At 54.7% G+C, this 57094-nt stretch carries 57 protein-coding genes, 1 other RNA gene, 2 pseudogenes and 1 riboswitch (1 of these 61 cut by a window edge); of the genes and pseudogenes, 18 read left to right on the forward strand and 42 right to left on the reverse strand.

Translation table 11 applies throughout. The features are described 5' to 3' along the window. Positions 1-261: 261 nt before the first annotated feature. The 15 genes from ACFSW5_RS20380 to rpoE form a co-directional block, all read right to left on the reverse strand. Positions 262-525, reverse strand: coding sequence for a pro-sigmaK processing inhibitor BofA family protein (locus ACFSW5_RS20380; RefSeq protein ID WP_379277207.1), 264 nt, complete (start codon positions 523-525; stop codon positions 262-264). A 1-nt stretch (position 526) separates the two neighbouring features. Further along, a complete protein-coding gene (locus ACFSW5_RS20385; RefSeq protein WP_379277209.1) occupies positions 527-799 on the reverse strand; it encodes a YaaL family protein in 273 nt (90 codons plus the stop codon). 226 nt (positions 800-1025) lie between these two features. After that, positions 1026-1625: a recombination mediator RecR gene (gene recR, locus ACFSW5_RS20390; protein WP_379277212.1), complete on the reverse strand. Its 600-nt coding sequence runs from the start codon at positions 1623-1625 to the stop codon at positions 1026-1028. Between the two features lie 40 nt (positions 1626-1665). Further along, on the reverse strand, positions 1666-1977 hold the full coding sequence (locus tag ACFSW5_RS20395; protein ID WP_379277215.1) for a YbaB/EbfC family nucleoid-associated protein: 312 nt from the start codon (positions 1975-1977) through the stop codon (positions 1666-1668). A gap of 142 nt (positions 1978-2119) precedes the next feature. Next, positions 2120-3904, reverse strand: a complete 1785-nt coding sequence (gene dnaX / locus ACFSW5_RS20400; RefSeq protein WP_379277218.1) for a DNA polymerase III subunit gamma/tau — start codon at positions 3902-3904, stop codon at positions 2120-2122. A gap of 233 nt (positions 3905-4137) precedes the next feature. Beyond that, positions 4138-4405: signal recognition particle sRNA large type (ffs, locus tag ACFSW5_RS20405), an RNA gene on the reverse strand. Positions 4406-4490: 85 nt separating this feature from the next. Beyond that, a complete protein-coding gene (locus ACFSW5_RS20410) occupies positions 4491-4913 on the reverse strand; it encodes a hypothetical protein (RefSeq protein WP_379277220.1) in 423 nt (140 codons plus the stop codon). A gap of 80 nt (positions 4914-4993) precedes the next feature. After that, the gene (gene rpmE, locus ACFSW5_RS20415; protein ID WP_379277223.1) at positions 4994-5191 is read right to left on the reverse strand and encodes a 50S ribosomal protein L31; all 198 of its coding nucleotides are present in this window, start codon (positions 5189-5191) and stop codon (positions 4994-4996) included. A gap of 127 nt (positions 5192-5318) precedes the next feature. After that, positions 5319-6578 carry a radical SAM protein gene (locus ACFSW5_RS20420; protein WP_379277225.1) on the reverse strand — a complete coding sequence of 420 codons (1260 nt, stop codon included), beginning with the start codon at positions 6576-6578 and terminating at the stop codon, positions 5319-5321. Positions 6579-6614: 36 nt separating this feature from the next. Continuing rightward, positions 6615-7946, reverse strand: a complete 1332-nt coding sequence (rho, locus tag ACFSW5_RS20425; RefSeq protein WP_379277228.1) for a transcription termination factor Rho — start codon at positions 7944-7946, stop codon at positions 6615-6617. Between the two features lie 198 nt (positions 7947-8144). Beyond that, complete coding sequence (locus ACFSW5_RS20430) at positions 8145-9401, reverse strand: UDP-N-acetylglucosamine 1-carboxyvinyltransferase (RefSeq protein ID WP_379277230.1); 1257 nt, start codon at positions 9399-9401, stop codon at positions 8145-8147. 108 nt (positions 9402-9509) lie between these two features. Further along, complete coding sequence (gene fba / locus ACFSW5_RS20435) at positions 9510-10364, reverse strand: class II fructose-1,6-bisphosphate aldolase (protein ID WP_379277233.1); 855 nt, start codon at positions 10362-10364, stop codon at positions 9510-9512. Positions 10365-10693: 329 nt separating this feature from the next. After that, positions 10694-11092: a response regulator gene (locus ACFSW5_RS20440; protein ID WP_379277236.1), complete on the reverse strand. Its 399-nt coding sequence runs from the start codon at positions 11090-11092 to the stop codon at positions 10694-10696. 164 nt (positions 11093-11256) lie between these two features. After that, positions 11257-12858: a CTP synthase gene (locus ACFSW5_RS20445; protein WP_379277238.1), complete on the reverse strand. Its 1602-nt coding sequence runs from the start codon at positions 12856-12858 to the stop codon at positions 11257-11259. 478 nt (positions 12859-13336) lie between these two features. Beyond that, entirely contained in the window at positions 13337-13900 is a 564-nt protein-coding gene (gene rpoE, locus ACFSW5_RS20450) for a DNA-directed RNA polymerase subunit delta (protein ID WP_379277240.1), read from the reverse strand. 517 nt (positions 13901-14417) lie between these two features. On the opposite strand from rpoE, the gene ACFSW5_RS20455 reads away from it, so the two are divergent. Continuing rightward, on the forward strand, positions 14418-15566 hold the full coding sequence (locus tag ACFSW5_RS20455; protein ID WP_379277242.1) for a S8 family peptidase: 1149 nt from the start codon (positions 14418-14420) through the stop codon (positions 15564-15566). 291 nt (positions 15567-15857) lie between these two features. Continuing rightward, positions 15858-16220 (forward strand): annotated as a pseudogene (locus ACFSW5_RS20460) (MGH1-like glycoside hydrolase domain-containing protein); the annotation flags it as partial. A 1-nt stretch (position 16221) separates the two neighbouring features. Here ACFSW5_RS20460 and ACFSW5_RS20465 read toward each other — a convergent pair. The 8 genes and pseudogenes from ACFSW5_RS20465 to ACFSW5_RS20500 form a co-directional block, all read right to left on the reverse strand. Next, positions 16222-16473, reverse strand: a pseudogene (locus ACFSW5_RS20465) (MGH1-like glycoside hydrolase domain-containing protein); the annotation flags it as partial. Positions 16474-16807: 334 nt separating this feature from the next. Next, positions 16808-17029: a hypothetical protein gene (locus ACFSW5_RS20470; protein WP_379277244.1), complete on the reverse strand. Its 222-nt coding sequence runs from the start codon at positions 17027-17029 to the stop codon at positions 16808-16810. A 467-nt stretch (positions 17030-17496) separates the two neighbouring features. Further along, positions 17497-18681: a serine hydrolase domain-containing protein gene (locus ACFSW5_RS20475; RefSeq protein ID WP_379277246.1), complete on the reverse strand. Its 1185-nt coding sequence runs from the start codon at positions 18679-18681 to the stop codon at positions 17497-17499. A 209-nt stretch (positions 18682-18890) separates the two neighbouring features. Continuing rightward, a complete protein-coding gene (locus ACFSW5_RS20480; protein WP_379277248.1) occupies positions 18891-19565 on the reverse strand; it encodes a pentapeptide repeat-containing protein in 675 nt (224 codons plus the stop codon). 113 nt (positions 19566-19678) lie between these two features. Further along, complete coding sequence (locus ACFSW5_RS20485; RefSeq protein WP_379277250.1) at positions 19679-20344, reverse strand: TetR/AcrR family transcriptional regulator; 666 nt, start codon at positions 20342-20344, stop codon at positions 19679-19681. A gap of 438 nt (positions 20345-20782) precedes the next feature. Then, the gene (locus tag ACFSW5_RS20490; RefSeq protein ID WP_379277253.1) at positions 20783-21376 is read right to left on the reverse strand and encodes an ABC transporter permease; all 594 of its coding nucleotides are present in this window, start codon (positions 21374-21376) and stop codon (positions 20783-20785) included. After that, positions 21369-21794, reverse strand: a complete 426-nt coding sequence (locus ACFSW5_RS20495) for a hypothetical protein (protein WP_379277255.1) — start codon at positions 21792-21794, stop codon at positions 21369-21371. The genes ACFSW5_RS20490 and ACFSW5_RS20495 overlap by 8 nt, the downstream gene beginning before the upstream one ends. A gap of 329 nt (positions 21795-22123) precedes the next feature. Next, positions 22124-22411: a sensor histidine kinase gene (locus tag ACFSW5_RS20500; protein ID WP_379277257.1), complete on the reverse strand. Its 288-nt coding sequence runs from the start codon at positions 22409-22411 to the stop codon at positions 22124-22126. Between the two features lie 144 nt (positions 22412-22555). Between ACFSW5_RS20500 and ACFSW5_RS20505 the strand changes: the two genes are divergently transcribed. Then, positions 22556-23992: an MFS transporter gene (locus ACFSW5_RS20505; protein ID WP_379277260.1), complete on the forward strand. Its 1437-nt coding sequence runs from the start codon at positions 22556-22558 to the stop codon at positions 23990-23992. Positions 23993-24003: 11 nt separating this feature from the next. Here ACFSW5_RS20505 and ACFSW5_RS20510 read toward each other — a convergent pair whose 3' ends face one another. The 5 genes from ACFSW5_RS20510 to speE form a co-directional block, all read right to left on the reverse strand. Further along, positions 24004-25137 carry an ROK family transcriptional regulator gene (locus tag ACFSW5_RS20510; protein ID WP_379277262.1) on the reverse strand — a complete coding sequence of 378 codons (1134 nt, stop codon included), beginning with the start codon at positions 25135-25137 and terminating at the stop codon, positions 24004-24006. A 355-nt stretch (positions 25138-25492) separates the two neighbouring features. Continuing rightward, on the reverse strand, positions 25493-27172 hold the full coding sequence (gene argS, locus ACFSW5_RS20515; RefSeq protein ID WP_379277264.1) for an arginine--tRNA ligase: 1680 nt from the start codon (positions 27170-27172) through the stop codon (positions 25493-25495). Continuing rightward, entirely contained in the window at positions 27169-27663 is a 495-nt protein-coding gene (locus ACFSW5_RS20520; protein ID WP_379277266.1) for a DUF1934 domain-containing protein, read from the reverse strand. Before ACFSW5_RS20520 ends, argS begins: the two co-directional genes overlap by 4 nt. 166 nt (positions 27664-27829) lie before the next feature. After that, positions 27830-28345 carry a DNA-deoxyinosine glycosylase gene (locus tag ACFSW5_RS20525; protein WP_379277268.1) on the reverse strand — a complete coding sequence of 172 codons (516 nt, stop codon included), beginning with the start codon at positions 28343-28345 and terminating at the stop codon, positions 27830-27832. Positions 28346-28504: 159 nt separating this feature from the next. Next, positions 28505-29332: a polyamine aminopropyltransferase gene (gene speE / locus ACFSW5_RS20530; protein ID WP_379277270.1), complete on the reverse strand. Its 828-nt coding sequence runs from the start codon at positions 29330-29332 to the stop codon at positions 28505-28507. 159 nt (positions 29333-29491) lie between these two features. Here speE and ACFSW5_RS20535 point away from each other — a divergent pair, with 159 nt between their 5' ends. The 7 genes from ACFSW5_RS20535 to ACFSW5_RS20565 all read left to right on the forward strand — a co-directional run bounded on the left by ACFSW5_RS20535 (position 29492) and on the right by ACFSW5_RS20565 (position 37111). Then, positions 29492-31585: a transglycosylase domain-containing protein gene (locus tag ACFSW5_RS20535; protein WP_379277272.1), complete on the forward strand. Its 2094-nt coding sequence runs from the start codon at positions 29492-29494 to the stop codon at positions 31583-31585. A 148-nt stretch (positions 31586-31733) separates the two neighbouring features. After that, on the forward strand, positions 31734-32015 hold the full coding sequence (locus ACFSW5_RS20540; protein WP_379277274.1) for a hypothetical protein: 282 nt from the start codon (positions 31734-31736) through the stop codon (positions 32013-32015). 426 nt (positions 32016-32441) lie between these two features. After that, positions 32442-33365 (forward strand): ubiquinol oxidase subunit II, encoded by a 924-nt coding sequence (cyoA, locus tag ACFSW5_RS20545; protein WP_379277351.1) that lies wholly within the window; start codon positions 32442-32444, stop codon positions 33363-33365. Positions 33366-33404: 39 nt separating this feature from the next. Continuing rightward, positions 33405-35366 carry a cbb3-type cytochrome c oxidase subunit I gene (locus ACFSW5_RS20550; RefSeq protein ID WP_379277353.1) on the forward strand — a complete coding sequence of 654 codons (1962 nt, stop codon included), beginning with the start codon at positions 33405-33407 and terminating at the stop codon, positions 35364-35366. Then, positions 35367-35987, forward strand: coding sequence for a cytochrome o ubiquinol oxidase subunit III (gene cyoC, locus ACFSW5_RS20555; protein ID WP_379277276.1), 621 nt, complete (start codon positions 35367-35369; stop codon positions 35985-35987). Between the two features lies 1 nt (position 35988). Beyond that, positions 35989-36318 (forward strand): cytochrome o ubiquinol oxidase subunit IV, encoded by a 330-nt coding sequence (gene cyoD / locus ACFSW5_RS20560; RefSeq protein WP_379277279.1) that lies wholly within the window; start codon positions 35989-35991, stop codon positions 36316-36318. A gap of 154 nt (positions 36319-36472) precedes the next feature. After that, positions 36473-37111 carry an SIMPL domain-containing protein gene (locus ACFSW5_RS20565; RefSeq protein WP_379277281.1) on the forward strand — a complete coding sequence of 213 codons (639 nt, stop codon included), beginning with the start codon at positions 36473-36475 and terminating at the stop codon, positions 37109-37111. Between the two features lie 51 nt (positions 37112-37162). Here ACFSW5_RS20565 and ACFSW5_RS20570 read toward each other — a convergent pair whose 3' ends face one another. The 5 genes from ACFSW5_RS20570 to ACFSW5_RS20590 all read right to left on the reverse strand — a co-directional run bounded on the left by ACFSW5_RS20570 (position 37163) and on the right by ACFSW5_RS20590 (position 41347). Further along, complete coding sequence (locus tag ACFSW5_RS20570) at positions 37163-38116, reverse strand: hypothetical protein (RefSeq protein WP_379277284.1); 954 nt, start codon at positions 38114-38116, stop codon at positions 37163-37165. Positions 38117-38278: 162 nt separating this feature from the next. Next, entirely contained in the window at positions 38279-38791 is a 513-nt protein-coding gene (locus ACFSW5_RS20575; RefSeq protein ID WP_379277287.1) for a TetR/AcrR family transcriptional regulator, read from the reverse strand. Positions 38792-39013: 222 nt separating this feature from the next. After that, positions 39014-40156 (reverse strand): hypothetical protein, encoded by a 1143-nt coding sequence (locus ACFSW5_RS20580; RefSeq protein WP_379277289.1) that lies wholly within the window; start codon positions 40154-40156, stop codon positions 39014-39016. Between the two features lie 79 nt (positions 40157-40235). Beyond that, positions 40236-40817 (reverse strand): zf-HC2 domain-containing protein, encoded by a 582-nt coding sequence (locus tag ACFSW5_RS20585; protein WP_379277291.1) that lies wholly within the window; start codon positions 40815-40817, stop codon positions 40236-40238. Next, complete coding sequence (locus ACFSW5_RS20590) at positions 40814-41347, reverse strand: RNA polymerase sigma factor (RefSeq protein WP_379277294.1); 534 nt, start codon at positions 41345-41347, stop codon at positions 40814-40816. Before ACFSW5_RS20590 ends, ACFSW5_RS20585 begins: the two co-directional genes overlap by 4 nt. A gap of 266 nt (positions 41348-41613) precedes the next feature. Between ACFSW5_RS20590 and ACFSW5_RS20595 the strand changes: the two genes are divergently transcribed. Next, positions 41614-42180 carry a tubby C-terminal domain-like protein gene (locus tag ACFSW5_RS20595; protein WP_379277296.1) on the forward strand — a complete coding sequence of 189 codons (567 nt, stop codon included), beginning with the start codon at positions 41614-41616 and terminating at the stop codon, positions 42178-42180. An 88-nt stretch (positions 42181-42268) separates the two neighbouring features. On the opposite strand, the gene ACFSW5_RS20600 is transcribed toward ACFSW5_RS20595, so the two are convergent. The 6 genes from ACFSW5_RS20600 to ACFSW5_RS20625 form a co-directional block, all read right to left on the reverse strand. Further along, positions 42269-42553 carry a hypothetical protein gene (locus tag ACFSW5_RS20600; RefSeq protein ID WP_379277300.1) on the reverse strand — a complete coding sequence of 95 codons (285 nt, stop codon included), beginning with the start codon at positions 42551-42553 and terminating at the stop codon, positions 42269-42271. A 26-nt stretch (positions 42554-42579) separates the two neighbouring features. Further along, entirely contained in the window at positions 42580-43848 is a 1269-nt protein-coding gene (locus tag ACFSW5_RS20605; protein WP_379277302.1) for a hypothetical protein, read from the reverse strand. A 14-nt stretch (positions 43849-43862) separates the two neighbouring features. Beyond that, positions 43863-44681, reverse strand: coding sequence for a hypothetical protein (locus tag ACFSW5_RS20610; RefSeq protein ID WP_379277304.1), 819 nt, complete (start codon positions 44679-44681; stop codon positions 43863-43865). After that, positions 44678-45370 (reverse strand): ATP-binding cassette domain-containing protein, encoded by a 693-nt coding sequence (locus ACFSW5_RS20615; RefSeq protein ID WP_379277306.1) that lies wholly within the window; start codon positions 45368-45370, stop codon positions 44678-44680. Before ACFSW5_RS20615 ends, ACFSW5_RS20610 begins: the two co-directional genes overlap by 4 nt. Next, on the reverse strand, positions 45363-45776 hold the full coding sequence (locus ACFSW5_RS20620; RefSeq protein ID WP_379277309.1) for a GntR family transcriptional regulator: 414 nt from the start codon (positions 45774-45776) through the stop codon (positions 45363-45365). Before ACFSW5_RS20620 ends, ACFSW5_RS20615 begins: the two co-directional genes overlap by 8 nt. A gap of 767 nt (positions 45777-46543) precedes the next feature. Then, positions 46544-47056: a YwhD family protein gene (locus ACFSW5_RS20625; protein ID WP_379277311.1), complete on the reverse strand. Its 513-nt coding sequence runs from the start codon at positions 47054-47056 to the stop codon at positions 46544-46546. Positions 47057-47160: 104 nt separating this feature from the next. Between ACFSW5_RS20625 and ACFSW5_RS20630 the strand changes: the two genes are divergently transcribed. The 4 genes from ACFSW5_RS20630 to ACFSW5_RS20645 all read left to right on the forward strand — a co-directional run bounded on the left by ACFSW5_RS20630 (position 47161) and on the right by ACFSW5_RS20645 (position 51775). Further along, entirely contained in the window at positions 47161-49179 is a 2019-nt protein-coding gene (locus ACFSW5_RS20630) for a M1 family metallopeptidase (protein WP_379277314.1), read from the forward strand. A 36-nt stretch (positions 49180-49215) separates the two neighbouring features. Next, positions 49216-50037, forward strand: coding sequence for a hypothetical protein (locus ACFSW5_RS20635; RefSeq protein WP_379277317.1), 822 nt, complete (start codon positions 49216-49218; stop codon positions 50035-50037). 443 nt (positions 50038-50480) lie between these two features. Further along, positions 50481-50640: riboswitch (cyclic di-AMP (ydaO/yuaA leader) on the forward strand. 3 nt (positions 50641-50643) lie between these two features. Beyond that, on the forward strand, positions 50644-51114 hold the full coding sequence (locus ACFSW5_RS20640) for a C40 family peptidase (RefSeq protein ID WP_379277320.1): 471 nt from the start codon (positions 50644-50646) through the stop codon (positions 51112-51114). Positions 51115-51265: 151 nt separating this feature from the next. After that, positions 51266-51775 carry a GNAT family N-acetyltransferase gene (locus ACFSW5_RS20645; RefSeq protein WP_379277323.1) on the forward strand — a complete coding sequence of 170 codons (510 nt, stop codon included), beginning with the start codon at positions 51266-51268 and terminating at the stop codon, positions 51773-51775. 59 nt (positions 51776-51834) lie between these two features. Here the strand turns inward: ACFSW5_RS20645 and ACFSW5_RS20650 are convergent, their stop codons facing one another. Next, positions 51835-52128 (reverse strand): hypothetical protein, encoded by a 294-nt coding sequence (locus ACFSW5_RS20650; protein WP_379277325.1) that lies wholly within the window; start codon positions 52126-52128, stop codon positions 51835-51837. Positions 52129-52306: 178 nt separating this feature from the next. On the opposite strand from ACFSW5_RS20650, the gene motA reads away from it, so the two are divergent. Beyond that, complete coding sequence (gene motA / locus ACFSW5_RS20655) at positions 52307-53113, forward strand: flagellar motor stator protein MotA (protein WP_379277327.1); 807 nt, start codon at positions 52307-52309, stop codon at positions 53111-53113. Beyond that, positions 53091-53888: a flagellar motor protein MotB gene (gene motB, locus ACFSW5_RS20660; protein ID WP_379277330.1), complete on the forward strand. Its 798-nt coding sequence runs from the start codon at positions 53091-53093 to the stop codon at positions 53886-53888. Before motA ends, motB begins: the two co-directional genes overlap by 23 nt. A 99-nt stretch (positions 53889-53987) precedes the next feature. Here the strand turns inward: motB and rluF are convergent, their stop codons facing one another. Both rluF and ACFSW5_RS20670 read right to left on the reverse strand, forming a co-directional pair. Further along, positions 53988-54692 carry a 23S rRNA pseudouridine(2604) synthase RluF gene (gene rluF, locus ACFSW5_RS20665; RefSeq protein ID WP_379277333.1) on the reverse strand — a complete coding sequence of 235 codons (705 nt, stop codon included), beginning with the start codon at positions 54690-54692 and terminating at the stop codon, positions 53988-53990. Between the two features lie 32 nt (positions 54693-54724). Further along, positions 54725-56524 (reverse strand): ATP-binding protein, encoded by a 1800-nt coding sequence (locus tag ACFSW5_RS20670; protein ID WP_379277336.1) that lies wholly within the window; start codon positions 56522-56524, stop codon positions 54725-54727. A gap of 237 nt (positions 56525-56761) precedes the next feature. On the opposite strand from ACFSW5_RS20670, the gene tadA reads away from it, so the two are divergent. Next, a protein-coding gene (gene tadA, locus ACFSW5_RS20675) for a tRNA adenosine(34) deaminase TadA (protein WP_379277338.1) crosses the window boundary here: on the forward strand, positions 56762-57094 show its 5' portion. It continues 132 nt past the right edge of the window; the window shows 333 of its 465 coding nt (coding positions 1-333); the start codon lies at positions 56762-56764; the stop codon falls past the right edge of the window.

Below are 57094 nucleotides of genomic sequence, written 5' to 3' on the forward strand. Positions count from 1 at the left end.
AAAGAACAATCGTTTCTTTCGTTATCACCGCGTCTCTCAGCGGCGACTTTTATAATATATCACAGGCGCCTAGTTCAATGCAAGTGTTTTTTAAAAAAAGTTTTTTGGAATCTATTTCCGACTTGCATCTTGCTGTTTGGCGCGAGAACTAATGTACCACGTTCCTCCTGAACACGTCAACCTTTTTTAATACCAAATTCCGAAACTGTCGGAAGTGCTAATGGTATTGGGCGATGAAAGATATGTTGTTCCTACGACGAATTAAACGATAAACCACTGCACCCCGATCATCAGCGCGACGCCGGGCAGCCCGAGAACTACCGCCGTTCCGATCGTAACCGGGTTAAGCGGAATTTGGACGCCCGGTATGATTCCGGAGTCGTTTAACACATAAAGGGCGGCCGCGGCGAGCAAAAAGTGGACGCAGAAGCTGCTCAATCCGCGCCAGGACACGCGGTGCCGGACCAAGACGAATAACAGCATTAACGAAGAAACGACAAACAATACGAGCCATAACGTCTTCATTTTAGACCCCCCACCATTCCGGCCACTGCTTGCTTTGCTTAGCCATTCGCAATAACATTTCGTATCGCTTCTCTGCGGAAATAATCGCATATACCGCGTAGTCGACCTGATCGTCGCCGACCGCATATTCAAAAAACTGTTTCGCGTTTAGCCAATCTCTTTTGGCCTCTTCGATTTCGGCCCGGAGCTTCTCCATCCACTCCAGACTCCCTATAGGACTGTTGATGGATAGGCTTGCCGGTTTCTTTTCCAACCCCTGCTCGGGCATGCTCATCGCGTATCCCTCCCACGCTTGTCCGGTATTCTTTTCGTCCCTACTATATGTATAAAAGAAAGAATCCGAATAGAACGCCGCTTTACGGCAAACGGCAAATTTCCCGAACAAGGTGGCGAGATCGATCCTAAATAAAAACGGCGCCGTCCGGGGAAGGGAGACACCGCTACACAAAAAAGAACGAATGAGTCTGCAGGCTCATCCGCTCTTTGTCATCGCTATTAAATTAAGAGAGCTCCCGGCGCCCTTCCAGCGCTTTCGATAAGGTCACTTCATCCGCGTACTCCAAATCTCCGCCAACCGGAAGGCCGTGCGCAATCCGGGTAACCCGGATGCCAAACGGCTTGACGAGGCGCGAAATGTACATGGCCGTCGCTTCACCTTCAATGTTCGGATTGGTCGCCAATATAAGCTCCTGCACGCGCTCGTCGCTCAATCGGCGAAGAAGCTCGGCAATCCGGATCTCGTCCGGCCCGACGCCCTCCATCGGGGATATGGCCCCTTGCAGGACGTGGTATTGCCCTTGATATTCCTTCGTCCGCTCCATCGCCACCAGATCTTTCGATTCCTGAACAACGCAAATGACGGACGTATCCCGCCCTTTGTCCTGGCAAATATGGCAGGGGTCGACATCGGTAATATTGCAGCATACGGAACAATAATGAAGATTCCGCTTTACGCTGACGAGCGCCTTCGCAAAATCGATCACATCGTCCTCTTTCATCCGAAGGACGTAAAAAGCAAGCCGGGCGGCCGTTTTCGGCCCGATGCCCGGCAGTCGGGTAAAGGAATCAATTAATTTCGCTATCGGTTCTGGATAAAACAAACAGGCGCAGCTCCTTTCAAGCCGAGCAGCCCGGACAAGCTTAGAACAAGCCCGGGATTTTAAGGTTTCCTGTATATTTGCTCATATCTTTGTTCGCCATGTCGTCGGCTTTGGCCAGCGCATCGTTCACGGCAGTCAAAACGAGATCCTGCAGCATTTCGACGTCGTCCGGATCTACGGCTTCCGGTTTAATCGCCACGCTGAGCAGCTTCTTATGTCCGTTCATCGTGACTTGGACAACCCCGCCGCCGGCAGTGCCTTCGACGGTTTTTTCGCCGAGCTGCTCCTGGGCTTTCAGCATTTGCTCCTGCATTTTTTTCACTTGCTTCATCATTTGATTCATATTGTTCATTATCAATCACCTCGAATGGGAATGGTTTACCACATAAGAATTTAGAAGTTTCCCGCTTATTCCGGAACTCCAATTCTTATTGGCGATAAAACCTGCCGCTAAACGCGGCCGCACATCATCGAAAAGCCTCGATAAAGTTTTCTCAATCTTCTTTCACGACAACCAAATCTTCGCCGAACAGCTTGACGGCCTCCTCGACCCACGGCGGTTCGCCGGGTTCGCCGCCGCCCGCTTCCTCCGGCTGCAGCTGAAGCGGCTCGCCTCTCTGCTCTGCGGAGCCCCCGCCGGCGGAAGCCGAATGCCATTCTTTCTGCAGCACGGTTGCCAAACGCAGCGGTTTGCCGAAAACATCCTGCAGCACCCGCTCGATAATTTCGCGGTTGGCGGGCTTTTCGGTCGTTTCCCTATGAATCGTATTCTTGAAAGCGATGAGAACCGTATCGTCGGCCGCCGCAACCGGCTCCCCGTCCACCAGCCAAGCATGGACGGTAATTTTCGTTTCCTTCACGCGATGAAGCACTTCGCCCCATCTCGACCGCACTTGGCCGGTAGCCGGCGAACCGGCTGCCGCCAGAAACGGATCCAGCTTGACGGCCGTTCGCATGAGGCCGCCGGAGCCAAAGCCGCCGCGGCCGCCCACGGCGTTGCGCTGGCCGGACGGACGCTGCGCCGCTTGTGCGGCGCCCCGCTCCGGTTCGCCGGAACCCGCCCCGCTTCTCGCCAGCTGCTCCAGCTTGCGCTCAAGCGCCTCGACTTGTTGGCGCAGCCGCTGCAGCTCGGCGGAATCGGCGGCGGGTGCCGCTCCTTGGCCGGCGGAAACCGAGGCGCCCGAGGACGACGCGCCGCTGTCGGCGCACAGCTTCATGAGCGCAACCTCAAACAGCGTCTGAGGCTGCAGCGCGTGCTTCATCTCCGTCTGATAGCGGTTGAGCGTATCGATTAGCCGGAAGAGCCTCTCCGCGTCGAAGGCATCGGCCATCGCGCGGAACTTGCCTTCATCCACGACCCGTTCGGTTACCGCTCCGCTGCTGGGCGCAAGCTTCAACACAAGCAGGTCGCGGAAATAATAAATCAGGTTCTCCATGCATTTATCGGCGCTTTTGCCGGCTTGCATCAGCTTCTCGACTAACGGAAGAGCCGCGCTGACATCCCGGTCCCGGACCGCTTCGGCCAGCTCGTAGAACTGGTCCGCAGCCAGACCGCCGGTCACTTCGACGGCCCCCTCCAGCGTGATCCGGCCGCCGCCGAACGCCGAAGCTTGCTCCAACAGGCTGATCGCATCGCGCATGCCGCCTTCCGACAGCCGCGCAATATAAGCGATCGCGTCCTCGTCGGCGGCGATGTTCTCCTCCCTGCATATTTGCAGCAGCCGCTCCGTCTGCTCCGGCAAAGAAACTGGCCGGAAATCAAACCGCTGGCAGCGCGAGATGATGGTCGCGGGCAGCTTATGCGGCTCCGTGGTCGCAAGAATAAAAATAACATGCCCGGGCGGTTCCTCCAGCGTCTTCAGGAGCGCGTTAAACGCTTCCGCCGTCAGCATATGAACCTCGTCTATAATATATACTTTATACCGAACTTCGGAAGGCGCATACCTAACCTTCTCCCGGATGTCGCGAATTTCGTCAATGCCCCGGTTGGACGCGGCGTCGATCTCGATAACATCCATGACATGCCCGGCGGTTATGCCGCGGCATGCGCCGCATTCGTTGCAGGGCTCGATCGCCGGGCCGTGCTCGCAGTTGACGGCCTTCGCCATGATTTTTGCCGCGGTCGTCTTGCCGGTTCCGCGCGGGCCGTTGAATAAGTAAGCATGCGCCACCCGGTTCTCGCGGATTGCGTTCTGTAACGTTTGAATAATGTGCTGCTGGCCGACCATATCCCGAAACGTCTGCGGACGCCAGGCACGATATAAAGCGATATGTGTCACGCGGACCGTTCCTTTCCAGCTTGCCGTTAACGGACATTCGTCTCGATTGTTCTATTATACAATAAGAGTACGGCAAGCAAAACCTTTATCCGAATCGGGCCGGATGAGCCGAATCCCGTTCGGAGGCGACGAAACAAACAAAGCGCCCCGGCAGCCATAACGGAACTCCGCAATGGCGCATAAGGCGCTTAATCATTCGCATCAATCATATAATGAATAGTATCGTATTAATACCGTGCACCTGTTCCCGATACATGCGATCCAGGCGGCTTCCTTGTATCCTAGCTCGAGCCAGGCACTCCCCCGGCACATGAACAAACTTGCTTACGGCTGCTTCCTTCCGGACCTGACCGGGTTCACAAGCGTCCATTGCGGAGGACCCGACTGTCAACACTATTCACAAATGCCAGACCCTACATCGGCATGACCTCAAACAGGAATTCAACCCCGCTACAGCGGATTGCGAGTTACAGGGCACCGCTACCTCCCCGTCTAGCACGGCACAGATAAGTATAGCGGATTCGTGTCGAAATCGCAACCTCAGGTCATAAATAACCTCTATTAGGTGTCCGGTGCCAATTCCGCATTATTGGGAAACATCGACATGCACGTCATAACGGGGCATATTGAATTGAACGACTTTATGCACTTGGGCTCTCAATCTCTCCAATTCCTGATCCGGCACGCTTGGTTCGGCGATGACATCGACATCCAGCCTGCCTCCGTTAAAGCTTAGCCTTACGTCCCTAATGCCGTCGATCGGCTCGAGCACCTGACGGACAAACTTCCCGTCGCTTCCGTAATTCAAGTAAGAATACCGGTTCGGCAGGTTCGGATTGCTGTTGGACGCTCCCAGATACCCGTCGTGGCCGTAACTTTGTGTATGGCGGGGAGTCGTGTCGTTGCCGCAGCCGGCCAATGCCGCAAGCAGCGCGACGGCCGCAAAACCCCACATAAATATACGCAGCTTCCACCGTTGCTGGCGCCGCATTCGTTTGGTATTAGACATATAAAAACCTCCCTTTGACCATAGGATGGCTAAGGGAGGTTCTTGTATTCTGCCAAATGAAGGCAAAACGCACACGGCTATTAGATGCCGTATTTCTTTTTGAAACGATCGACACGGCCGCCTACGTCCACGAATTTCTGCTTGCCCGTGAAGTACGGATGGCATGCGGAGCAAATTTCGACGCGCAGATCCTTCTTAACGGAACCTGTCTCGAAGCTGTTGCCGCAAGCGCAAGTAATAGTGGAAACGTGGTATGTCGGATGAATATCTTGTTTCATCTCGTTCACCTCTTTCTGCCCTGGATCACATGCGTATCCAGAGTTCAAATCGCACATAAAAAAATTATATCATGCCGGCCTATGCGATGCAATGCATATTCGATCGGGTATTGTTGGCACTAACGTCTCAACGGCGAGCCGCGTAATAGGACGGCGGCAAGTGAGTGAAGGAGCCGATCACGACATCCGGCAGCTCTTGCCTGTAAATTTCGAGCATTTGTTTCATTCCGTAGATTTCGCCTTGCGGCTTCGGAATTAGCTCCAAATAGCTCTCGGGATCGATGTTCAAGTTACGCATCTGAATCATGCGAAGGCCGGTGCGCTTCGCAAAACCGATCATCGCTTCGATCTCTTCCTCCCGATCCGTCACGCCGGGGAAAATCAAATAGTTGATCGACGTGTAAACGCCTTTGTCCGTCGCGTATTTCAGCGATTTCTCCACGTTGGCGAGATTGTATGCACGCGGTTTGTAGTACGCGTTGTAATGCTCGTCCAGCGCGCTGATCGTGCTGACCCGCATCAAATCAAGACCGGCGTCCACGATGGCGCGGATAAAATCGGTCAAGCCCGCGTTCGTATTAATGTTGATGTAACCAAGCGACGTCAGGCTCCGAACGCGCCGAATCGCTTCGACGATGATTTTCGCCTGCGTCGAAGGCTCTCCTTCGCAGCCTTGCCCGAAGCTGATAATCGAATCGGGCTTCTGCAAATGCTCAAGCATAACCTCGACGACCTCGTCTACGGTCGGCTTAAAGTTCATCCGCGTTTGCGGCGCCACGAATCCGCTGTCGTCCGGCTGCTCGGAGATGCAGCCGAAGCAGCCCGCATTGCACGAATACGACACGGGTACGCCGCCCTCCCAGCGCTGGAGGAACGTATTCGACGAAGTCAGGCACTCGTAGCCAAGCGCGCAATGGGACAGGTGCTTATAAAGCCGGTTCTCGGGATATTTGCCGGTCAGATATTCGACCTGGTTTCTCACTTCGTCGCGGTCGCAGTTCAGCGGATCCCATTTCTCCGGATCGTCGCTTTGCTCTGCAGCCACGAAAAATTGTCCATCCTTCCACACGACCGACGTATAGCCGAACAACGGGAACTTTTCGTTCTTGTCCGTCTTGGCATAGCCCGGAAGGGCAAGCCGCGTGTAGCCTTGCGGGAGCAATGCTCCGACCGCCTGCACATTGCCCGGCAGCACTTGCATTTCGCCCGTTTCCGGGTCCAGTCCGACCGGACGCGTATGAGGCAATCCGACAAGCGTCGCTCCGCTCGGGAGCGGAATCAGCTCGTCTTCCATCAGTTCTATAATCATGTCGCCGCTCCGGCCGAGTCCAATCATATCCGGATGGTCAAACACGTTGCCGTTCTCGTCGGCATAAACGAGATTCATGCTGCTATTCTCCTTCCACTTCCGCCATCGGCCCCGTTACTTGGTGCGCGGTGCCGTACGGCGGCCCGAAGCTTGCCCGCCTGTATTCGTTCTAACGACCGGCCGTTCGGTCTTATGCTCTTCCGACGTGTCGAGCGACATCAGAAACTCGCTGTTGTCCTTCGTTTCCTTCATTTTTTTCAGGAAGCCGTCGATAAATTCAAGCGAATCGTTCATGTTTTTGCGAATGGCCCATACTTTCTCCAGCTCTTCCTTCGTCAGCAGCATCTCCTCGCGGCGCGTGCCCGAACGGCGAATGTCGATCGCGGGAAAAATGCGGCGTTCCGCCAGCTTGCGGTCCAGATGAAGCTCCATATTGCCCGTGCCTTTAAATTCCTCGTAAATGATATCGTCCATACGGGATCCGGTCTCGATAAGCGCGGTAGCCAGAATCGTCAAGCTTCCGCCCTCCTCCACGTTGCGGGCTGCGCCGAAGAAACGTTTCGGGCGGTGGAACGCCGCGGGATCGATACCGCCGCTCAGCGTACGGCCCGACGCGGGCACAACGAGGTTGTAAGCGCGGGCAAGACGGGTGATGCTGTCAAGCAAAATGACGACATCCTTCTTATGCTCCACCAGACGAAGAGCTCGTTCGAGCACAAGCTCCGCTACTTTAATGTGGTTTTCGGGGAGCTCGTCGAATGTCGAAGACACGACCTCGCCTTTTACAGAACGCTGCATGTCCGTAACTTCTTCGGGACGCTCGTCAATCAAAAGCACAAATAACTCGATATCCGGATTGTTCGTCGAAATGCTGTTGGCAATTTCCTTCAATAGCAACGTTTTGCCCGCTTTCGGCGGCGCTACGATAAGTCCGCGCTGTCCAAGCCCTACCGGGGCCAGCAAATCCATAATTCTTGTGGAAAGTTTGGATGAAGTCGTCTCAAGCACAAGTTTCTTCTGCGGATAAAGAGGAGTTAAAGCCGGAAAATGCAAACGTTCGGAAGCGAGATCGGGATTCGTTCCGTTTACCGCGTTCACCTGGAGCAAGCCGAAATATTTCTCGGTTTCCTTCGGAGCCCGGCACTTGCCGGATACGAGGTCGCCCGTGCGAAGATCGAACTTGCGGATTTGGGAAGCGGATATATAAATGTCTTCCTTGCTCGGCAAGTAATTGATCGGCCGCAAAAAACCGAAGCCTTCAGGGAGAATTTCGAGCACGCCTTCCATAAACATGAGGCCGCCGTGTTCGGCTTGCGCCCGTAAAATCGCAAAAATCAATTCTTTCTTTTTCAATTGACCATAATAAGGAATCTGGTATTGCTTCGCGAGCTTATACAGCTCTGTCAATTTCATCTCTTCCAGATCGCTGATCTGAAGATCGGTCATGTTCTCACCACTTTATTCAGTTTTCAAAAGCTTACATTTGCTTCAACAGCTTTGCCGGAATCGGCGCCGTCTATTCCTAGGAACGGCGCCTGGGCTTCCGGTTTTTGACCCGCGGCCGACCATAAAATGACGGGAAACGTCATACGGTCGCGTCCCTGATGATACGGTCCGTAAAGACCGTATCGTCATACGCTGCCGCTACGAAACCGTCTCGCGCCACACTTCGGCGCCCAATCTTTGCAGATTGTCGACCAAATGATCGTAGCCCCGGTCAATATATTCGACGCCGGCAATTTCCGTAACGCCTTCTTTGACCGTGAGCCCCGCCACGACAAGAGCAGCGCCCGCCCGCAGGTCCGCCGCACGGACTGCAGCGGCATTCAGGCTGCCGCCTTCGATGACGGCCGACCGGCCTTCGACCCGGATGTTCGCACCCATGCGAATAAGCTCGGGCACATGCTTGAACCGGTTATTGTATACATAATCCGTCAGAATGCTTACCCCGCTCGCCTGCGTCAGCAAGCTGGTCATCGGGGATTGCAGGTCTGTCGGGAAACCCGGATAGACCAAAGCTTTCACGTCGACGGCCTCGTATTCCGGCATGCCGACGATCCTTATGGATTCGTCCAGCTCTTCCACCTGTACGCCCATTTCGATCAGCTTGGCCGTCATCGCTTCCAGATGCTTCGGAATGACGTTGTCGATCAGAACGTCGCCCCGCGTGGCCGCGGCCATAATCATATACGTGCCCGCCTGAATGCGGTCCGGAATGATGGAATGGCGGCAGCCGTGCAAGCTGTCGACGCCTTCTATGCGAATCGTTTCGGTCCCGGCGCCTTTGATCTTGGCGCCCATGGCGTTGAGAAGTGTAGCTACATCTATGATTTCAGGCTCTTTTGCCGCGTTTTCAATCGTCGTATAGCCTTTGGCTCTCGAAGCCGCCAGCATAATATTTATCGTAGCGCCAACGCTGACGACATCCAAATAAATTTTCGCGCCGCGAAGCTGTTTCGCGGATATCCGTATCGAACCGTGATCGTTCGTTACGGTCGCGCCAAGCGCTTCGAAGCCTTTAATATGCTGATCGATCGGTCTCGGTTCGAAGTTGCAGCCTCCCGGCAAGCCGATCGTCGCTTCGCCGAACCGCCCCAGCATCGCGCCCATCAAATAATAGGATGCGCGAAGAAGCTTTACTTTGCCGTTAGGCATCGGCTTGGACTGCAAACGGGATGGGTCGATGCGCATGACGTCGCCGTTCCATGTTACCGAAGCGCCCAATTCCTGCAATATTTCGCTGTATACCGCCACATCGCTCAAATGCGGCAAATTGTCAAGGACAACTTCCGATTCTGCCAATAATGCGGCAGGCACTAAAGCTACCGCGCTATTTTTTGCTCCGCTAATTTGAACGGTTCCCCGCAGCTCTTTGCCGCCGCGTATCATCAGTTTCTCCATCAATGTGTATCCTCTCATGTTTTGGAAGACCAAATAGGATGCGGCAAGCAAGCGGAGCCGCTTGCTTGCCGCATCAGGCGAATTGCACCCGCTCGCGTAAAGGGCAGGTTATGCCTGATTGCTGCTTCCGAACAGACGGATTTTTTCGCGTACGACCGCCTTCATCGCATCGCGCGCAGGCGTCATATATTTGCGTGGATCGTAAACTTTGCTGTCGGATGCCAGCTTCTCGCGGATCGCATTCGTGCAAGCTACTTGGTTTTCCGTATTCACGTTGATTTTGCCTACGCCGGCGGCAATAGACAAGCGGATCGCTTCGTCCGGAACGCCCGAGCCGCCGTGCAGCACGACCGGAACCGGAATCGCGTCCGTAACTTTCTGGATAATATCGTAATGGATTTTAGGTTCGCCCTTATACATGCCGTGCGCCGTTCCTACCGCAATGGCAAGGCAGTCCACGCCTGTTTCTTCATAGAAACGGATCGCTTCTTCAGGCTTGGCGAGCGACGCGTGCTCTTCGTCAACGCTAATATCGTCCTCTACGCCACCGATCGTACCGAGTTCGCCTTCGACCGAAACGCCCATTGCGTGAGCCGCTTTGACGACTTCTTTCGTAATGGCGATGTTCTCTTCGAGCGGATAGTGGGATCCGTCGAACATAACCGAGGTGAAACCTGCGCGAATACATTTCATCGCCATCTCAAAGCTGCTGCCGTGATCCAGATGAAGAGCGATCGGCAGACCGGATTGCTTGGCCGCCGCTTCGGCAAGCGCGACGGTATATTCAATCCCCATGTACTTCAGCGCGCCTTCGCTTACGCCGAAAATAAACGGCGATTTCTCTTCCATGGCCGCTTCCGTAATGGCTTGAGCGAATTCCAGGTTATTCATGTTGAACTGACCTACGGCAAACTTGCCGGCCTTAGCTTTCGGCAAAAACTCATTCATTGATACGAGTGGCATAGTTGGTCTTCCTCCCAGTTCATTCTTTTTGAAAAAGATAAAGCTTGTCTATGACAGGTTATCCTGAGTCATTATACCACAATGAAGCGGACAATAGTATTGCCCGGGCGGCCCGGGCCGCTTGTCCGCAGAAGAGGATGGCCTGCCAGCAATTATAATGGCTTTTGGTCCGATGGGGACAGATATGAAGCGATTTTAATGTAAAGTTTAAGGAACCTCATATTGGCGCGCCGGATGCGACGGATGAACGAAGGGGTGCGGGCTTGCCTGGCCGGCAAGACGGAATAACGCTGGAAGCACGGAGAAAAAAGAGGCATGTTCGGGGCCCGTCAGGACCCCACCGCAAAGCGGTTGTTCGGGCTGTCGCCCCGCAATTGCATATTGACCGCAATCCGCATCTCGTCGATGTCGAACGGCTTCGTGAAATGCATGAGAGCGCCCAGATCGGTCGCTTCTTTAATCATGTCGAGCTCGCCGTAAGCGGTCATCATAATGACTTTAATATCTTTATTGATCGACTTGATATGCTTTAAAATTTCAAGACCGTCCATCCCGGGAATTTTCATGTCGAGCAGAACCATGTCCGGCGAATGTTCCTTAACGATCTCGAGCGCAATCTTGCCGTTTGACGCCTGATATGTATGGTACCCTTCGCTGTTGAACACTTCCATTAACAGCACGCGAATCCCGTTCTGATCGTCCACGATCAACACGCTTTTCTTATCCAATTTGACCCTACCTCCCGAGAGCTGTCACAGGCCCCTAATATTGGTCACTCCCCAATTGCTTAGGTATTCGAGGGATAAGATGGATAATCCTTCTTTTCCCGGGCAAAAAAATGCCGCCCGCTCTCCCGCAAGGGAAAGCAGACGGCATGTTACAGGTCGGTATACTACTCCGAAAGGCTCAGCGCGGCGCGGACAAAACCGCGGAACAGCGGCTGAGGACGGTTAGGGCGCGACGTAAATTCCGGATGGAATTGAACCGCAAGGAACCAAGGATGATCCGGCATTTCGACCATCTCGACAAGGCGGCCGTCCGGGCTTGTGCCGGAGATGCGTAGACCCGCCGCTTCGATCTGCTCGCGGTATTCGTTATTGAATTCGTACCGGTGGCGGTGACGCTCGTACACAAGCTCGCCGCCGTATTCGGCTGCGGCAAGCGATCCCGGAACAAGCTTGCACGGATACAAGCCAAGGCGCATCGTACCGCCCAGGTCCTCGATATCCTTCTGTTCAGGCAGCAGATCGATCACCGGATAAGGCGTCGAAGGATTGATTTCCGAGCTGTTCGCGTTCTCGAGACGAACGACGTTCCGCGCGTATTCGATAACCGCTACCTGCATGCCGAGGCAAATGCCGAAGAACGGGATGCGGTTCTCGCGTGCGTAACGGATAGCCGAAATTTTGCCTTCGATGCCGCGGTCGCCGAATCCGCCCGGCACCAGAATGCCTTGCACGCCTTGCAGCTTGCCCGCTACGTTCTCGTCCGTCACTTCCTCCGCGTTCACCCAGCGGATCTTGACGTCGGCGTCGTTATCGATGCCGGCATGGCCAAGCGATTCGACGATGCTCAAGTAAGCGTCGTGCAGCGCCACGTATTTGCCGACGATCGCAATTTCCACGCGTTTGTGCAGCGATTTGACGCGCTCCACCATCTGGGTCCATTCGGTCATGTCCGCTACCGCTTCCGGCAGCTTCAAATGGTTGCACACGATATCGTCCAGCTTCTGCTCCTGAAGCAGAAGCGGCACGTCGTACAGCGTGGACGCATCGATGCATTCCACGACCGCACTGGCGTCGATGTCGCAGAACAGGCCGATCTTCCGCTTCAGCTCGTCCGTCAACGAGTGCTCGGTACGGCATACGATAACGTTCGGCTGGATGCCGATGCTGCGAAGCTCCTTCACGCTATGTTGGGTCGGCTTCGTCTTCACTTCGCCGGCCGCCTTGATAAACGGCACGAGCGTTACGTGAATGTACATGACGTTGTCGCGGCCGACATCGCTCTTGATTTGGCGGATCGCTTCAAGGAAAGGCAAGCTCTCGATGTCGCCGACCGTGCCGCCGATTTCCGTAATGACAACGTCGGAACCCGCTTCTTTGCCGGCGCGGTATACGCGTTCCTTGATCTCGTTCGTAATATGCGGAATAACCTGCACCGTTCCGCCCAAGTATTCGCCGCGGCGCTCCTTCGAGATGACGTGGGAGTAAATTTTGCCCGTCGTCACGCTGCTGTTCTTGGAAAGATTGATATCGATAAAGCGCTCATAATGGCCGAGGTCAAGGTCGGTTTCCGCACCGTCGTCCGTAACGAAAACTTCGCCATGCTGATACGGGCTCATCGTTCCCGGGTCCACATTAATGTAAGGATCGAATTTCTGGATCGTTACCTTCAATCCTCTGTTCTTCAACAACCGTCCGAGAGACGCCGCCGTAATCCCTTTGCCTAAAGATGAAACGACGCCGCCGGTTACAAAAATATATTTCGTCACTGTGCAGAAAACCTCCAAGCTCCTATTAATTAATGTTTAGGTTTGCCCAATTATTTCGCAAACATGGATCGATGCGCCAAGAAAGGACTGTCCATATTATGGACAAGCGGAAATCGTTCGCGAGCGCCCCGGAACCGGGACGGCAACGTTTCGCCTATGGAATATAAGGGTGCTCTCGGGAGATAAGCGGTAACGATTCGTCGTTCTCGTTCTATATGTCCTTGATTGGGGAAAACGCCTTTTCGAGGCGTTCATTCGAACACGAAAAAATGCAGGGAAGAAGCCCCTACAAACAAAAAAAGTGACACCCGTAATGTACGGGGCACTTTCACGAATCGCCTGTTATTAAGGTTATTTGTTAACCAAATCTTAAGCCCATGCTATAGTTTACCTTCGCCGATAAGTCATGTCAAGCACGAAACGGCGCACAATCCTTGTCAGTAATTGTCGCCGTTTCCTGTTCTTTTGAAGGTAAATGTTATCGCTCGTCCTCGTCTTCGTCGAACTCGTCGATTTCTTCCTCGTCGGCGTCCAGTTCGTCCTCGGCGTCCTCTTCCTCGAGATCCTCGCCGTCCAGAACGACCTCTTCGTCGACTTCCTCTTCGTCTTCGGCATCCTCGAACAGATCGTCTTCGCCGTCTTCGTCGTAGACGTCGTAATCCTCTTCGTCGGATACGTATACTTCTTCCTCGTCGTCCGCGTACAGATCCTCGTCGTCGTCCTCGTCGTTGATGATGCGCGGCCGCTTGGAGTTCGCGATCGGATCCTCCGAACGCTCGACCGGATACCAGCGCTTGAGGCCCCACATATTCGACCCGACGCATGCGAAACGCCCGTCGATATTGATTTCCGTATATACGTGCGCGATCACATCGTTAAACTGTTCTTCGCTTAAGCCCCGGATCTTGGCGATTTCCTGAATGAGATCGCGGTAATAAAACGGTGTATTCGCTGCTTTAAGCACTTCGAAGGCCAGATCGACCATCGGCATCTCGCTAACCCGCTCGGGATCGAGCTTCAGCGCGTAATTGCTGGTGCTCATACCGTCACTTCCTCTCTTGCCAATATGGTGGCGTACAGTTCCATCATTCACATTTTCACCATATAGTAAAACCTATTTCCTATGAAAAAGCAAGCATACGCTTTAGCCCTTCCCACACCCGATATTGCGCGCCCTGTGAACTCCGCACATCATCGGGTTAATCCGCACAAAAAGGGAAGCTTTGTCCGTTAGGACATAGCCGGACTGATTGTCGAAGACGGCCGCGCAGCAGGGGGGCTCATTGGGGTTCCTCCATTGGAGGGGTTTGGGGAGGGGCATCAAAACGAAAAAAAGCGAAAGGGGGGCCCTTTCGCTTTGACTGTATCCGCCCGGCGACGGCATTTAGGTGCCCCCGGGAATGCAAGAGCCGCTAGGGCTCTTAATCCATCGTATGATTCACAACGTTTTTTGACACGGTTTCATGCCTATTTGCCGGAAAAAAGGCAGGTTGCTCATGCATGCGCCCCTCCCCCCTCATACAATATGGCAGCAACGTCCGTCGGGAGGGAACGTCAACTTGGATATGAACGCTTTTCTCCGCTGGCTGCGGGACACCGTTGCGAGCGCCCGCCAGAGTGCGCATAAACAAATTATACGATTCCAGCGTCCTGGCGATTACCGCCGTTTCCTGCAGGATTGGTCGGAAGTGAAACAGAACGATTCGAACTCCGCCTCGCCGTTGAGCTTAGTGAAACCGATACCTATCATTCGCGGCATTTCCTGCCCGCTGCCCTTCATCGATACGCCCGGCCGCTTCTCGGAAGATATCGTGATCGAGCATGACAGACGAATCGCCGTCCACTCGTCCCCCCAGAAGTCTTCCTTGTTCGACAAAGGCATTCCCTGGGGCGTTCAGCAAATTAAAGCCCCTTTAATATGGGGCACGACGACCGGCCACCGGGTCAAGGTCGGCGTCATCGATACCGGCGTCGATTTCAGCCACCCGGACTTGCGGCACTCGTTGTCGCGCGGCATCAACCTGCTCAACCGAAGCATGCTGCCGCATGACGACAACGGCCACGGCACTCATATCGCCGGAACCATTGCCGCGGCCAACCAGTTGACCGGCATGATCGGAGTTGCGCCGCGTTCGCTTATTTATCCCGTCAAAGCGTTCGACCATAACGGCAGCGCCTTTGTGTCCGACATTATATTGGGCATCGATTGGTGCGTCCGTAACCGGGTTAACGTCATTAACATGAGCTTCGGCATGAAAACCCGCAGCAAAGCGCTGCTGAACGCGGTAACGAACGCCCACAACGCCGGGGTGATCATAGTCGCTTCATCCGGCAACGACGCCAAACGCCGGTCGATCGACTATCCGGCTCGATATGCTTCGACAATATCCGTAGGCGCTACGAACAAGCTGCGGCGGATTGCGCCGTTCAGCAACCGCGGTGCCTATATTGATGTTTATGCGCCCGGCGACAAAATTATATCCGCTTGGCTTCGCGGCAAATACCATGAAATGAGCGGCACGTCGATGGCCACCTCCCATGTGTCTGGCGCGATCGCCTTGCTGCTCGCCTATAAACCGGGGCTGTCCCCTACCGAAATCAAGACGATACTGAAGCGCTCCCTCGTTCCGCTTAGAGGCGTGAAAACCCGCCGAAATATCGGCGAGCTGGACGTCACCCGCATGATTCAAGCCGCCGAGCGCCTGTAGCTTGGCGGCCTTCGTTTGGCTGCGGCGGATCATCTCTAATCTTATAGGCTGCTTCACCCAACTCGTGAGCGGCTACTTGCTGCGCAACAGCCCGCGCCTCGAATCCTTACCGTGGATCTCAGATTACATCGGCCCCTATGGGAAGCCTATCATGAGGAGAAGAATTCCTAAGGCAAAGAAAGACTTTAACGATGTAATCTTAACCTGCACAATGAAACCGCTCCATCGCTTAGCGGTGCGACCCGCTAAACGTCGGGCGGTTTCATTGAATAACTGCCACGCCTTGACTAACATTGCCGCCATGTCGAGCTGACTTGGGCGATGCAGCCGATTTTGTCCGCATTTGCCCGCGCGGAGCGGTTCGCGCAGACGATTAGCCCGTGGACCGGGGCCGAAGGCTTTACCGAAGCGTATTCGCCGTCGATCTTATGTCTGCTCGACTATACGGAACGGCTGTGCGGCATTCTTCCGGCTCCGTCCGGCGAGCTATGGTTTACCGCCCTGCGGCCGTACGCTTTGGACCATGGGGAGGATCCGACCGGAGAAACCGCCTACGGCCGGACGGTGGACGGCATCGCATTCGAGCTGCTGAACGGCATGGAGCAATCGGAAATTTACCGGAACGGCGAAAGCTGGATTCGATTCCCGGCGGGCATGCCATTCGGGCCAAATACAGCCTTTGGCAGTAGACGTTAGCCGTCAAATCCGGCGCCAAGAAGGGCAGCACCGGCGAATCCGGGTAAACGAGGGCGGGATCGCCGAGATGCGGCGTATCCGGCACGTGCCAGAAGCGGGGCGACAGGTCGTGGCCGGTATCGAACGCGCTGAACGCCTCCACGCAGCCGGTGCCCCGCGTGTTGCGGTTAAAGGCGAGCCAATCGTCGTAGCGGGCCATCGCCTCGTACATGCGACCGACATCGTACAGAAAGCCAATACGAACAGCAAAACGAATATGGCGATCAAACGGTTGCGCAACGAATAAAACACGGCTTGCCCCCTCCCCGCCCGGCTTCGTCGGCCGGACAGCATTTCTCGTTGTGCCCCCATTATATCGGCTGCGGCCGATCGTTCCAATGGGAGAAGCAATTTTTTTCGACAAGCAGAGACGATCTTCGTCGTCCAAGTCTTAGGGACCGCCTTATAAATTGTTATAAAAAAAGCGCAGGCGTCGGCGCCTGCGCGATATGCACATCCTGACCGTCGGCCCAGAGCGGCCGGCGTTCGGGGCGTGGATATAAACGTTAAAACCGGACAACCGCCTTTACCATATTCGCCTTGTCCTCGACGCTTCGGTCCATTGCGTTCTGGATATCGTCGAAATCGAACAGATCGGTCACGATGCCCTTGACGTTCACTTTGCCGGACGCGACCAGATCGATCGCCGTCGGGTAAATGTGGCGGTACCGGAACACCGTCTCGAACCGGAGCTCCTTGTCGAGCGCCATCCCCATCGGCAGCGTCATTGATACTGAAGGTTTTTTGAGCAGGATAGTGTTGGGTTTTAAAATATATAAACAAAAGAGCGGCAACTAAGATGCGGAATAAAGTCTTAGTTGCCGCTTTTTTAGTGCAGATGCCAGCACCGCCATTCTTATATTTTTGCTGTTGTTTCATTAAGCGAGCTGTCTTATTGGTTATTTTTAAAACAGCGCTGATTTTTAATAGAAATATTTACATCCTCGAATTCTCCAATTTCCAATACTTGGCGTTTGCTTATTATACTTTTGCACAAAACCGGGATTTGATTTTGTACATATGTCTTAAAAAACACATTTTGTTACCAAAGGTATTCTTTTAATTCCTCACAAAGTGCTTAGCAATGGCAAACCTCAACACTTTGGAGAGTGTAGTAATTCGCTTGATTATCCGAAATAAGAAAAAAAAGAGAACATCCACAGGGACGTTCTTCTTTTAATAGCGGCCACGGTGCTCAGTCCTGTTTACTGGCTGGCTCGGCCGCGTCAGCCGACCCGGCCTGCCCGCCGCCGAACACCTCCTCGACGAGCTTCGGAATCGCCTTCTGGAACGCCGCTGCCAGGGACATGGCGACGTCGTCCACATAATTCACGGAGGCGGTCAGGGTCTTGCTGCCGTCTGGCGTGCTGTACATCAATGCCGCGTAGCCCGAAATGCCGCCGTTGTGGGTGATGATGGTAACGTCGCCGTTCGGACCGGCGTTCTGCACGAACACCCCCAGGCCATACCCGATTTTGGGATACGGCTTGCACATCTCGGCCAGCAGCGGGGCCGGGAGGAGCTCGCCGCCCATTAGCGCGGAGATGAACGTGTGGAGATCCTTGGTGGTCGAGATCATGTCGCCGCCGGTGGAGATCCAGGAGGGGTTCTGGCGGGTGATGTCGACCGTCTTCTGCTCGCCGGCGTCCTCGTACCGGTAGTAGGCGTGGGCGTGTGGTTCGGGGATCTCCGGCTGCGTGTCTGGTACCACGGTACCAGACAGCCCAAGCGGCCCCAGAATCAACCGCTGCATCTCCTCGGCGAGCGAGCTGCCGGTGACCTTCTCGATCAGCAGCCTGGCCAGCACGTAGTTGGTGTTGGAATAGCTCCAGTCCGTTCCCGGCTCGAATCGCGCCGGCTTGGATAAAGCCAGCTGTACCAGCTCCTCCGGCCGGTAGGTCTTGAACCGGCTGTCTACCCACTCCTGGCCCTGCCAGGGGATCCCCGGCACGACCGTCCCGTCTTCGTAATACTCGCCGGTGAAGTTGAACACCCCGCTGGTGTGTTGCAGCAGCATCCGCACCGTGATCCGCCGGTCCAGCCCGAACTCAGGCAGGTAGTCTACCACCGGGTCGTCCAGCCCGATCCTGCCCTCGGCAACCAATTGCAGCACCACGGTCGCGGTGAAGGTCTTGGTGTTGCTGCCTATCCGGAAGTGCCCGTTTGTAGGCGGCTTCGCCTCCTCGCCCAACCTGCTCACCCCGGCGCTGCCGACCCACTCGCCCTGCTCATCGTTCACGCGCAGCTGCACCCCGAGGAAACCGGAATCGACGATCTCTTGGATGGCCTTCTGCAGCTCCGGGCGATCCTGACCGGCAGCGAATCCTTTTTCCTTCATATTTTCTAACGAACTAAAATTTTCTGTTGTTTTCTTTTCCATTTAATTTCCCTCACTTTACTTTTTTATCAGTCCTATTGTTTTAAACTACAGACTCTCTCCCAGCTTGGCGTCTTCCTTTATCAAAGAATCCGCTTGTGTTCTTTCACTATAGAAGGCTCCGAAACGTCACCTTTCAGCACTTGGAGCTGCTTGTTGGATTTTTGCAGTCCTTTGCTTGAATGGTCTTGGTTTGCATCGGATCCCCTCCCTTAAATGACTGTGACTTTTGACAAATTGGCATCCATGCCTTTGAGAGCAGCAAATGTCAGTTTATCCATCGTCGCGCCGTCAAAGCAGATCGTTTTGATCATGCGATAGTACTTCTTAGTAAAGGTAAACCCCGGTTGGAAAGAAACATTATTTAATGTAGCGCCCTTGAACGAAGCGTTGCTTAATTCCGCTCTGTCAAACTTCACGCCGATAAACGTCTGTCCGTCGAAACGCTGCCCGCTTAGATCGGAGTAATTGAAGTCAACCCCGTCAAACCAACAGCCCTCAAATATCGTTGTTTTCAGATCCGTTTTTGTTAACGTGACGTCGGTCATCCTTACGCCCGTGAATTTGGCTGCGTTAAGATTCGCGCTGCTGAAGTTGGTTCGTACAAGAATCGACTTATTGAAGCTTGTATTTGTCAGGTCAAGTGCAGACAGGCTGCAGTCCGTCAGATTCGTGCCGTCAAAGTTGGCTTCGCGTACGTCGCTTCTATTAAACGTACTGCCGGTCAAATCCGAGCCCGAAAAGTCGGAACCGGCGAGCGTGCTGCCCTTAAACTGTCCTTTATGGGCCGTAACGCCCGCTAAGTCACTCTTCGCCAGGTTGCTTCCACTAAAGTTGGTCACGACTTGCTGTTCCAGCGAGCGGGTCATTGTCAATTTCTGATTCATTACATTCACATCTCCTTATAATAAGTTTTCTAACAAGCACTTTGAATCCGGATCACCTATTAATACCAACCGTTGGTATGTATAGGCTTAAAAATAAGCTGCCTCTCGGCAGTTTAGTTTTCTTTGCTGACTTCTCTAGCTGACATACGCAACAGTTCCTCGTACCGTTGAATCATTTGCTCATCGAACAGCTCAAGCCCCAGGCCTTTCAATATTTCATCGAAAAGCCTTACCTTGCGCAACACTACCTCGGGCGAAGCTGGAATGACCGCCGGGTTTAGCCAAATGTTGGTGAGTACCATCAGCACTTCGCTTAGCTCCCTAGGATAGTCGGTTCGGATCGATCCGTCTCGCATACCCTGTTCGATAATGGGCTGGATATAGATGGGTACAGCTTTATCGATTATGTTCTCGATCAGTGCCGCCAGCATCTTCGGATTACCCAAGAGGTTCGGTGCCACCGATGCCAATTCGTCTTGGGCGGGATTTTCGAGAGAGACGAGGGAAATCTTGCGAAGCTTTTCCCGTCCGTTCAGCTCCTTGTCGTCCCGGATACCGGACAGAATATCATCAACACCTTGGAACAAATGGTCGGTGACAGCCTGCAGGATCTCCTCCTTCGACTTGAAGTGATGGTAAATTGCCCCTTTTGTCAGCCCGCCCAGCTCGTTGATGATATCCTGAATGGAAGTATGTTCGTATCCCTTTTGAATGAACAGGTTAAGAGCTACGGTTAAGATTTGGTTGATTGTTTCTTCAGGATATTTATTCCTTGCCATACGTCTCCTTTTTTCATACATTCGGTTGGTATGTAATAAATATATCCCACCATCCTTTTAATGTCAACAACAAAATCATTTCATTTGGGTGTTCGGGCGGCAAGCTGCCTTCAGTTAGCCTTTCACGATTATTTGAATGTACAAAATGTTCACGTGAAGTAAGGTAACCCGTGTTTCAGAAATCCTAGAAAGGACTAATGCGGATTAAGTATCGCGGAGTTGGCTGCCTCGCCCTTCCCATTTACGAAGCCAGAAACACAAAATAACCAACTCCGTTGAGTTAGTTATTTTTTTCCATTATCGGAATGAATGGCTTATGTAAGGCTGGGAAACCCAAAATCTTTCTCACTCGCTTTGTGGTCTCATGAAATCAACGAATGGAAAGTCATAGCCATAATCTGTGGTTATGACATTTCCACTCCAACTCCCTGACTCCCCTCACGGAAAAAGGATACTGTCCATAGCGTGTCCCATCTTGACAATGGTCGCAAATCCCCCCAATACCGCCGAAGGTATAACGTTTTTTCCAACCATGCTTAGCGATGCAGCCACTGGGATCGTGCCGAATGAAAGGAGGCAAGCGAGCATATTCATCCGGATTCCCTCCCAAATGATTGCCGGATCAATTTGTTGTGTAAATGACGCTATAAGTCCTGTCGAAATTACCGAAATGCTTGAGAGAGCCGATGTGATTACCATCAACAGAAACACGGTTGCCAGTTTTGCAAAGAGAATCCTGGTTCGCGAAATAGGGTATGAAAACAATTGATTGATCGTGCGTTCCTGATATTCGCGCGTAATAATATAGCCGACCATCAATGCGAACAGAAACGGCGACAATATCGTAATCGTCATTCCTTGTCGGTAAAACAAATCCTGCAGGTCAATGCCTGCAGGAGTGCCATCGGGGGTTATCTTTGGCAAGAAAGCGGACAAAGTGACCAGGTTGGCCGGTATAGCGCCAAGAAGAACCAGCCAATGAATCTTTGTGTTTTTTAACTTCATCAATTCCGTTAGGAGAACGTTAAACAAGCTTTTCGCCTCCCGTTAGTTTTAGGAAATAGTCCTCAAGGCTGTCTCCAGACAACGCCAATTCCTTTACGCCGACCCCGTTGTTCGCCAACGTCAAGCTCACCTGCTCCGGCTGGTCCAGATACTCGTACACACGCAGGACGCCGGGACCAACTGCGACATAATCGGTCGTTCCAAGCTGTTGTTCCAGAATCAAAGTCGCTTTCCGATCGTCCGTCACCCTCATCTCAAGATAGCGCCGGGTCTTCTTTTGCAACGTTTCGCGGTCTATTTCTTCAAGTAAATTTCCTTTATGAATGATGCCGATTTTACTCGCCAACAGCTCGATTTCGCTTATCAAATGACTGGATATGAGAAACGTTATTCCTCGTTTCCTGGCAAGCTCCAAGAAGAGTTGCCGCATTTCTTTGATTCCCACCGGGTCCAAGCCGTTCGTTGGTTCGTCTAAAATGAGCAGTTCAGGGTGGTGAAGCAGAGCTCGGGCAATTGCAAGCCGCTACTTCATTCCGAGTGAATATTTTTTAACTTTTTCGTTCTTGGCGTCAAGCAATCCGACAGTCGATAAAACATCATCTATACATTCACTTCCTCCCGTATGGTAATACCGATCTCTTTACCGTCAAGACCGTAACGTAAAGCATTCGACAGAATGTTATCTAGAACTCGTCGCAGATGCGCCCGGTCAGCTATGACGCAGTAAGGGGAATCCGGGATATCGATCGTCGGTGTAATTCCAGTTTTCTGAAATTACGGATAAAACCCTACCAAGGCTTCCTGCACAATGTCTGTCAAGTTGACTCGATGCAGCTCGACATGTAAATCATCGGCTTCCGATTTCGCCAGTTCGAAAAATTCCTGCAATCGTTCGTGTAATGCGTTACCTTTATCGGCGGCTATGCGGAGAAACTTGTTCTTTTCTTCGGCTGTCAGTATCTTGTCGCACCGTAATGCCTCGATATATCCAAGCAAAGATGTCAGCGGAGTACGTAAATCGTGCGAAATGCCGACGATTATCCGCTTGCGCTCTTCCTCCAAAAATCGGGTGCGTTCGAACTACTTCGGGATACGGATTCCGTCAATATTTTTTTGCAGATAACATCGATCGCCCGGTTGACACTTCAAATATTTTTGAAATATAATCATTTCAAAAATATTTGAATTATTGAGGAGTGTTCACCAATGCCGATCGATCAAAAAGCAAGCCTGCAACACGCGGGACCCGGGATGGCCACCGGCAAGCGGCGTGCCATGGGATGGAGTTTGGCTTTACTGGCATTCGCGCAGCTCATCTATTCGCTTGACATCAATATCGTATTTGTAGCGCTGCCGGAGATCGGCCAAGGACTGGGATTTTCGGAGCAGTCGCTGCAATGGGTCGTCAGCGCCTATACGATCTTTTGCGGGGGCTTTTTGCTTCTCGGCGGCCGCGCCGCGGACTTGCTCGGACAGAAGCGGATGTTTATTTTCGCCTTACTTCTTTATGCGGCATCATCTTTATTGGGGGGATTGGCTTGGAGCCCGATTCTCATCATCATTGCCCGCGCCATTCAAGGGGTCGGCGCGGCGTTCCTGTTTCCCGCGACTTTATCGCTGATTAACCGGCTGTTTGAGGAAGGCCCCCGCCGTAACCGCGCTCTTGCGGTATGGGGCGGAGCCGGCGCAAGCGGGCTGACGATCGGCTCGCTTTTAGGCGGGCTGCTTACCGACGCTTTCGGCTGGGAGGCCGTCTTTTACGTCAATGTGCCGCTTGCCGGCATCGCCGCTCTCGTCGCACTGTTCCTTATCCCCCGCGACGAAGCGAGGAGCCGAAAGCGCCATTTTGATTTGCCCGGCGCGATTACGGTGACCGCGGGAGCTACTTTATTCGTTTATGTATTGGTGCAGGGGCCCGAATACGGCTGGAGTTCCCCGAATATTATCGTCTGCGCGATATTGTCGTTGGCACTCCTCTCGATCTTTGCTTTTATTGAAAAACGCAGCAGCGACCCGTTAATGTCGATCCGTCTTTTCGGCAATCGCAGTCTGGTTGCCGGGATGTCCATCACGTTCATTTTTATGGGAACGTTCGGAGCCCTGCCCTATTTCTTGACGACGCTTTTTCATAACGTGCACGGATACAGCGCTCTGCAAACCGGCCTTGCCTTCATCGTTCCTTCGTTGGCTATTGCAATCGGCACTCAGCTGGGAGAACGGCTGGCTTCCCGCATGCAAACCCGCAGCACGCTGCTTATCGGCATGGGGGTCGGAATCGTCGGGACGATGCTCATTCCGTTAGGCGCCTACCCCGGCAGCACATACTTGACCATCGTTCCGGGCCTCATTATATCCGGGATCGGCCAAGGCATTACTTGGACCGGCATGTGGATTGCCGCATCAAGCGGCGTTGCGCAGGAAGATCAAGGGGTCGCTTCCGGAATGGCTTCAACCACCTTGAACATCGGAAATGCAATCGGCCTGGCCGTCTTGATCGCCGTTGCCAACTCGGCCATTCAAGGAAAGACGGGGGAGTCGCTGATCGAAGCGGCTGCCTCAGGCCAACGATTGGCCATCTATCTTGCCGCGGCGGGCATTTTTATCGGAGCATTGATCGCCTTGCTGCTTCCGCGAAAGCATTAATCAAAAAAGCGTTATCCTAATGAAACATTTACGGCGAATTCGTCGACGTGGCGAAGCGCGGCCCCTACCGCCGACGCCTCCTGCGTATAGCGGCACGCTTTCACGTAACTCCCGTCGCGTTCGAACGTGTTTCGGTCGGCGACCATGGCGGCGAGCTTCGGCAAGTGCTTATCGATATATGCTCCGACATAGCCGCCGATGATAACGTTGCAATCGAACGCCATGCGCAAATTGTTCAGCGCGACGGCCAAATGCTCCATATAGCGATCCCACGCGGCCATAGCGTCCCGGTCCCCGGCGTCCACCTTCGCGAAAAAATCGTCCAAATTCCCGTTCGCGAGGCTCGACAGCACCTGGGCGTTGCAGTAAGCGTCCAGACAACCGCTTTTGCCGCAATAGCAGACGTCGCCTCCGGGCACCAATGTCATATGCCCGAATTCGCCGCCGCGCTGATTGTCGCCCTTATAGATGCTGTTGGTCGTATAGACCGCGCCGCCGACGCTGTTGCTGAGCGACAAGTAGACGGACGCCTCCATCTCGGCTTGGCCGTGGATTTCGGCGGCGCACGCGGCGTTGGCGTCATTCGCGAAGAAGCACGGGTACGGGATGCGGCTCGTAAAAGCTTCCGTCGCGAAGCTCATGACGCCGATAACGTGGGAGCTGACGATCGCCATGCCATCCTCGGACACGATGCCCGGAATGGAGATGCCTACGCCGAGCAGCGAATCCCGCGGCACGGCGCAGCGGTCGATGAACCGCTCGATCGCTTCGGCAAGCAGCCGAAAATAATGATCCTCGGCCCGGAAAGGCTGCATCAGCCGCTCTTGGCGCAGCAGCGCGCCGGACAGGTCGACGAGCACGATGCCGATATGCTGCCGCGTTATCTCGACGCCTATCGCATGGCGGGCGCCGGGAACGATCGAGATGGCTTTCGCCTTGCGGCCGCCCGTCGACTCGAAGGTGCCCGTTTCCGCCAGAAGCCCTTCCGCGATCAATTCCTTCACGTTCTGGAGCACGGTCGGCATGCTCATGCCGAGGCCGGCGGCGATCCCTTGCTTCGATGTCATTCCGTTCGCGTAAACATAACGATATATGCGGTTTTTGTTTATCGTTTTTACATCCATGCGGTTTTGTGCCGGACCCAATCTCTATTCCTCCGCGCATACAGTTGTTTTTCACTAGTTTAAAGGAGACCCGCCGCGTTTACAACGCGTTGCGCCGTGCGCCCATATTTTTCATTGCTCCTATGGATTCCTTACTTGGGTTTATACCTTTCTATTTCCAGATCGTTGTTCCCGATCACCGATCCCGGAGATCAACCGGCTCCGGCCCTCGGTTTGATCCTGATCGGCGGCCTGATTCTCTATCCGTTTTATTTGTTTTTCATCCTTTTGTTTTCGACGAAGCCGAATATGATTAAATAACGGCATTGAAAACGACAGGCAAACCAAAAAGCCCGCCGACCGTTACCGGTCGGCGGGCTTCCCTTTATTTAAGAAATTACATCCGCTCCGGCGCGGAAACGCCGATCAAGCGCAGCACGTTCGCGATCGCGACGCGGATCGCGCCGAGCAGCGCGAGGCGGGCTTGCGTCTGCGCCGCATCTTCCGTAATGACGCGTTCGGCCCTGTAATAGCTGTGGAACTGGGAGGCCAGCTCGTACACGTAGCGGATAATCCGGTGCGGCGCATAGGCGGCAGCGGCGTCCGCGATTTCCTGCGGCAGCTCGCCGAGCTTGCGCAGCAGGTCGAATTCGGCCTCGGACGACAGCTTGCCGTAATCGATAGCCGCCAGATCGCCAAGCGCGATGCCCTGATCCTCCGCCTGGCGGAACACGCTGCAAATACGCGCATGCGCATACTGCACGTAAAAGACCGGGTTCTCGTTCGACGTGGAAATGGCAAGGTCCATGTCAAAGTCCAGATGCGAGTCCATGCTGCGCATCGTAAAGAAGTAGCGGATCGCGTCCACGCCGACCTCTTCCATCAAATCTTCCATCGTGACCGCTTTGCCGGTACGCTTGGACATTTTCACCTTCTCGCCGTTCTGGAACAGGCTCACCATCTGGGCGATCAGCACGACCAGCTTGTCCGGATCGTTGCCGAGCGCCTCCATCGCCGCTTTGACGCGCGGGATATAGCCGTGGTGGTCGGCGCCCCAAATGTTGATCATCTTATCGAAGCCGCGCGCGTACTTGTCGCGGTGGTAGGCGATATCCGGCGTCAAATACGTATAAGAGCCGTCGTTTTTGACGAGGACGCGGTTTTTGTCGTCGCCGTAAGGCATCGTGGCCAGCCAGGTGGCGCCGTCTTCTTCGTACACTTGGCCTTTTTCCTTCAGCGCGTCCAGCGCCGCCGTTACTTGCCCGTTCTCGTAAAGCGACGTTTCGCTGAACCAGACGTCGAACGAAACGCGGAATTTGCCGAGGTCCCGCTTAATTTTGTCCAGCTCCCGCTCAAGGCCGAAGTTGCGGAAATACGTAAACCGTTCGTCGTCCGCCAGCTCCAGCAGCTTGTCGCCGTGCTCTTCGACCAGCTGCTTCGCGAAACCGATAATATCCTCGCCGTAATAGCCGTCTTCCGGCATCTCGACCGATTGTCCGAGCGCCTGGCGGTAGCGCGCCTCGATCGATTTCGCCAGATTGGCTACCTGATTGCCGGCATCGTTAATGTAGTATTCGCGCGTAACGTCGTAACCGGCGAAGTCCAGCACGTTGCACAGCGCGTCGCCGACCGCCGCCCCGCGGGCATGGCCGAGGTGCAGGCTTCCCGTCGGGTTGGCGCTGACGAATTCGACCTGCACGCGCTCGCCGTTGCCGGCGTTCGTACGGCCGTAGTCGGCTCCGGCAGCCAGCACTTCCCGAATGACCGGGTACAGGCTGGTCTTGTCCAGACGGAAGTTAATAAAGCCCGGACCCGCGATTTCCGCCGATACGATGCCCGCTTTAGCCTTATCCAGCTGAGCCAGTATCGTCTCCGCGATCTGGCGCGGATTCCGCTTCGCCAGCTTGGTAAGCTGCATGGCCGCGTTCGTAGCCAGATCGCCGTGCGCCTTCTCTTTCGGCACTTCCAGCACGATGACCGGCATGTCCTCCCGCGCCACCAGCTCGCCGGCGACAATCGCGTCCGCGATCGCTTCCTTCAAATTTTCATACATCCGGTCCAATACGTTTGTCGTCATGTTCCTTTTGTTCCTCCCTCAGCATTTTCCGCATCCGTTACTTCCGCGCAAGGCTCGACCTCGAGGCGGATTTCGAATTTCCCCGTGACTTGCCCGCCTACCCAAAGCTTGTAATTCCACTCCAGCCGAAAAGGCGGCACCGGCAGCTCCTCGGATCCGGCTTCGCCCGCCTGCCGAACCGCGAGCCGGCTCGTCGCCGTCTCCAGCTCGAACGAGGCATAAGGCGAGCGGTAATAACCCCGCAATCTCGCCTTCGGGGCAAACAGCTGCTCCGATTCCAATCCGCCCCGGCGAACGAGCGACAGCTCTCCCGGCCGATAGCGCAGCAGCGTCCGGACGTTCGCTCCGGCTTCCGCGTCCTGGGCCGGCTCCTCGTAACGGATATAAACCGATTTCTCCTTCCGAAACCACTCGCCCGAATAAGTCTGTACGTTCGCAATCCCGTCCGCCTTGCCGATCAGCTTCAAGCGGACATTCATTCTGTCTGACATAAAACTAGCTCCTATTGCCCGCCGTTCTTGTAAACGCGGTCTCTCGTCGCCGAATGACTCCGATCGGCTTTTTTCTCATGTTCTTACTATATACAGGTAAGTCCGTAATTTCAACGCCGGAATTGGCATTCGGCCGCGCCGGTTCGGCCTTCCGCCCCCTCAAGCTTTACTCCTGCAAAAAAGGAAGAATCGCCCGCCATGCCTCAAGCCGATCCTCCAGCGAACGCATCGCCGGCGTCGGAATCGGGCTGGTGGACGGAAGCTTCAGCAGCGCCAAATGCTTCAGCGCCACTTCGCCGCGGAAATATTTGCGGTACGTATCGTACGCCTTGCTCCCGTTAAACGCAAAGCACTTCAGGCCCGGATACCGCTTGACGAGACCCGGCAGATCGTTCGGCCGCTCGTTCCGGATGTTCATGTCGAGGCTTCCCTCCCGCTCGCACGACTCGATGACGTCGAACGCGGCAAGCCGCTTCTCCCGCAAAAAAGCGAGCCTCTCCTCATAAACGGGACTTGGCTCACCGGCACCGAACAACGCGTACACCAAAGGCCAGAAATAGTTGCGGGGATGGCCGTAAAACTGCCTATGCTCCAGCGACTTGACGCTTGGCGCCGTGCCGAGAATAAGCACCCTGGCCCGCTCGTCGATCACCGGCGGGAAGGAATGAATGCGCTCCGTCATATTCAGCCGTCCTTCCTATCATCTCTAATATATAACAGTATGGACGAACTTCCCCCGCCTTACAACCGGCCCGCGCAAGGAACCTGCAGACGTCCCGGCAAACGTACAGCCCGTTTCTCCTCCGGCACGGAAAAGAACGGGCTGTCTGTTGGGAACGATTTATTTCACGAGATCCTCGACGAACTTCGGCAGCACGAAAGCCGCTTTGTGCAGGCGAGGCGTATAATACTTCGTTTCGATCTCCGGAATGGACGATTCGTCGACTTCCAGCGGGTCGTACTTTTTGCTGCCCATTGTAAAGGTCCACAGGCCGCTCGGGTACGTCGGGATGTTGGCGCAATAGACGCGGACGACCGGGAACACTTCCTTCACGTCGCGGTTCACGTTCTGAATCAGGTCCGCCTTGAACCATGGGTTATCCGTTTGCGCCACGAAGATGCCGTCTTCCTTCAGCGCGTCGTAGATGCCCTGGTAGAAGCCGCGCGTGAACAGGTTCACCGCCGGGCCGACCGGCTCGGTCGAGTCGACCATAATGACGTCGTAAGTATTTTTGTGGTCGTGGATATGCATAAAGCCGTCGTTCACGATCACTTCGACGCGCGGATTGTCCAGCTCGCAAGCGATCGTCGGCAAATATTTCTTCGAATATTCGATCACTTTGCCGTCGATGTCGACGAGCACCGCTTTTTTCACTTTCGGATGCTTCATGATTTCGCGGATAACGCCGCCGTCCCCGCCGCCTACGACAAGCACGTTCTCCGGATTCGGATGGGTGAACAGCACCGGATGAGCCACCATCTCGTGGTACACGAACTCGTCCTTCACGGTCGTCATGACCATGCCGTCCAATACGAGCATCGTGCCGAACTCCTCGGTTTCGATCATGTCCAGCTGTTGAAAGTCCGTTTGCTCATGCACATAAGTTTCCGTTATTTTCGCCGTAATCCCGAAGGACTCCGTTTGCTTCTCGGTGTACCAAAGTTCCATTGTCGACAAATCCCTTCTTTCCCTCAATTGTTCATCCTGTATTATAGTCAAACTCCCGCCAAAAAGCCAAACAAATATAAGCCGGCGCCTGAATATTGCATGCCACCTTTTTCCATACTACTAGCAAGCGAAGCTTATCAACGAAGGGAGCCGCTTCCCATGAAAAAAAAACCGACCGCGGCCGGCCGCCGCAAGTTTGTTTTCCCGATTGTAGCCGAACATCTTCTCCCTCACCTTCATCGCCTGCGCAAATGGCTCGTTCGCACGGCGCTGCTGCTCGCTGCCGTTATGGCCGTCTGCGCCGGACTTCTCTTCTATTTAAAAACGCAATCGCTGCCCGCCGCGTCCGTCAGCCAAACTTCGCAAATCTACGACCTGCAGGGGCAGGTCATCGATACGTTCCACTCGGCCGAAAACCGTCATTCCGTCCGGCTGTCCTCCATCTCGCCTTACGTGGTGCAAGCGACGCTGGCGATCGAGGACCGGCGCTTCTACGAGCATAACGGCTTCGACCTAAAGGGGCTCGCCCGCGCCGTCGTCGTCAATATCAAGAGCTGGTCCGCGAAGCAAGGAGCCAGCACGTTGACGCAGCAGCTCGCCCGCAACCTGTACCTGACCCACGAGAAAACGTGGCAGCGCAAGGTGAAAGAAGCGATGTATACCGTTCAGCTCGAAATGAAATATTCGAAAGACGAAATTATGGACATGTATTTGAACCAAATTTATTACGGCCACGGCTCGTACGGCATCGAGGCCGCCGCCAATCTGTACTTCGGCAGGCATGCCTCCGAGCTGTCGCTTGCGGAAAGCGCGATGCTCGCCGGCATCCCGAAAGGGCCGAAATATTATTCGCCTTACATGAATATGAAGAACGCCAAGGACCGGCAGCGCACGATTCTGCTGGCCATGGCCGAGGCCGGCGACATTACGCGGGAAGAGGCCGACCGCGCGTATGCGGAGCTGCTCCGCTTCAAACCGCTGGATCCCGACGGCGAGGACGGCTTCGCCCCCTACTTCCGCGATTATGTCCGGAGCGTCGCGGTCGACAAGCTCGGCATCGACGAGCAGCTGCTGAACGAAGGCGGCATCAAAATCTATACGACGCTGGATTCGGGCGCGCAGCGGGCCGCCGAAGAAGCGGTCGCGGGCGGCATCCCCGCCGATTCGGAGCAGCAGGCCGCGCTGATCGCCATCGACCCGCGCAACGGCTACATTAAAGCGATGGTCGGCGGCCGGGACTACAAGACGAATCAATACAACCGCGTCTTTGCCGATACCCGGCAGCCCGGCTCGTCGTTCAAGCCTTTTCTGTACTTGGCCGCGCTTCAGACGGACGGCATCACGCCGGCGACCAAAATCAAAAGCGAGCCGACCGCGTTCACTTACGACGAGGGAAGACAGACGTACGAGCCGCGCAATTACAACGACAAATATACGGGCGACTATATTGACATGCGCGGCGCCATCAGCACGTCGGACAATATTTACGCCGTCAGCACGCTGATGCGCATCGGCCCCGACAAAGTGATCGAGACGGCCCGCAAGCTCGGCATTACGTCTCCGATGAAGCCCGTCCCGTCGCTGGCGCTCGGCACGTTCCCCGTCAGCCCGTTCGAGATGGCGTCGGCATTCTCCGTCATTGCGAACGGAGGCGTGCGGCACGACCCCGTCGCCATTCTGCGTATCGAAGATCGGGACGGACATGTTCTGTATGAAGCTCCCCGGCAAGAAGAGCAGGCGGTGGACGCGGCCCACGCTTACGTGCTGACGAGCTTGCTGCAAAGCGTCTTCGACGAAGGCGGCACGGCGGCTCGCGTCGCCGGGCTCATTCACCGGCCGGTCGCCGGCAAGACCGGAACGACGGCTGCGGACGCCTGGCTGGTCGGCTATACGCCGGAGCTGGCGACCGCGGTGTGGGTCGGCTACGACAAGGGGCGGAAGCTAACCGTTGCGGAAGCGCACCGGGCGGCGCCGATTTTCGCCCGTTTCACCGAGAAGGCGCTGGAAGCCGTTCCGCCGAAAATGTTCCCCATACCGGAAGGCGTGACGCACGTATTCATCGATCCGGAAAGCGGAAAGCTTGCGGCTCCCGACTGTCCGAGCCGGCGGCTGGAAACGTTCGTGAAAGGAACGGAGCCTGTCGAGGTATGCGGCAGCGCTAAAGCGCAGCAAGAGCCTGCGGCGGAGGATCCGGGATCCGCGGATGTCAAAAAGCATTGGTGGCAGCAGCTGAAGCGATGGTGGACGAATTGACGTCTGCCGAAAGGACGGGCCGGGCTTCTCCCGGCCCAACTTTGTCAACTTTTTGAGCAAATTGTGAAAATTATTTGAACGAACAATCCCGGCTGTGATATAATATGGATAAGAAAGCACTTACAAACAGTGATTGGGAGTGTTCGTAATGGATGACAAATCTGTGTCGATCAGCAGCAAAAATGCTGCGAAGCCCGATGCAAGACGACTGGTTCTGATCACGACGGTCGCCGCGTGGATTGCGCTCGCGATCGGCGTTGTGCTCTGTCTTTTCAATCTGCACGAATTTAACGACCGCAACGTAGGCTTGATGGTAGGAATCGGCTTTCTTGTCGGCAGCGTGTTCATATATTCCTGCGGCATGGCCGTCAATATGGTAGAGGCATACACCCGTTCTTCGTCCGCCAAGGACGATGATTCTTCGGAGTGAAATTTGCATTAACAAGAGAAAGCCGAATTGTCAAGGTTTGATTTTCCATGACGGAATCCATCCTTGCCGAAGCGAAGCCGAATCGGAATGCAAATTTCTACTAATGGCATGCCTGCCATTTAATTGAAGTTCACAAATTTAACGAAAAGTTAATGTTTAAGCGCGAATATTCCGACAAATACCGTCCATTTTCACAATGGTACGGTATTTTTTTGCTTAAAAAAGGATGTAAACCCTTTAATTTTCTATGAACATTTTTACAGTTGTCTAACTCGTGAACTTTTTTTTACGGAAATCGCAACAATTGTTGACGTAATTGTTAATCGGGGAGTCACGCCCCGAAGATTCTGTTATCTTAGGGATAAGAGTTCAACAAGGAGTTGAGGCAATGTGAAACGTTTACGAGTGCTGGCACCACTGCTCATTATGCTCATGGCCGTATTGTTGTCCGGCTGCAGCGAGCAGTACCTCGTTCTTGACCCTAAAGGTCCGATTGGGGAATCGCAAAGAGATTTGATTTACATCTCCGCTATACTTTGCGCCATTATTTTAATCCCGGTTCTGATCATGACAGCCGTCATCGTTTGGAAGTATCGGGAGAATAATAAAGAAGCACAGTATAAACCGAAATGGGAACACAGCACGAAGCTTGAATCGATCGTGTGGGGTGTTCCGACGATCATTATTATTGTACTGGCAGCTTTCACGATCAAATATACGTTTGATCTGGAACCTTCCAAAGCGATCGCATCCGAGCATGAGCCGGTTACGATTCAAGTTACGTCGCTGGATTGGAAGTGGCTGTTCACTTATCCGGAAGAGGGAATTGCGACCGTCAACTATTTGAAATTCCCTGAGGACGTTCCGATCCGCTTCCAACTGACTTCGGACCAGGCGATGAACTCCTTCTGGATCCCGCAGCTGGGCGGACAGATCTATACGATGTCCGGCATGGCCATGACGCTTTATCTCCAAGCCGACGAAGCCGGCGAATATTACGGTTCGGGCGCCAACTTTACCGGCGAGCATTTCGCCCAAATGACGTTTACGGCCGAAGCGGTATCCGGCGAAGAGTACGACGCTTGGATTCAAGAAGTGAAGAGCAGCTCGCAAGAGCTTACGATGGACGGCTATCACAAGCTCGCCGAGAAAGGAACGTCCGACGTTCAATCGTTCTCGTCGTTCCCGGAAGGTCTGTTCGAACAAATCGTAACGCAATACTTGAACGGAAGCGAGATGCCTGCTCATCATCACGGCGGCTCTTCCGAAGACGCGGATTCCGAATCCCATGGCGACATGGAAGGTATGGAAGGCATGGAAACGGAATCGCACGAACACGCTGGTCATTAATTCATAATTGAAAGGAGGCCCTAATCGGTGAACGACTTCATGGATTTTTTGTTCGGTGAATTTATCGTAACCGGCGATCCGCTTATCCTAGGGGCTCAAGTATCTATTCTTTTAGCATCGCTGGCGATCGTATTCGTCCTCACCTACTTTAAAAAGTGGAAATGGCTGTGGACGGAATGGATCACCACCGTCGATCATAAAAAGATCGGCATCATGTACATTATCGCGGCCATCATCATGTTGTTCCGCGGCGGCGTGGACGCCTTGATGATTCGGACGCAGCTCGCCTTGCCGGAGCTCGAATTCCTCCATGCGGGGCACTACAACGCAGTCTTTACGACGCACGGCGTTATCATGATCCTGTTCATGGCGATGCCGCTTATGTTCGGTCTGTTTAATATCGCGGTTCCGCTTCAGATCGGCGCGCGCGACGTCGCGTTCCCGTTCCTGAACTCGCTCAGCTTCTGGCTGTTCTTTATGGGCGCCATGCTGTTCAACATTTCGTTCGTTATCGGCGGCTCGCCGGATGCCGGCTGGCTTGCCTATCCTCCGCTGTCGGAGCTGTCGGGCAGCCCGGGCGTAGGGCAAAACTTCTACATCTGGGGCATTCAGATTTCCGGTATCGGTTCGCTTGCTTCGGGCATTAACTTCGTCGCCACGATTCTGAAGATGCGCGCCCCTGGCATGAAGCTGATGCAAATGCCGATGTTCACGTGGTCGGTTCTCGCATCCAGCTTGACGATCATGTTCGCGTTCCCGATTCTGACGGTTACGCTGGCGCTCTTGTTCCTTGACCGCTACTTCGGCGCTCACTTCTTTACGCTGGACGGCGGCGGCAACCCGATGATGTATGTCAACCTGATCTGGATGTGGGGTCACCCTGAGGTGTACATCGTTATTCTGCCCGCATTCGGTATTTTCTCGGACGTCGTCTCGACGTTCGCGAAGAAAAAGCTGTTCGGCTACAAGTCGATGGTATTCGCGCTTATGTCGATCAGTATCGTATCGTTCTTTACTTGGCTTCACCACTTCTTTACGATGGGCTCCGGCGCAAGCGTGAACGCGTTCTTCGCGGTAACGACGATGATCATTGCGATTCCGACCGGCGTGAAGATTTTCAACTGGCTGTTCACGATGTATAAAGGCCGCATTAATTTCTCCACGCCGATGCTGTGGACGATCGCCTTTATCCCGTGCTTCGTTGTCGGCGGCATGACCGGGGTTATGCTTTCGGTTGCGCCTGCGGACTTCCAGTTCCATAACAGCTACTTCCTGATCGCCCACTTCCACCAAGTGCTGATCGGCGGCGTCGTATTCGGCTACTTCGCCGGCATGTACTACTGGTGGCCGAAGATGTTCGGCTTCAAGCTGGACGAGAAAATCGGCAAATGGGCATTCTGGATGTGGAATATCGGTTTCTATGTGTGCTTTATGCCGCAATACGCGCTTGGCCTCATGGGCATGACGCGCCGTTTCAACGAATATGAAATGGAGCTGGGCTGGCAGCCGCTGAACATCGTTTCGACGGTCGGCGCCTTCATTATGGGCCTCGGCTTCCTGTTCCAAGTATGGCAAATCGTATACAGCCTTAAAAATCATAAGAAAGAAAAAACCGGCGACGCCTGGGACGGCCGGACGCTCGAATGGTCCATTCCTTCCCCTGCTCCGATGTACAACTTCGCCCGTCTGCCGCATGTCAGCAGCCAGGACGAATGGTGGGAAGAGAAGCAGCGCCGCGCTGCCGGCGTAGCCGTAGAGCCGGAAAAACCGCTCGAACCGATTCATATGCCGAAGAACTCCGGCATTCCGTTTATCGCTTCGATCTTCTGGTTTATGGTCGGCTTCGGCTTCGTATGGGATTGGCTCTGGCTCATCATTCCGGGCGCAATCGGCGTGTTCGCCACGATGTATGCCCGTTCCTTCAGCTTCGACACGGATTACTACATCCCTGTAGATGAAGTTCGGCGTACGGAAGAAGCCGCGTTAAAGGGGGCTAAATAGATGTCACAAACTGTATCGCACGGCTCTCAGCACGGCCACGGTCACGACGATCACGGCCATCACGATCAAGAGTCACTTAAAGTATTCGGTTTCTGGCTGTTTCTGATTACCGACGTTATTCTGTTCGGTACGCTGTTCGCGACGTATATCGTCCTCCATGGCAATACCAATGGAGGACCGACGCCGGAAGAGCTGTTCAAGATGCCGGGCGTTATATGGGAAACGTTCATCCTGCTCACGTCCAGCTTCACCAGCGGCCTTGCCGTGCTGGAAATGCACAAGGGCAACAAGAAAGGCCTTATCGGCTGGCTGATCGTCACCATTCTGCTCGGCGCATCGTTCTTGACGCTCGAAATTTACGAGTTCGTCGAGATGGTTCACGAAGGGGCAACGATCGGCACAAGCGCGTTCCTGTCGGCGTTCTTTACGCTGGTCGGCACGCACGGTATCCACGTTACGGTCGGCACGTTCTGGATTCTCGGCATCATCATCCAGCTTGCCCGCCACGGCATTACCGACGTCATGAAACGCAAAGTGACGACGTCGAGCTTGTATTGGCACTTCTTGGACGTTGTCTGGATTTTCGTCCTGACAGTCGTCTACTTGATGGGGGTGATGTAGGATGGAAAAGCATAACGCGCATTCCCACGACGCCCATGGCGAAAGCCACGGTTCTCTGAAATCCTACGTAATCGGTTTTGTTCTGTCGATTATATTGACAATCATTCCGCTTGTCGTCGTCATGAACGACATGATGGGCGAGACGGCGACGGTTGTTCTTATTCTGGCGATGGCGATTCTCCAGTTCGTCGTCCAGCTCTTCTTCTTCATGCACTTGAGAGAAGAGAAGCAGCCGCGCTGGAACGTCATGGCGCTTGTTCTCGGCCTGATCATTGTGATTACGATCGTGGTCGGCTCCATCTGGATTATGGGCAACAACGTTATTGGCTAACCTCCGATTCATTGTAAAAAGCTCCGTATGCTTCCGAAGCATACGGAGCTTTTTTTCGTTACGCGGATGAGCGTGAGCATTGAGCCGGAAGCAGCCGCATACGTTAACCTAGCGGGTAGCGAATGCCTATTCATACCGGAGAGGAGCGCTGCGAATGGTCAGCAATGCCACAATTGAAGTAAGCGGGGAAGGAAAAGTAACGGTCCCGCCGGATCAGGCCGTCTCGACGCTGGGGGTCGAAACGCAAGGAACCGCGCTGCGGCAGGTGCAGAGCGCGAATTCGGCGGCCGTCGAACGCATCGTTTCGTCGCTTCGGGCGCTTGGCATCCCGCCGCGGCAAATCGAAACCGTCGATTACCGGATTGAACCGGTGTACGACTACTCGAATGGCGCAGCCGTATTTCGAGGCTATAAGGTGACTCATCTGCTTCAGGTCACAAGCAGCGCCGCCTCGGCCGGCGCCGTCGTGGATACCGCCGTCTCGCAGGGCGCGAACGTCGTGCAAGGCGTCCGCTTTACGCTGTCGCAAGCGGCGGCGTACAAGGACCGGGCGCTCGCGCTGGCGGTCGCCGACGCAAGGCGCAAGGCGGCTGCGATTGCCGCCGCATCCGGCGTTGCCACCGGCGCAGTGCCGCTCTCGGTGCGGGAGCTGCCGCTTGCGCCCGAGCCGATCCCCCGGCCCGCAGTGCTATCCGCCGCGAGCGAAGCCGTCCCGATTCAAGCGGGCCAATTAACCGTCACGGCTGCCGTTCTCGCCGTCTTCGGCATGGTTCGGCCGAACGGGTCGGGTTAAATCCCGACTCTGGACTAAGGTAAGGTTTGACGATGAAGACGAATAGAGCGATTACCCGCCGGATAGATCTTTATCCCGGAGCAAAGCCGAACCCGTCTGCCGCTCTTCCAAGCCGGCGGAAGAGGAAGACGCCGCCGCGTTATGCGGCTTTAGCAGCTCGGCGCCCGCTGCGGCCGCGACCGCTGCCAGGCAGACGAGCAGACCTGCGCCCGCCAGCACAGGCAGCGCCGTCCATTCGAATACGGTGCGTCCCGCTATAGTCTGGACGGCTACGGCCGCTACCGCCGCGATCCAGGCGGCGCTCCCTAGATGAAGCAGCATCCGGGCTGCCCGGGCTTCGGCGCCGGTACGCTCCAGCAGCCATCCAAGCAGCGGCAGAACCTGCAGGGCGTGGAAGCTAAGGCCGTGCAGCACGATAATGTTGCCGTCCGGACCCGAGAAGCGCCCGTTCAGCGCGATCATCCACAAGCCGGAGGCAAAGCCCAGCATCACCGATAGGAACGAATAGCGGATGCCCAGGATAAGCAGCGGCCGTTCGGCCAGAAGCTTCCGGCGGAAAAAGGAAACGGCAACGACGGCCGTCACGATAATAAGCACGAAAGAAGCAAGGCCGAATACCCCTCCGGCAACCGCGTCGACAACCGAGCCGTTCGAGAAACGCGGATTAACGCCCCGCAAACGCTGAATCGTCTCCACTCCGTACGAATAAACGACAATCGGGACGAACACCCATCTTACAACCGCCCGCGCCCGGGAGCCGAAGCCCGACACCGGCAGGATGGCGGCAATCGACAGCATGAATATTCCGATCGCCGCATCGAACGAAAAGGCGCTTGAGATATCTCCCTCCGGCGGCACGAAAGCTCCGAACACGCCCATGTACACGGCAATTCCGGCAGCCAGCACAAGCCCGAGGGCGCCCAGCCAGGCCAGCAGCTTCTCCTCCGCAAAGGCACGTATTGCGCCCCGCACCGCCAAACGCATAAATCCTCTGTTCACCATCATCGTTCAAGCCTCCCATTAATTAATTATTTATTAATAAATAAATTTATGGGCTACAAAAAAGGCAGTCTTCGCCGCCCTTTTGTAACCTTGCTATTGCCGCAGCCTATAACCCCTGCCTCGTCTCGAACCGCATCCTCATGCCTGCCCATTAGGCTCGGCACGCTAATTGTCCTTAAAACAAAGCAGCTGCGGCAAATCAAGCACTTCCGTCACCGTAATAAGAAACCCCATACCCATGAATTGGCTTGCCGCCGCCTTCGGCTCCGGCAATCCTGCTGCTGTAAATTTCCGCAGCACCGCTTCATGGATATTGGCGAACCGTTCCCGGACATGGTCGCGGATCGCCGGTTCGGCGATCGTGTACGCCTGCATGACGAGCAGCGTCTCCGCTCGGTGAGTGCCCATGATGTCCTCGAAAGCGCTCCCCATCGTCTCGAGCAGCTGATCGGCAGGCGCTTCGACCCGTTCAAACGCTGCCGCGATGCGAACGATGGCTCTATCGATGACGGCGATGAACAGCTCCTCCTTGCTGCCGAAAAAATGAAACACGTACGGCTGCGTAACGCCCGCTTCCTTCGCTACCCGTGCCGTTGTCGCTTTGTAATACCCGAGTTCGGCGAATACGTCGACTGCTTTGTCCATAATCTGTTCTTTTCGATCTTGTCGGACTGCCACGTTTGCTGCTCCTTTATTTATTGATAAATAAATATTATCCTCCTTTCCTCTCGATGTCAACATTTTCAAATCGTTTGACACCTTTTGGGGCTCACGATCTGTTCTCGACCTTCATTCCTCCCGGCGATAAACGCCGGGACGATAAGCAGCTGAAAGCCTGTGAGACCGTTCCGATTCCCGTGAGGCGTCCGGCCGCCGGACGCCTCACTTTCATCCCGCTCTTTACAGATCTCCGTCCCGGCTCATCCGGTTGGCGCCTCCGGTCCGCCCGCCAAGCAGCATCCTAAGGCCGATAGCGATCATCACGAAAGCGACGATGGCCGTCGGAATCATATATTTGATTTCGAGATAAGAGGCATACCAATTCGGCATATAGCGGCTCGCGATATCGGCAACGACCCTGTCGAGCAAATAATAAACCCCGAAGCCGACCATTCCGACGCCAAGCCATTTCTGATAAGGTACCAGCAAGGAGGCGATCGGCTCGTCCTCCAGCGCGCTTCGTTCATAACGCGACAGCTGCTGAACGGCATCGAAAAAGGCGAAGCAAATAATAAGCGGAATCATAAACAAGAAGAGCGTCAGCCGCAAAGCATCCATCAAATAAACGGCCAGCAGAAATCCGGCCATCAACTGCAGCCCCCGTTTCTGCAAACCGAGATACAGATGCCCCGCGCCGGGAAAAAAGGAAAGCATCATAGCCAGCACCCGGCTTTTTTTGCCGTAGGCGAAATGCTCTTCAATATCGGCGAAGATCGGCCGGTCGTCGACCGGCTCCCCGCGCTGCTTGCGGGCGAGCTGCTGCAAAGCGTCGAATATGCCGTAAGCCCAGATGACCGGCAGCAGCAGAAGAAACACCAGCAGCACGCCGGAATCCATCGCGACGCTCAGAAAGACGATAACGGCGAACAAGCCGAAAAAAGCGACCATCAGCGTTATTCCGCGCTGCATAAGCCCGTTGTTCATATGCCCGAGCCCCGGAATGAACGACAACAGTATCGTGTTATACTTTTCGCGACGCTCGCTCTCCGAATAATAGTAATGGCCGGCACCGTCCTGGATTCCTTCGAGAGGGTCGCGGTACAAACGCGGTTCCATTGCCGGGGAGGGCCCGGCCCCGATGCCCTTCACCAAACTGACAATCATGTCCACCATGTTGACGAAAGCAATGAGCAAGGCGAACAGGAATAACGCCGCCCCCTCGTCGCCAATTCCGTTACCGCTCACCATGAGCAGCATCAGAAGCCCGATCGGGCCAAAAAAACCGCCGCCGTACAGCAGCGTGCGAAACGGCCGCCCCAGGTACGCATGACCGGCGCCGGGTATAAACGACAACAAAAACGCGACGATCGGATTTTTGTTCATATGAACCTTCCCTTCTAAAAGTTTTGTGAGCGTTGCTTCGTGGGCTGCTTCGAACAAAACTCGCTTCGTAAGCATCCGCTTAGTTGAATCTTTCGGCTTCAATGCCGTCCAGCCACGAAACGGTCCGGTGCAGCATGCGCTCCGACCAGCCTTCTTCAAGGGAGCGCCCCGCTTGCGGTTCAAAATACCGGACCGATCCGTGGTCGATGATCGCGAGCCGCTCCGAGAGGCCGCCCAGCGCGCCGGTGCCGATCAGCAGCAGCGTAATAGCCGCCGCCGCTGCGAAGTGCGCGGCCGGATGCTGCAGCCAGCGCGCCCGGCCGCGGCGCTCCCGCTTCGACTTGGGCAAGGCGCCGCCCGACGGCCGCTCCGCTTCCAGCATCCCGATCACCCGCTTCGCGATACCGTCGATATCGGGCATCGCCGAATCCGCCGCATATACAGCGCCGCGGCCTTGCCGCCCGGACGGGCGTTCAGCCGGCGCGGCCCCCGCATCAAGCGCCTCCATATAAACGGATAAGCAACGATCGCAAACGGACAAATGAGCTTCGACGCGTTCGCGCTCCCGCTCGTCCATGCCGCCGGCGACATAGATGTCCATCGCCCTCCTCCCGATATGGGAGCCGCCGCTTGCTTCCATCCTATCCTGCCAATCTTTCATTCGAAATCCTCCTTCCGGAAGTGCCGTCTCATCCACTTTCTTGCGCGGTAAAGCCGGGACTCCACGCTTTTGGCCTCAAGTCCCGTCTCGCCGGCAATCTGCTCGTACGATTTTTCATCGATATAATAGGCCGTAAGGACCTCCCGGTAATTGCCGGGGAGCTCCTTCAGCCTTTCCCTGATGCGGCTCCGCTGCTCCTTCTCGAGCAGCTCCTCTTCCGGCGGCGGCGCCCCGGCTTCAGTCTCCATACCGGCGGCTTGCTCCCGCTGCCCGAAATCCGCCGCCTGCTCCGGCCTGCGGGACTTGTAACGCTTGTAATCGATCGCTTTGTTAACGGCAATACGGGTCAACCATGTTTTGAGACCGTTGTGCCTATAGTTGGGGAGAGAGCGATAGATTTGCAGAAGCGCTTCCTGCATGACGTCTTCGGCATCCTGCCGCGACCGCAGCACCGCGAATACCGTTCGGTAAATATGCGGCCCGTATTCCTGCACGAACGGCTCGAAAGCCGCCGGCCCCCCATCCAACACGGACCTGACCCATTCTTCATCCCGAATCTCGCTCTCCCCCTTTCCGAATGTATAGACGTTTCTTCAAACCGTCACCCCTGCACTTTCGAACAAATTTTTTTCGACGCTCGCCCAAGCTGCCCGGAATTGCTGCGGCACCGCCAAACGCCGCCACCCGTAGAGGATTATCGAACTCCGGAGGCTGAAGCTATTTATCGTTTTCCAAAAACAGGATATAGTAATCACCGAGGAGCAAAACTTCCACTATTATAAATGGAGATGATTGGATGGTTTACGGTTCATTTCCTGACGGCACACAAAGTGCCGACGACATGTTTACATACAGAATATATAATCGCTATTCCACGAAGGAGTCGGAGATTTCGAACGAAAAGGGCGAGGTTGTCGCCTACATTCAACGAACTTACCCCAACCCTCTGATAAGATGGCTGGATATTTTAACAGAAGGAGCATTGTTTACCGATTACCGCCTGACCGACAAAGGGGGAAATTTAATAGTCGAAGCGAAACAGATCAGGACCTTTATCAAGAGAAGACAATACGATGTTGCTTATCGTTCCTGTGAAGGCACGTTCCGGATTCATTTAATCGATAAAAAGATATTTGACCTGGGCGAGAAAACAAGCTTTGAATTTCAAGATCGAACCTATGAGCTTGTAAAACCTTTAACGGACTGGGGGCAGATCAAACTGGGCGGGAACGTATTGGCGGAATGGAAAGAAACGCTGACGATCCCGGCCAAAGCCCGTTTCAAGCTTGTGGACCCTGCATTCAAGGAGCATGAGCTGTTGTTTCTGGGAATATTCCACACTTATCTTCATTCGCCTAAATAGAAGCAGAGAGCCATGAAGTCGTAACCTTCATGGCTCCATATCTGATTCATTGATAAATGCAAGAAAGTTAGACCCCGAACCGTATGATTCAAGACACGTTGTCCGTCTGTCCGGAATAAGCCGCTTCGACGCGCGAACCGCGGCGGTTAAGCAGTACGGCAAGCGCGGCAGTCCGTATATGGCTGCGCAGCTTCTTTCGCCGTAATTCAAGGCATGCGCTGAAGAAAGAATCATCGCGGTACAAGGCCGAGAGCGCCGCCTTGGTCGCCTCGGCCGCCAGCCGCTGATCCTGCAGCACATAATAAGCCACTTGATAGCCGTACGTTTCCATGCTCCGCAGTGTATCGATTTTTTCTTCCCATTGCTTGCGCATGCCTTGTCTCCCCATCCTTCAATCCGTTAATAGCCGTTGATTTCGATATTATCCAAATCGAGATAGCTCATTTCATCCGCCTCAAGCTCCGCGGGACCTTGGTAGGCCGCCTTGCCCAAATAAAGAAGCTCGCCGTTTCGGGTGTCCAGCACGGCCGCCGTCGGACTTGAACCCTGAACCAGAACGTAAGCCCGGTCCCCTTCCATCCGAATCTGCCCGATGGAGGCGCCGCCCAGCTCTTTCGCCGCGATTTGCAGGCTGACGGTTTGTTTCTCCGCCTCCAAGGAGTAACGATCGATACGGACCCCGCTATCGCCGCGATGCGCCCGAATGAGCTCATTGCCGGAAACAATCATAAACGACGGATCTCTTTCATTCGTCTCCTTCGTGAAGCTTTCCGGGACGGCGGCCGTTTTGCCCGTCCGATAAGAATAGCTGTAATATTTCTCGACCGATTCAGGCTCGCCGGAATCGGCATCCACTCTCGCGGTTTGCCCGTCTTGCACGGGATCGTTTTTCGGCTCGTCAGAGCTTTCGTTTGCGATCAATACGACGTATTCGCTTGAATCCGTCAGAAGATCGGGCGCCATGACCGACTCGATCCTTGCCGCCGGAGAGCCCGATTCATCGTTGCCGCTTAAGCCGACCGGGTTAGCGGACAGCAGCTCCCCGCTTGTCAGGCCAAGACGGTAATCGAACCAGGCCTGCTCGTCGTTCCTTGTCAAATACGTCACCATAACGTGAACGTCATCGCCGATCCGCTGAACGTCTTGAATGAAGGAGTACAGATACGGTCCGGAAAGGTTGACCTCCGTCTCGGTTTTCCATTGCTGCACCTGTCCCGTCGACCGGTCAAGCACCGAAAGTTCCAGCGTCAGTTTTTTGCCGCCGCCTTCTCCGCCGTTGTCATATGCTTCGCTGACATGAATGACCGATTGCTCGTCCGCGTACAAGTGCTCCGGCTGTTTCTTGCCCCGCATAAAGCTCCGATGCTTGCTAACGAGCTCCGCCACGTCGCTTCTCGAATACAGCCAGTCCATCCCGAACAGCATCTCGCGCATATTTTCGTGTCGGCTGTCGTACCAAGTACCGTTCGTATCGACCTTCATATATTCCGAATATTTTCTCCCGCCGTAAAAGCCCGACAACGCGAACCCTTCCGCTTCCTTGGGGTCGCCTTGCACCGTTTCCAGCTTGTACTCCGGCAGATGATCCGTTGCGCCCGCGAAAGCATACGTCGCGATTCCCGCCGCAACCAGCAGCACAACGAGTATAGATGACCAATATCGTTTCATTCTGCCCCTCCTCTTTATACCGAAATCTTCCGGGCCAGCAGCCAGCCGCCCAGACCGACCGAAGCGCACAGCACCAGGGCGCAAGCCGCCAGCTCGAAGAAGTAATATTCAATCGGATAAAAATAGCCGGTGTCCAGCAGCGGCAGCAGCAGAACGAACCAGCACACCGCCAAGTATACAAGGCCGGCCAGCAATCCCAGCCATCTGAAGCTTCTTTCGAGCAAAATAACGGCAAAGACGGCGGTTACGCCGATCATGCCGAGCCCGTAAGAATAGACGAACTGCTCCAGGCTTCGCGGCAGAAAGAGGCTTAACAACTGGTTCGCCGCAATCGCGTCTTCCAGATACGTGTCGACCCGTTCGGCGGACGGAACCATCAGGTTGAAAATACTTTCCTGAACCGGCAGGACAAGCATTTGAAAGCCGATCATCGCGAATACGAACAGAAGAACAGCCGTCAGCTTCGAGGTATATACGCGGAATCTTGCGCCCGGCAGCATGAGGAGCCGGTAAATAACCGTATTTCGTCCGAACCATTCCCGGTACCAGATCGCCGGCATATAAGCGAGCAGAACGACGAGACTGATCATAATCGGAATGTAATACCAGAAATTAGAGGTATAAACCGCCCAAGCGAAGGACAGCGTCCCTTCCGGCACGAACGAACCATCCACTCCGTTGTAAAGCGGATTTTCCGCCCGCATGGAAAGCTCTCTATTCACGGTTACGATAATGCCGACGGTCTGGAATCCGAACGTTAGAACCATCAAGGACAGAAGGACCAGACGGAAGCGGCTGATTTCCAAATGTACAAGCTTCAAATAATGACTCAAGTCGGGTACACCTCCCTCATGACGTCAATGACCGATTTCCCTTGCTCGCTGCGCATCTGTTCGCAATCGAAGGCAAGGGACGTCTTGCCGTCCTTCAGCAGGACCGCGTAATCGATCAAGTGCTCCATCTCGCCGATTTCATGCGTCGTCATGATGACGCCCTTCCCTTCGATCATCTCGCTGGAGAACACCTCCGCAATCCGCTCCCTGCTGAACAGGTCAATGCCCGAAAAGGGCTCGTCCAGCAGCAAATAGTCGGTATTTTGCGCGAGACCAAGCAGCAGATTGTATTTCGCCGCGGTTCCTTTGGACAGCTGGCCGATGCGGTCCTTGCCGTTCAAACCGAAAAACGTCATCAGCTCGGCAGCGCGTTCCTTGTTCCAGGCAGGATAAAAGTCTTCCATAAAGCGAAGCCCCTCGTCGATGCTCATGCCTCCCGGCATCGTCAGATGGTCGGGAACAAATGCGATCTTATTGTACAGACTGCCGCCGGTCGAAGCTTGTCCGTCGATACGGATCGATCCCCGCCCGATCGGCGTAATCTTCATTATTGCCTTCAGTATGGTCGATTTTCCCGCTCCGTTATTGCCGATCAGGCAAGTGATTTTTCCTTTCTCGGCCGTGAAGGATACGCCGTTCAGCACGGAACGGAACCGGTACCGCTTATAGAGATCGATCACTTCAATCACGGCTTTCCCCTCCTTGCTTGCAGCCTTCTTCATACTTCGTTTTAATGATCTCAAGCAGCTCGTCCACCGGGACATTGATCTTGCGGATCGAGGAAATAAACGCTTCGATCTCCTCGCTTATAAGCTGCATTCGGATTTGCCGCAGCAGTTCTTTATCGCTCGTAATGCGGCTTGGCGAATTCCCCTCTGTTATAATCAACCGTTGTTCCTCCAGTTCCTTATAAGCTTTCTGGGCCGTATTCGGATTAATTTTCAGCAGCGCCGCGAGCTCGCGCCGGGACGGTATCAGCTGTCCGGCCTCTAGCCCGCCGGTTGCGATCTGCTCCTTCACATGCCGAACCACCTGCAAATAAACCGGATCGCGGGCATTAAACTGAATAGAGGTCCATCCGCTGGTTGTTGACATATGAGCACCTCTCATTCCTGTATTTAGTGTATGTATTACGTGGTTCATACACTCACTATGTGTATTATGTCGATAATACACCTTGCTGTCAATAACAAAATCCCACACCCTTAAACCTAAGGGATCCCAACCAAAGGCTCCCAACCAAAGAGCTCCCAACCCCCTAAAGATCAACCCGAACCCTTAAAAGGGCTCCCAACCCCCTAAATCCCCCTTGTCGTAAGGGGGACCCCAAGGGGCGCAGCCCCTCTGGACACCCCGAAACGAATAACGATCCACACAACTGAGAAGCTTATTAGTTCAACCGTGCAAGGAGCGTTTTTGTCCCTCCGGGACAACGCTGGAAGTTTGACATCAATGGAGCGCTTTTGTCCCTGCGGAACAACGTTAGAAGTTTGGCATGGAGCGCTTTCGTCCCTGCAGGACAACGTCGGAAGTTTGGCGTCAAAAACTACCCCAGCGCCTCCTTCTAAACGGTATCCCTTTTGCTCAGAAATCTCCTTATCTGTCGTCCCCCTGCCGCCCGCTCTTCCTGAGCTGTAGGGATACTAACGATAAGGACCTAAAACCCTCGGATCCCTTGCTCCAAAAGCTTCCCCCTCACTTCTCGCCGGCTCTCCTGAGCCATGGGGATACTGCCGATAAGGACGCGAAAACCCCAGTACCCAAGAGCTCTCTTCATCCGGCCGCCGGCAATGCGTCAACAAAAAAACCGCTTCAAAAGCCCTACAGCTCTTGAAACGGTTTACGTTAAACGATGCGCTTTCTTATCCTTCGAGCGCTTGCTTCAGCTCCTCCGGCGAGCGTTCCCACCATTCGGCGTTATGCTCCATAAGCAGCTTGCGCAGCGCCGCCTTCTCGGCCGAGTCGAGGTCGCCGAGAATAAATCTGCGCTTCAATGCGTAATCGAGCTTGTTCACATGGTCGGCGAGAATCTTCCAGCCGCGCCGCGCTTCCGTATCGATCAGCATTTCGCATGCGGTCGCACCGCCGTAGAACGAGCCTTCCTCGTTCCGGTCGACCGCCACCCAGACGATCCAGCATTTGCGTCCGTTCGGGGTATCCTCTTTGTTCGGCGAAAACTTGATGCCGCGCTCGATTTTGCTTTTGGCGTGCATCGCTCCCACGTCGATATAAGCCTCGCCGTTGTCGATGATCACGCAAGCGACGTTGCTCAAGTCGATGGAGCCCGCGCCGAAGCCTTTATGTTGTTTGTTGCTCACCACGTTGAGCGACAATGATCTTTTTTTCTCCGGTTGTTCTTGACCTTGCTGGTCCATGCGCTTCACACCTTCCCCATACAATAATTCCATTTTAGCTAATAATCTTGGAAAAGCAAACATATACATGCTGTAGATGCTTGTCAACGGGAGGGAATCGTTCAATGACTCCACGCTTAATCAAACGAATCGCTTTCATAACCGTCTCGGCTGTCTTGCTTGTCCTGTCGGTTCGGCAAGGCTTCGGCGAGGCTTGGCAGTCCCAGTATACGTATGCGTTCTCTCCTGACGCTTCGGGGACGGCGGAGCCGGCAGCCGCCTCGGAGCCCGCCAAGCCGAACGCTCCTGCGGAGAAGGAGCCGATTATGCAGCCCCAGCCCCAGCCGGTCGCGCTCAGCAAGCGGGTCAGCGAATACCACATTAACGTTAATTTGGAGGAAGGCAACCTGCTGCAAGGCCAGCAATCCGTCACTTGGACGAATCCCGGCCGAAGAACGGTATCGGAAATGTATTTTCACCTGTACCCGAACGCCTTCCTGTCGGACAAGACGACCTTCATGCGCGAATCGGGGGGACGGCTCAGAGAGGACAAGGCTACCGCGGACAGCTACGGCTATATGAAGCTTACGTCGTTGACGACCGAACAGGGTGAAAGCCTTCTGCCGCGGCTGCATTTCGTGCGTCCGGACGACGGCAACGAAAACGATTATACGCTGGCCAAGCTTCGGCTGCCGGAGCCGGTTGCTCCCGGAGCTTCCGTGACGCTGCAGATGAATTTCGAGGTGAAGCTGCCGGAAGTTTTCGCGCGGATGGGCTATTCCGGACAATTCGTCATGGCCGGCCAATGGTTTCCGAAAATCGCCGCCTACGAAACGTCGGGGACCCGGGGCCGGACGAGCGAAGGCTGGAACGTCCACCAATACCACGGCAACTCGGAGTTTTACAGCGACTTCGGCATTTACAGCGTGCGCATCGGAGTGCCCGAATCGTATAAAGTGGCGGCGACCGGCTTTCAGACGAAGGCATCCGAAACGAAGGACGGCCGAAAATATTACCAGTTCTACGCGGACGACGTCCACGATTTCGCTTGGGCGGCCTCGCCGGACTTCGTCTACTATGAGGAATCGCTCTCCACGCCGCATATCCCGGGCGTCCGGATCAAGCTGTATATGGATCCCGCCCATGCCAAGCTGCAGGACCGCTACATGCATGCGGCCAAATCGTCCTTGACCAAATACGCCCAATGGTACGGCGAATATCCTTATACGACGCTGTCGGTCGTCGTGCCGCCGGCAGGAGCCGGAGGCGCGGGCGGAATGGAATACCCGACGCTCGTAACTGCGCTGGCCGCGGACAAAGCGTCCCCGGGCTACGAGCTGGAGCGTACGGTCGTGCACGAGATCGGGCATCAATACTGGTACGGCATGGTCGCTTCCAACGAATTCGAAGAAGCGTGGCTGGACGAAGGCTTCACGTCGTACGCCGAGGACAAAGTGATGGAGACGGTCTACGGGCTCATCCCGAATTTGCCGCTGGAAGCCAGCTATATCACCGACCCGGAGCCGCTCAAGCAAGTGTCCTGGTCGTACCGGAGCAGCGATCAATACGCGGAAAACGTATATTTGCGGGCCAAGCTTGTCCTCCTCGGCATCGAAAAAATCGCCGGCGAGAGAGGCATGCAAAAAATATTGCGAACGTACTTCCAAAAATACAAATTCAAGCATCCGTCCACCGGCGATTTTCAGCGCGTCGTCGAGCAGGTTACGAAAGACAGCTGGAATCCATACTTCAGCTCCTACGTCTACGGCCGGCGCATGGCCGACTATTCGGTCGAATCGATCAAGGTCCGCCCGGTCGAGCAGGACGGCAAGAAGATGTATGAATCGTCGGTCCTTGTCCGGAACAACGGGGGCATCGGACGGGCGGTCCCGATCGTGCTGCAATTCAAAGACGGCACGACGATGCCGAAAATATGGGACGGCGAGGATACGCATGTCCAATACGATGTCGTGTCCGAATCGCCGCTCGCTTGGGCCGTTGTCGATCCGAACCATACGAACGTGCTCGACAATAAGCATATTAACAATTTTATGCTGGCGGAGGTTGCCGATCCCGCGCGGATCAGATGGAGCCTTGGCGCCGTCAAGCTCATTGAAAGCATTATTCGCGCCTTCAGCTGGTAAAACGCCTTATATTTCAAGAAGGAGGCTCTTGCAGGCATGAGGAGCTATATGAAGCAAGGATGGCGCATCGCCGTCAAGCACATGTACGTCATCGTCTTATTGTTCTTATACCAGCTGATTTGGGGATTTTTCCTGTACCGTTACGTAGAATCGGCGGTCACGCCTCTCCTCCGGCGCTGGCCGGCGGCCGCTCCCAACGATTACGCCGTTTCGATCTTTCTGTCGGAAGCGCAGTTCCAGCTGGTGAAAACCTCGCTCGCCACGCCTTATCTGTGGCTTCTCGGCGGCCTGCTCGCCGCGCGCATGCTGCTTACGCCGCTCTTTAACGCCGGGCTTCTCTATTCGATCCATCATGCCCGGGACGACGGAGGAACCCGCTTCTTCGAAGGCATCCACCGCTCCTGGCGCACGGTCGGCTTGCTTTATTTGGCGCAAATGGCGCTTACGGCCGCCCCCGCCTTATGGCTCGCGCCCAAAGCGGCGCAAGCGTTCCGGAGCAGCGGCTCGATCGCGGAAATCGCGAGCCAGCTTGCGCCCGGCGCGGCGGGATGGCTGCTGTGGAGCGTGGCGCTCCATTTGCTGTCGCTGGCGATGCAATTCGGCGTCGTATCCGGCGCAGGCGCATTCCAGGCGCTAGGCACGGCGCTTCGCCGCCTTCTGCCCTACGCCGCGCTGACGGTTGCCATGTGGGGCATCTCGCTGATGACCGGCCTGCTCGCAACCTTCGTGTCGCTGCTCTGGGTCGGTTTGTTCGCCCTTATATTGCATCAGGGATATTCCTTCATCCGGACGCTGCTGAAGGTATGGACCTTGGCCGCTCAATACGAAAGCCTGCATCCCCAGCCCGTTCAATCCTAACCGTTCACCCCCGGCGTTCGTCAGCCTTCCCGCTCCCGATCATCCTGTCCGCTATTTTATGAGAACATTTTAATATTTTCGTGAGAAGCGCCCTTTTTCGGCAGAAAGAGGGCGTTTCTTCGTTGCGCCTGGCTTTCCGTGTCAAATCCGGGGGCATACATCCGTCCCGAATCTCATAAAACATTAAACAATAAAGCAGCCGGCCAGCTAGCTTTTAAGCGAAACCCCTTGTCCTTGCAGGCTTCGCGGCGTTTGCGCGGCTTTGGCCTGCCATCGTGCATCGCGCTTCAACCTCGGCTTCAATCGGGCGAAACATTCGATATATTTCCGAATAATATGGACAAATCCGATTTTTTCAGTCAAAAGATAACATGAGAATTATTAAAAATACGCTCAGAAAGAAGGAGATGTTGGTAAAAAAACGAATAATTACTCTCAGATTGTTTAAAAAAACGCCAAAATTCCGTTTACGGAATACGGGGGAACCACTTTGGGTGAATTGATTTCGATGCGGCCTGACTGTATGGCATTGCGTCTTGGGAATCATAGGGAACCTTCAACCGAACCCCACAGCTAACCTCGTCGGCACCGGAAGGAGTTTCATCATTGAAGAAAGTGACAGCATTGCTTTTCGGGCTTGCTTTGCTGCTGACGTTCCAGACGACCAGCATTTTCGCAAGCTCCAAGATGGACGGCTACATCGCCGACGTCATCGGCTCTCCGTATAAGAGCGGAGGCACTACGGCGAAAGGATTCGACTGCTCCGGGTTCACGACCTTCATCTTCGACAAGATGGGCATCGAACTTCCTCGCACGTCCGCTTCGCAAGCCGAAGCAGGCACGAAAGTCGACAAGAGCGACCTGATCGCGGGCGATCTCGTGTTCTTCAACACGAACGGACGCGGCATTTCCCATGTCGGCATTTACGTCGGAGACGGCAAGTTTGCCCACGCCTCTTCCAGCAAGGGCGTAACGATCAGCAAACTGAGCGATTCTTACTACAAGACTCGTTATGTAACCGCTCGCCGTATCTTGAGCGAAGAAGCTTTCCAAACCTACGCTACCGACGCGAAATAAGGCCCGTCTCTTCGCTTTCCGGCGACAGAACGACGCGCCTAACAGCATAAGCCGCAAAGAAGCTGTCGTTCCGGCAGCCTTTGCGGCTTATGCTGTTTATTCGGCACGGATATATTATAATCAAACCCCGGCGTTGCGAGGTGATACGAACATGAACGGCCCGGTTCGAACCGCAGACCGGCAGCTGCTGCTGGTTCCCATGGAACGGGAGCATGCGGAGCAAATATGCCGATGGAGATATGAACCGCTCTACGACTTCTACCGTTGGCCCGCTTGGGAGCGAATGGAACGCGAAGGAATCGAGTTCGGCGATCCCGCTTTGCGCGAAGCCCAGTACAGGTCCGTGCTGGACGGCCGCGGCGAGCTGATTGGCTTCGCCCAGTTATTCCCGATGGCCGGCGTCACGAGGCTTGGCATGGGCCTTCGGCCCGACCGTTGCGGTCAAGGAAAAGGCCCGCTGCTGGCCGCACTCCTGGCCGAGGAGGCGCTGCGCCGCCATCCCGAGCACGAGATCGATCTTGAAGTGCTCGCCTGGAATACGAGAGCGATCCGCGCTTACGAGAAAGCCGGGTTCGCCGTAACCGACACTTATGTGCGCCGGGCGCCGCAGGGAGAAGCGGAATTTCATTGCATGGTGTACCACCCGCCTCTGCGAAGGTAGCGTGCTGCCTTCCGGGCCAACCGGCCGGTCTTCCCTATTGCGGGACCGTTACCGACGGTTCAGATGAGGCGAACGACCCGGTGCACGTTGTCGCCTTGCGTCACCTCGATAATATGAAGCTTCGGATGGTAGGTGACAAGCCCGTCGCCTACCGCGATCGATGGCTCTTCGCCGAGGCCGTAGAACACATCGTCCGCGAGCGCTTCCATCACCTCTTTCCGCTCGGACGACCCGAGCGCTTCCCATTCTTCCTGCTCCATATCGAAGAACGTAAAGCTTCGGGTAATCGTGCTTACCGCCTCCGTCAAGTCCTTCAAAATATCCGAATACTCTCTTGCGTGTCTAACGCCCATCCTTCACTCCGCCTTTACCGTAAATTCATAATCCTCTCTTACCATTGTAACGCATTTGACGAATTTTAACGCCCTTCCTCCCGTTTTCCTTTCGCTGCTCTAATCTCGCGCCTTGTACATGACGATATATAAAAGAAGTAGTGGATGTCGAAATTTTAGAGGCCAAACGGGGTGTATTATGGAAAAATCAACAATTATCGGTATCGTATTGGGATTAGCGGCGCTTCTGGGCGGCATGGTGCTTAAAGGAGCCGGTCTGGAAAATCTGATCAACCCTGCCGCTTTCGTTATTATTATAGTGGGAACCGCCGCTTCTTTGTTCGTGGCATTCCCCATGTCGGAGCTGAAAAATTTCCCGAAGCTGCTCAAAATCGCGTTTTCGAATCAGCAGCTGATCTCCCGCGAGGAGCTTATCGCCAAGTTTATGGAATGGGCGTCCATTACGCGTCGCGAAGGCCTTCTTGCATTGGAGGCGAAAGTGGACGACATTGAGGATCCGTTCCTGAAAAACGGCATGCGCATGATCATCGACGGCAACGATCAGGACTTTGTCCGCGACGTGCTGCTTGAAGATATCGCCGCGACGGAGAACCGGCACAAAGCCGGCGCGCTGATCTTCTCCCAGGCGGGGATGTACGCCCCGACGCTCGGGGTATTGGGCGCCGTCGTCGGCTTGATCGCCGCGCTCGGGGATATGAGCAGCATGGATCATCTGTCCCATGCGATCGCGGCCGCCTTCATTGCGACGCTGCTTGGTATTTTTACCGGCTACGTGCTGTGGCATCCGCTGTCGAACAAGCTGAAGCGCATTTCCAAGAAGGAAATCGAATTGCGGCTTATGATGGTGGAAGGGCTGCTGTCCATCCAATCCGGCGTATCGACGATCGCCATCAGCCAGAAGCTTACGGTCTATCTGACGCCGACCGAACGCGAGAAGATGCGGGAGAAGGAGGAAGCGACATTTGAGCAAAAAGCACAGGCATGAGGAACATGAAGAGCATCAGGACGAATCGTGGCTCTTGCCTTATTCCGACCTGCTGACGCTTCTCCTTGCTCTATTCATCGTGTTGTATGCCATGAGCTCCGTGGACGCGAAGAAATTCGAAGAAATGAGTCAGGCGTTCAAGATGACCTTCAATCAAGGGAACGGCATATTGGAGAATACCGCGGTAATCCGGACCGGCGAAGATCCGGACAATATCAAAGAGAACGACAAGGACGAAGCGGCGGAGAAAGAGCGCGAAGCGTTGATGAAGCAGGAGCAGGAGGATCTCGAGAAGCTGAAGAAGCAGATCGACCAATATATCGCGTCTCACGGGCTGTCGGCGGAGCTCGAGACGAAGCTGAATCAATCGCAGCTGATGATTACGATCAGCGACAACGCATTGTTCTCTTCGGGCAGCGCCGAAGTGAAGCCGGAATCGAAGGAGCTTGCGAACGCGATCTCGGCCATGCTGCAAAATTACACCGATTATGAAATCGTCGTATCGGGTCATACCGACAATCAGCCGATTGCGACCAGCGAGTTCAAATCGAACTGGGATTTAAGCTCGTCGCGCGCAATCCGGTTCATGGACATTTTGCTGCAGAACAACAAGCTGAAGCCGGAGAGGTTCAGCGCCATCGGCTACGGCGAATACCGGCCGGTCGCCACGAACGATACGGCCGAAGGCCGCTCCAAAAACCGCCGCGTCGAGGTATCGATATTGCGGAAATATACCGATCCGAACAACACGCAGCAAATTTCGGCAACGAAATGACGCGGAACGGTTCGCTTACAAAGCCAAAAAACGGTTCGTCCATCGACAGGGACGAACCGTTTTTGCGTTGAAGCCGAAGGATCGCAGCCATAGAGACCGTTACCCTTGAGGATTATAATTCAGCAGCCGAAACAGCTCGGCTTTCTCCTTGTCGGTAAGATCGCGCCATTTGCCGTACGGCAGATCGCCCAGGTGGATGTTCATGACGCGGATGCGCCGAAGCTTGCGGACATGGTAGCCGAACGCTTCGCACATTCTCCGGATTTGACGATTGCGCCCCTCGGTCAAAATAATGCGGAACGTTCTGTCCGAAACTTTCGTCACTTGGCAAGGAAGCGTCATGCTGCCAAGCACCCGGACGCCTTCCGACATGCCCTTCACGAACATCGGCGTTACGGGCCGGTCGACGGTGACGACGTATTCCTTCTCGTGGCGGCCTTCGGACCTTAATATCGGATTGACGATGTCGCCGTCGTTCGTCAGCAGAATAAGCCCTTCCGAATCTTTGTCCAGCCGGCCGATCGGAAAGATCCGCTCCGGATGCCCGACGTAGTCGACGATATTGCCTTCTACATGCCCTTCCGTCGTACTCGTGATGCCCACCGGCTTGTTGAGCGCGATATACACATGCTTCTTGTGGGCGCCGATCGGCTTGCCGTCGACGCGGACATCGTCGCCCGGCTCGGCCTGGCTTCCGAGTACGGCCGTCTCGCCGTTAATGGACACCCTGCCCGCTTCCACCAGCTTGTCCGCCTCCCGGCGGGAGCAAAAGCCGGTTTCGCTAATAAATTTGTTTATGCGCAAAGTCATTTTCACCCCGTAGAACCCTCAATCGATTACGCTTCTAGTATAACGTCCGCCCGTTCATCTTTCAAAGCGGGAAGCGTAATCGTAACCGTCGTTCCGACGTTGCGCTGGCTTTGGATGTCCAGCGTGCCGTTATGTCCGTGAATAATCCGCTGGCTGATCATCATGCCGAGCCCGGTGCCGTTTTCCTTGCTCGTGACGAAAGGCTGGCCGATCTTCTCCAATACCTCCTCCGGAATCCCTTCTCCCTCGTCCGTAATCGTAATGACGACATGCCCTTGCTTCGCCGCGATATGGATATGGACCCGTCCTCCGCGCGGCATGGCCTCGATGGCGTTCTTCAGCACGTTGATGAATACTTGCTTCAGCTGGTTGTCCTCGCAAGTCACGATGCAAGGCTCGTTCGCAAACGATTTGCGGAAAATGACATTATGCAGATGGGCTTCGCTCTCAAGCAGCGACAGCACTTCGTTAAAGACGGTGCGGACGTCCCTGTCCCGCATCCGGAAAGCCTGCGGCTTCGCCAGAATGAGAAACTCGCCGACGATCAGATTAATCCGGTCCAGCTCGGATAACATCAAGTCGGTATGCTCGACGTTTACGGTTTTCATCTGGCGCTGCATTTGAAGAAACCCGCGCAGCGTCGTAAGCGGGTTGCGGATTTCATGGGCGACTCCGGCCGCCAGCTCGCCGACCATCGTTAGCTTCTCCGACCGCTTGAGCAGCTCCTCCATTTTGTTGCGGCTCCTCATATCTCTCGTGATGCTGGCGAATCCCTGAATCGTGCCCGACGAATCGCGGATGGCCGAGACGGTCACGCTGACGGGAATGACTTCGCCCGATTTCGACACGCGCACCGTTTCCTGGGCAGGCACGACCTTGCCGGCCTGGAGCGACTCCTTGATCAGCCTGGTTTCGATTTTGTTCGAATCCGGCACAAGCTCCAGCTTGCTGCCGAGCGCCTCTTCCGCGCGGTATTCGAACAGCTTCTCGAAGGCTTGATTCACCTGGATGACGTTGCCCTGCAGATCCTCCACATGGATCGCGTCGCTCGTATGGTTAATAAACGATTCCAAGTATTCTTTCATTCGGCGGTTCTCTTCAAACGCATTGCGGAGCTTGTCCATATAAATGCTTAAGTTCTGCGACATCGCGTTGACCTTCAGCGCAAGGAGGCCGAATTCGTCGCTGCCTTTCACCTTGATGACCGTTTGGAAGCGGCCGAGCGACACCTCGTTCACCTTCCACAATATTTGCTTGAGCGGCCGCAGCATAAAGGCGGAAATGCCGTAACTGCATAACAAAATAAACAGCGTGGACGCCCCGAAGACGAGCATATAGCCATGAAGTCTGACCTCCAGCGCATTCCGTATTTCGCTTACGTCGTAAACGGTCATAATCGTATACGGCGCGATGCTTGCGTCGGTATAGTAGCTTTTGACATAATAGCTGTTATTCAGCTTCGTCTGCCGGACCCGGAAGCCCGAGTCCGTCCGAAACCCGGAATAATAACCGTCTGCCGGTTCGAAGTACCGGCCGGACCCGTATAGGACTCGCGAGGCCGAAGGGTTAAGCAGCGCCATTTCCCTAATATTGGGCTTGATGCCTCGCACCATCTCCTCGAGCGTCGCGGCCAGCTCCCGCTTCTTCTCGTCCGTATCGGCGCCGGCAAGATACGATGCCGCATGTCCGGAGACTTCCTGAAGCGTCCTCTCGTTCCACTGACGGATATTGCGGGCGATGGAATATTCGTTCAAAATGATGAGGAGCATGAAGAGAAGCATGACGACCATTGAGATGCTGATTGAAAACTTCGTTTTAAACGACATCTTATGCACATCCTTTACTTCAGCATCCGCTTCTGCCAAATATGCAAATATCCACGAATTCGAGGTTTTTGCACACAATTTATTCACATAATCAACAACATATCCACAAAGTTTCCTGTGGATTGTGCGTAATTAAGGGGATAAACTCCAACTTATCCACAGAGTTATCCACTTCATGTTAACAACAGAGCATTTGTTCGTTGTACAAAAGCAAATAACAAGGGGAGACAAATCTATATGTATCGTGAACAGGAAGACCAAGCCTGGATGCGTGAAGCGATAGCGGAAGCGCGCAAGGCGGAGCAGCTCGGCGAAGTGCCCATCGGCGCCGTCATCGTGCGTAACGGAGAAGTGATCGGGAAAGGGTATAACTTAAGAGAGACTCGGCATGATCCTACCGCGCACGCGGAGATCGTCGCCATCCGGGAAGCATGCGAGCGAATTGGCGCTTGGCGCTTGCTTGACTGTACGCTGTACGTTACGCTGGAGCCCTGTCCGATGTGTGCCGGAGCATTGGTGCAATCCCGCATTAAACGCGTCGTCTACGGCACCCACGATCCGAAAGCAGGC

Origin of the sequence: Paenibacillus thailandensis, from assembly GCF_042685365.1 — a bacterium.
Taxonomy (GTDB): Bacteria; Bacillota; Bacilli; order Paenibacillales; family Paenibacillaceae; genus Paenibacillus_AP; species Paenibacillus_AP thailandensis.

Coding starts and splice junctions, on each gene's coding strand:
- ACFSW5_RS20550 (WP_379277353.1), top strand. CDS start 33,405: ATGGATTTTTTGTTCGGTGAATTTATCGTAACCGGCGATCCGCTTATC.
- ACFSW5_RS20580 (WP_379277289.1), bottom strand. CDS start 40,156: ATGAACAAAAATCCGATCGTCGCGTTTTTGTTGTCGTTTATACCCGGC.
- ACFSW5_RS20485 (WP_379277250.1), bottom strand. CDS start 20,344: ATGGCAAGGAATAAATATCCTGAAGAAACAATCAACCAAATCTTAACC.
- ACFSW5_RS20395 (WP_379277215.1), bottom strand. CDS start 1,977: ATGAACAATATGAATCAAATGATGAAGCAAGTGAAAAAAATGCAGGAG.
- ACFSW5_RS20475 (WP_379277246.1), bottom strand. CDS start 18,681: ATGGAAAAGAAAACAACAGAAAATTTTAGTTCGTTAGAAAATATGAAG.
- ACFSW5_RS20635 (WP_379277317.1), top strand. CDS start 49,216: ATGAGGAGCTATATGAAGCAAGGATGGCGCATCGCCGTCAAGCACATG.
- speE (WP_379277270.1), bottom strand. CDS start 29,332: ATGGAACTTTGGTACACCGAGAAGCAAACGGAGTCCTTCGGGATTACG.
- motA (WP_379277327.1), top strand. CDS start 52,307: ATGGAAAAATCAACAATTATCGGTATCGTATTGGGATTAGCGGCGCTT.
- ACFSW5_RS20380 (WP_379277207.1), bottom strand. CDS start 525: ATGAAGACGTTATGGCTCGTATTGTTTGTCGTTTCTTCGTTAATGCTG.
- argS (WP_379277264.1), bottom strand. CDS start 27,172: ATGACGACAAACGTATTGGACCGGATGTATGAAAATTTGAAGGAAGCG.
- ACFSW5_RS20585 (WP_379277291.1), bottom strand. CDS start 40,817: ATGAAAGATTGGCAGGATAGGATGGAAGCAAGCGGCGGCTCCCATATC.
- ACFSW5_RS20570 (WP_379277284.1), bottom strand. CDS start 38,116: ATGATGGTGAACAGAGGATTTATGCGTTTGGCGGTGCGGGGCGCAATA.
- ACFSW5_RS20565 (WP_379277281.1), top strand. CDS start 36,473: ATGGTCAGCAATGCCACAATTGAAGTAAGCGGGGAAGGAAAAGTAACG.
- ACFSW5_RS20630 (WP_379277314.1), top strand. CDS start 47,161: ATGACTCCACGCTTAATCAAACGAATCGCTTTCATAACCGTCTCGGCT.
- fba (WP_379277233.1), bottom strand. CDS start 10,364: ATGCCACTCGTATCAATGAATGAGTTTTTGCCGAAAGCTAAGGCCGGC.
- ACFSW5_RS20525 (WP_379277268.1), bottom strand. CDS start 28,345: ATGACGGAGCGCATTCATTCCTTCCCGCCGGTGATCGACGAGCGGGCC.
- cyoA (WP_379277351.1), top strand. CDS start 32,442: ATGCTCATGGCCGTATTGTTGTCCGGCTGCAGCGAGCAGTACCTCGTT.
- ACFSW5_RS20505 (WP_379277260.1), top strand. CDS start 22,556: ATGCCGATCGATCAAAAAGCAAGCCTGCAACACGCGGGACCCGGGATG.
- ACFSW5_RS20620 (WP_379277309.1), bottom strand. CDS start 45,776: ATGTCAACAACCAGCGGATGGACCTCTATTCAGTTTAATGCCCGCGAT.
- ACFSW5_RS20520 (WP_379277266.1), bottom strand. CDS start 27,663: ATGTCAGACAGAATGAATGTCCGCTTGAAGCTGATCGGCAAGGCGGAC.
- ACFSW5_RS20535 (WP_379277272.1), top strand. CDS start 29,492: ATGAAAAAAAAACCGACCGCGGCCGGCCGCCGCAAGTTTGTTTTCCCG.
- cyoD (WP_379277279.1), top strand. CDS start 35,989: ATGGAAAAGCATAACGCGCATTCCCACGACGCCCATGGCGAAAGCCAC.
- ACFSW5_RS20625 (WP_379277311.1), bottom strand. CDS start 47,056: ATGGACCAGCAAGGTCAAGAACAACCGGAGAAAAAAAGATCATTGTCG.
- rpmE (WP_379277223.1), bottom strand. CDS start 5,191: ATGAAACAAGATATTCATCCGACATACCACGTTTCCACTATTACTTGC.
- ACFSW5_RS20600 (WP_379277300.1), bottom strand. CDS start 42,553: ATGCGCAAGCAATGGGAAGAAAAAATCGATACACTGCGGAGCATGGAA.
- ACFSW5_RS20645 (WP_379277323.1), top strand. CDS start 51,266: ATGAACGGCCCGGTTCGAACCGCAGACCGGCAGCTGCTGCTGGTTCCC.
- rho (WP_379277228.1), bottom strand. CDS start 7,946: ATGACCGATCTTCAGATCAGCGATCTGGAAGAGATGAAATTGACAGAG.
- ACFSW5_RS20470 (WP_379277244.1), bottom strand. CDS start 17,029: ATGACGCTGCCGATGGGGATGGCGCTCGACAAGGAGCTCCGGTTCGAG.
- cyoC (WP_379277276.1), top strand. CDS start 35,367: ATGTCACAAACTGTATCGCACGGCTCTCAGCACGGCCACGGTCACGAC.
- ACFSW5_RS20595 (WP_379277296.1), top strand. CDS start 41,614: ATGGTTTACGGTTCATTTCCTGACGGCACACAAAGTGCCGACGACATG.
- ACFSW5_RS20385 (WP_379277209.1), bottom strand. CDS start 799: ATGAGCATGCCCGAGCAGGGGTTGGAAAAGAAACCGGCAAGCCTATCC.
- ACFSW5_RS20540 (WP_379277274.1), top strand. CDS start 31,734: ATGGATGACAAATCTGTGTCGATCAGCAGCAAAAATGCTGCGAAGCCC.
- ACFSW5_RS20420 (WP_379277225.1), bottom strand. CDS start 6,578: ATGAATCTCGTTTATGCCGACGAGAACGGCAACGTGTTTGACCATCCG.
- ACFSW5_RS20670 (WP_379277336.1), bottom strand. CDS start 56,524: ATGTCGTTTAAAACGAAGTTTTCAATCAGCATCTCAATGGTCGTCATG.
- rpoE (WP_379277240.1), bottom strand. CDS start 13,900: ATGAGCACCAGCAATTACGCGCTGAAGCTCGATCCCGAGCGGGTTAGC.
- ACFSW5_RS20410 (WP_379277220.1), bottom strand. CDS start 4,913: ATGTCTAATACCAAACGAATGCGGCGCCAGCAACGGTGGAAGCTGCGT.
- ACFSW5_RS20605 (WP_379277302.1), bottom strand. CDS start 43,848: ATGAAACGATATTGGTCATCTATACTCGTTGTGCTGCTGGTTGCGGCG.
- ACFSW5_RS20650 (WP_379277325.1), bottom strand. CDS start 52,128: ATGGGCGTTAGACACGCAAGAGAGTATTCGGATATTTTGAAGGACTTG.
- ACFSW5_RS20430 (WP_379277230.1), bottom strand. CDS start 9,401: ATGGAGAAACTGATGATACGCGGCGGCAAAGAGCTGCGGGGAACCGTT.
- ACFSW5_RS20480 (WP_379277248.1), bottom strand. CDS start 19,565: ATGAATCAGAAATTGACAATGACCCGCTCGCTGGAACAGCAAGTCGTG.